The sequence below is a fragment of the Streptomyces sp. NPDC008313 genome (assembly GCF_042956125.1).
GTDB lineage: Bacteria > Actinomycetota > Actinomycetes > Streptomycetales > Streptomycetaceae > Streptomyces.
Map to the genome: position 1 here is coordinate 1 of NZ_JBIBFR010000037.1, position 45,675 is coordinate 45,675.

Annotated in this window: 43 protein-coding genes and 1 pseudogene; 20 read left to right on the plus strand and 24 right to left on the minus strand. The window is 73.6% G+C overall.

Features of this window, described 5'->3' with window-relative positions; translation table 11 throughout:
* Positions 1-278 precede the first annotated feature (278 nt).
* Both ACFY93_RS32580 and ACFY93_RS32585 read left to right on the plus strand, forming a co-directional pair.
* The gene (locus ACFY93_RS32580) at positions 279-749 is read left to right on the plus strand and encodes a TrkA C-terminal domain-containing protein (RefSeq protein WP_391365563.1); all 471 of its coding nucleotides are present in this window, start codon (positions 279-281) and stop codon (positions 747-749) included.
* A 4-nt stretch (positions 750-753) separates the two neighbouring features.
* Positions 754-2,001 (plus strand): cation:proton antiporter, encoded by a 1,248-nt coding sequence (locus ACFY93_RS32585; RefSeq protein ID WP_391365523.1) that lies wholly within the window; start codon positions 754-756, stop codon positions 1,999-2,001.
* A 259-nt stretch (positions 2,002-2,260) separates the two neighbouring features.
* Here the strand turns inward: ACFY93_RS32585 and ACFY93_RS32590 are convergent, their stop codons facing one another.
* From ACFY93_RS32590 to crtI, 4 genes are all read right to left on the minus strand, one after another.
* Positions 2,261-3,133: an oxygenase MpaB family protein gene (locus tag ACFY93_RS32590; RefSeq protein ID WP_391365524.1), complete on the minus strand. Its 873-nt coding sequence runs from the start codon at positions 3,131-3,133 to the stop codon at positions 2,261-2,263.
* A gap of 287 nt (positions 3,134-3,420) precedes the next feature.
* Positions 3,421-4,434 (minus strand): DUF5914 domain-containing protein, encoded by a 1,014-nt coding sequence (locus ACFY93_RS32595; protein ID WP_391365525.1) that lies wholly within the window; start codon positions 4,432-4,434, stop codon positions 3,421-3,423.
* Entirely contained in the window at positions 4,431-5,453 is a 1,023-nt protein-coding gene (locus ACFY93_RS32600; RefSeq protein WP_391365526.1) for a squalene/phytoene synthase family protein, read from the minus strand. Before ACFY93_RS32600 ends, ACFY93_RS32595 begins: the two co-directional genes overlap by 4 nt.
* A complete protein-coding gene (crtI, locus tag ACFY93_RS32605) occupies positions 5,450-7,000 on the minus strand; it encodes a phytoene desaturase family protein (protein WP_391365527.1) in 1,551 nt (516 codons plus the stop codon). Before crtI ends, ACFY93_RS32600 begins: the two co-directional genes overlap by 4 nt.
* Before the next feature lie 456 nt (positions 7,001-7,456).
* On the opposite strand from crtI, the gene ACFY93_RS32610 reads away from it, so the two are divergent.
* The 3 genes from ACFY93_RS32610 to ACFY93_RS32620 all read left to right on the plus strand — a co-directional run bounded on the left by ACFY93_RS32610 (position 7,457) and on the right by ACFY93_RS32620 (position 10,991).
* A complete protein-coding gene (locus ACFY93_RS32610; protein ID WP_391365528.1) occupies positions 7,457-8,650 on the plus strand; it encodes a lycopene cyclase family protein in 1,194 nt (397 codons plus the stop codon).
* Between the two features lie 65 nt (positions 8,651-8,715).
* Positions 8,716-9,447: a class I SAM-dependent methyltransferase gene (locus ACFY93_RS32615; protein WP_391365529.1), complete on the plus strand. Its 732-nt coding sequence runs from the start codon at positions 8,716-8,718 to the stop codon at positions 9,445-9,447.
* On the plus strand, positions 9,444-10,991 hold the full coding sequence (locus tag ACFY93_RS32620; protein ID WP_391365530.1) for an FAD-dependent oxidoreductase: 1,548 nt from the start codon (positions 9,444-9,446) through the stop codon (positions 10,989-10,991). Before ACFY93_RS32615 ends, ACFY93_RS32620 begins: the two co-directional genes overlap by 4 nt.
* Before the next feature lie 44 nt (positions 10,992-11,035).
* On the opposite strand, the gene ACFY93_RS32625 is transcribed toward ACFY93_RS32620, so the two are convergent.
* Positions 11,036-11,362 (minus strand): hypothetical protein, encoded by a 327-nt coding sequence (locus tag ACFY93_RS32625; RefSeq protein WP_391365531.1) that lies wholly within the window; start codon positions 11,360-11,362, stop codon positions 11,036-11,038.
* Between the two features lie 267 nt (positions 11,363-11,629).
* Between ACFY93_RS32625 and ACFY93_RS32630 the strand changes: the two genes are divergently transcribed.
* Positions 11,630-12,172: a hypothetical protein gene (locus ACFY93_RS32630; RefSeq protein ID WP_391365532.1), complete on the plus strand. Its 543-nt coding sequence runs from the start codon at positions 11,630-11,632 to the stop codon at positions 12,170-12,172.
* 48 nt (positions 12,173-12,220) lie between these two features.
* Here the strand turns inward: ACFY93_RS32630 and ACFY93_RS32635 are convergent, their stop codons facing one another.
* Together ACFY93_RS32635 and ligD are read right to left on the minus strand one after the other, a co-directional pair.
* Positions 12,221-12,757: a hypothetical protein gene (locus ACFY93_RS32635; RefSeq protein WP_391365533.1), complete on the minus strand. Its 537-nt coding sequence runs from the start codon at positions 12,755-12,757 to the stop codon at positions 12,221-12,223.
* A gap of 200 nt (positions 12,758-12,957) precedes the next feature.
* A complete protein-coding gene (gene ligD / locus ACFY93_RS32640; protein WP_391365534.1) occupies positions 12,958-13,962 on the minus strand; it encodes a non-homologous end-joining DNA ligase in 1,005 nt (334 codons plus the stop codon).
* A 194-nt stretch (positions 13,963-14,156) separates the two neighbouring features.
* Here ligD and ACFY93_RS32645 point away from each other — a divergent pair, with 194 nt between their 5' ends.
* Positions 14,157-15,317 carry an alpha-lytic protease prodomain-containing protein gene (locus ACFY93_RS32645; RefSeq protein WP_391365535.1) on the plus strand — a complete coding sequence of 387 codons (1,161 nt, stop codon included), beginning with the start codon at positions 14,157-14,159 and terminating at the stop codon, positions 15,315-15,317.
* 59 nt (positions 15,318-15,376) lie between these two features.
* On the opposite strand, the gene ACFY93_RS32650 is transcribed toward ACFY93_RS32645, so the two are convergent.
* The 5 genes from ACFY93_RS32650 to ACFY93_RS32670 form a co-directional block, all read right to left on the minus strand.
* The gene (locus ACFY93_RS32650; RefSeq protein WP_391365536.1) at positions 15,377-16,252 is read right to left on the minus strand and encodes a universal stress protein; all 876 of its coding nucleotides are present in this window, start codon (positions 16,250-16,252) and stop codon (positions 15,377-15,379) included.
* 220 nt (positions 16,253-16,472) lie between these two features.
* On the minus strand, positions 16,473-17,837 hold the full coding sequence (locus ACFY93_RS32655; RefSeq protein WP_391365537.1) for a GH1 family beta-glucosidase: 1,365 nt from the start codon (positions 17,835-17,837) through the stop codon (positions 16,473-16,475).
* A 29-nt stretch (positions 17,838-17,866) separates the two neighbouring features.
* Entirely contained in the window at positions 17,867-18,739 is an 873-nt protein-coding gene (locus ACFY93_RS32660; RefSeq protein WP_391365538.1) for an ABC transporter permease subunit, read from the minus strand.
* The gene (locus tag ACFY93_RS32665; protein WP_391365564.1) at positions 18,732-19,727 is read right to left on the minus strand and encodes an ABC transporter permease subunit; all 996 of its coding nucleotides are present in this window, start codon (positions 19,725-19,727) and stop codon (positions 18,732-18,734) included. The genes ACFY93_RS32660 and ACFY93_RS32665 overlap by 8 nt, the downstream gene beginning before the upstream one ends.
* Positions 19,728-19,741: 14 nt before the next feature.
* A complete protein-coding gene (locus ACFY93_RS32670; RefSeq protein ID WP_391365539.1) occupies positions 19,742-21,061 on the minus strand; it encodes an extracellular solute-binding protein in 1,320 nt (439 codons plus the stop codon).
* 183 nt (positions 21,062-21,244) lie between these two features.
* Between ACFY93_RS32670 and ACFY93_RS32675 the strand changes: the two genes are divergently transcribed.
* Entirely contained in the window at positions 21,245-22,552 is a 1,308-nt protein-coding gene (locus ACFY93_RS32675; RefSeq protein WP_391365540.1) for an ROK family protein, read from the plus strand.
* Between the two features lie 48 nt (positions 22,553-22,600).
* Here ACFY93_RS32675 and ACFY93_RS32680 read toward each other — a convergent pair whose 3' ends face one another.
* Together ACFY93_RS32680 and ACFY93_RS32685 are read right to left on the minus strand one after the other, a co-directional pair.
* Positions 22,601-23,641: a substrate-binding domain-containing protein gene (locus ACFY93_RS32680; RefSeq protein ID WP_391365541.1), complete on the minus strand. Its 1,041-nt coding sequence runs from the start codon at positions 23,639-23,641 to the stop codon at positions 22,601-22,603.
* Between the two features lie 197 nt (positions 23,642-23,838).
* A complete protein-coding gene (locus ACFY93_RS32685) occupies positions 23,839-24,933 on the minus strand; it encodes a DUF1996 domain-containing protein (protein ID WP_391365542.1) in 1,095 nt (364 codons plus the stop codon).
* Positions 24,934-25,361: 428 nt separating this feature from the next.
* On the opposite strand from ACFY93_RS32685, the pseudogene ACFY93_RS32690 reads away from it, so the two are divergent.
* Positions 25,362-26,399: pseudogene (locus ACFY93_RS32690) on the plus strand (coagulation factor 5/8 type domain-containing protein); the annotation flags it as partial.
* 108 nt (positions 26,400-26,507) lie between these two features.
* Here ACFY93_RS32690 and ACFY93_RS32695 read toward each other — a convergent pair.
* Positions 26,508-27,212 (minus strand): ANTAR domain-containing protein, encoded by a 705-nt coding sequence (locus ACFY93_RS32695; protein ID WP_391365543.1) that lies wholly within the window; start codon positions 27,210-27,212, stop codon positions 26,508-26,510.
* Between the two features lie 336 nt (positions 27,213-27,548).
* On the opposite strand from ACFY93_RS32695, the gene ACFY93_RS32700 reads away from it, so the two are divergent.
* On the plus strand, positions 27,549-27,983 hold the full coding sequence (locus tag ACFY93_RS32700) for an ATP-binding protein (RefSeq protein WP_391365544.1): 435 nt from the start codon (positions 27,549-27,551) through the stop codon (positions 27,981-27,983).
* 65 nt (positions 27,984-28,048) lie between these two features.
* Here the strand turns inward: ACFY93_RS32700 and ACFY93_RS32705 are convergent, their stop codons facing one another.
* A complete protein-coding gene (locus tag ACFY93_RS32705) occupies positions 28,049-28,414 on the minus strand; it encodes a PRC-barrel domain containing protein (RefSeq protein WP_391365545.1) in 366 nt (121 codons plus the stop codon).
* Between the two features lie 569 nt (positions 28,415-28,983).
* On the opposite strand from ACFY93_RS32705, the gene ACFY93_RS32710 reads away from it, so the two are divergent.
* Entirely contained in the window at positions 28,984-29,442 is a 459-nt protein-coding gene (locus ACFY93_RS32710; RefSeq protein ID WP_391365546.1) for a cyclic nucleotide-binding domain-containing protein, read from the plus strand.
* 89 nt (positions 29,443-29,531) lie between these two features.
* Here the strand turns inward: ACFY93_RS32710 and ACFY93_RS32715 are convergent, their stop codons facing one another.
* Positions 29,532-29,963 (minus strand): hypothetical protein, encoded by a 432-nt coding sequence (locus ACFY93_RS32715; RefSeq protein ID WP_391365547.1) that lies wholly within the window; start codon positions 29,961-29,963, stop codon positions 29,532-29,534.
* 238 nt (positions 29,964-30,201) lie between these two features.
* Between ACFY93_RS32715 and ACFY93_RS32720 the strand changes: the two genes are divergently transcribed.
* Positions 30,202-30,588, plus strand: a complete 387-nt coding sequence (locus tag ACFY93_RS32720) for a hypothetical protein (RefSeq protein WP_391365548.1) — start codon at positions 30,202-30,204, stop codon at positions 30,586-30,588.
* 275 nt (positions 30,589-30,863) lie between these two features.
* Positions 30,864-31,235: a hypothetical protein gene (locus ACFY93_RS32725; RefSeq protein WP_391365549.1), complete on the plus strand. Its 372-nt coding sequence runs from the start codon at positions 30,864-30,866 to the stop codon at positions 31,233-31,235.
* A 206-nt stretch (positions 31,236-31,441) separates the two neighbouring features.
* On the opposite strand, the gene ACFY93_RS32730 is transcribed toward ACFY93_RS32725, so the two are convergent.
* The 6 genes from ACFY93_RS32730 to ACFY93_RS32755 all read right to left on the minus strand — a co-directional run bounded on the left by ACFY93_RS32730 (position 31,442) and on the right by ACFY93_RS32755 (position 38,065).
* On the minus strand, positions 31,442-31,738 hold the full coding sequence (locus ACFY93_RS32730) for a DUF5133 domain-containing protein (protein WP_391365550.1): 297 nt from the start codon (positions 31,736-31,738) through the stop codon (positions 31,442-31,444).
* A 52-nt stretch (positions 31,739-31,790) separates the two neighbouring features.
* A complete protein-coding gene (locus ACFY93_RS32735) occupies positions 31,791-32,636 on the minus strand; it encodes a SigB/SigF/SigG family RNA polymerase sigma factor (protein WP_391365551.1) in 846 nt (281 codons plus the stop codon).
* A gap of 177 nt (positions 32,637-32,813) precedes the next feature.
* Positions 32,814-35,087 carry an MMPL family transporter gene (locus ACFY93_RS32740; RefSeq protein ID WP_391365552.1) on the minus strand — a complete coding sequence of 758 codons (2,274 nt, stop codon included), beginning with the start codon at positions 35,085-35,087 and terminating at the stop codon, positions 32,814-32,816.
* Positions 35,088-35,159: 72 nt separating this feature from the next.
* Positions 35,160-35,990 carry an alpha/beta fold hydrolase gene (locus tag ACFY93_RS32745; protein ID WP_391365553.1) on the minus strand — a complete coding sequence of 277 codons (831 nt, stop codon included), beginning with the start codon at positions 35,988-35,990 and terminating at the stop codon, positions 35,160-35,162.
* 289 nt (positions 35,991-36,279) lie between these two features.
* Entirely contained in the window at positions 36,280-37,128 is an 849-nt protein-coding gene (locus tag ACFY93_RS32750) for a L,D-transpeptidase family protein (protein WP_391365554.1), read from the minus strand.
* A gap of 136 nt (positions 37,129-37,264) precedes the next feature.
* The gene (locus ACFY93_RS32755; protein WP_391365555.1) at positions 37,265-38,065 is read right to left on the minus strand and encodes a VOC family protein; all 801 of its coding nucleotides are present in this window, start codon (positions 38,063-38,065) and stop codon (positions 37,265-37,267) included.
* Between the two features lie 342 nt (positions 38,066-38,407).
* Here ACFY93_RS32755 and ACFY93_RS32760 point away from each other — a divergent pair, with 342 nt between their 5' ends.
* From ACFY93_RS32760 to ACFY93_RS32780, 5 genes are all read left to right on the plus strand, one after another.
* Positions 38,408-39,088, plus strand: coding sequence for a HemK2/MTQ2 family protein methyltransferase (locus ACFY93_RS32760; RefSeq protein WP_391365556.1), 681 nt, complete (start codon positions 38,408-38,410; stop codon positions 39,086-39,088).
* Complete coding sequence (locus ACFY93_RS32765) at positions 39,072-39,359, plus strand: CDGSH iron-sulfur domain-containing protein (RefSeq protein WP_391365557.1); 288 nt, start codon at positions 39,072-39,074, stop codon at positions 39,357-39,359. The genes ACFY93_RS32760 and ACFY93_RS32765 overlap by 17 nt, the downstream gene beginning before the upstream one ends.
* Positions 39,359-40,369 carry an iron-containing redox enzyme family protein gene (locus tag ACFY93_RS32770; RefSeq protein ID WP_391365558.1) on the plus strand — a complete coding sequence of 337 codons (1,011 nt, stop codon included), beginning with the start codon at positions 39,359-39,361 and terminating at the stop codon, positions 40,367-40,369. Before ACFY93_RS32765 ends, ACFY93_RS32770 begins: the two co-directional genes overlap by 1 nt.
* Complete coding sequence (locus ACFY93_RS32775; protein WP_391365559.1) at positions 40,366-41,574, plus strand: aromatic acid exporter family protein; 1,209 nt, start codon at positions 40,366-40,368, stop codon at positions 41,572-41,574. Before ACFY93_RS32770 ends, ACFY93_RS32775 begins: the two co-directional genes overlap by 4 nt.
* A 276-nt stretch (positions 41,575-41,850) precedes the next feature.
* A complete protein-coding gene (locus ACFY93_RS32780) occupies positions 41,851-43,563 on the plus strand; it encodes a phospholipid carrier-dependent glycosyltransferase (RefSeq protein WP_391365560.1) in 1,713 nt (570 codons plus the stop codon).
* A 233-nt stretch (positions 43,564-43,796) separates the two neighbouring features.
* Here ACFY93_RS32780 and ACFY93_RS32785 read toward each other — a convergent pair whose 3' ends face one another.
* Positions 43,797-44,363 (minus strand): pep a2, encoded by a 567-nt coding sequence (locus ACFY93_RS32785; protein ID WP_391365561.1) that lies wholly within the window; start codon positions 44,361-44,363, stop codon positions 43,797-43,799.
* A gap of 306 nt (positions 44,364-44,669) precedes the next feature.
* On the opposite strand from ACFY93_RS32785, the gene ACFY93_RS32790 reads away from it, so the two are divergent.
* Together ACFY93_RS32790 and ACFY93_RS32795 are read left to right on the plus strand one after the other, a co-directional pair.
* On the plus strand, positions 44,670-44,939 hold the full coding sequence (locus ACFY93_RS32790; protein ID WP_391365565.1) for a DUF5133 domain-containing protein: 270 nt from the start codon (positions 44,670-44,672) through the stop codon (positions 44,937-44,939).
* Positions 44,940-45,001: 62 nt separating this feature from the next.
* On the plus strand, positions 45,002-45,675 hold a 674-nt coding region (locus tag ACFY93_RS32795), incomplete at its 3' end, for a maltotransferase domain-containing protein (RefSeq protein WP_391365562.1).

Consider the following 45,675-nt stretch of genomic DNA (forward strand, 5'->3'; position numbering starts at 1 on the left):
CCCCGACGCACCCCTCACCACCGCCGCCTCCTTCATCACCGAAATCGGCGACCAGGGACTCAAGGAAGCCTGACCCCCACCGGCCGACCCGGCCCCGTTCGACGACCGGGCCCGGTTCACCGGACGGGTCACCGGACGAGGCCGTCGATCAATGATCGCGATTAGGTAGGGTGATAGTAAATTTTCGATCAAGTCCGCCGCTCCCTATGGCAGATGACCTGACATACAAGGCGGGACGGATAAATGGGGCAAGGAGGATAGTTGTGGGCACTCCACGCCTGAGCAGCACACCGTTGCCGGGAATCGGCGTTCGCTACGACCTGACGACCCGTGAACAGCGCCGCCTCTCGGTGGTCGCGCACCGCGACGGCGCGCGGACCCTGAGCGCGTACCGGGTCGACGACCCGGACGCGTGCGCGCTGTCCGCGCGGCTGACGGCGAACGAGGCCGGGGCCCTCATCGACGCGCTGATGCCCTCGCACCACAGCCCGAACCTGCTGTACACCACCGACCTCGGACTGGTGGCGGAGCGCGTCGAGCTGTCCTCCGTCTCCCACTTCAACGGCAGGGTGCTGGGCGAGACCCGGCTGCGTACCGAGACGGGTGCCTCCATCGTGGCTGTGCTGCGCCGGGCCGAGGCGATCCCCTCCCCCACCCCGGACTTCCGGCTGGCGGGCGGGGACACCCTCATCGTCATCGGAACGCGCGAGGGCGTGGAGGCGGCCGCCGCGATACTCGGGCGGGAGTGATCGCGTGCATTCCTCCGCGGTCTTCCTGACCGAGTTCGGTGCGATCATCCTGGGGCTCGGACTCCTGGGCCGGTTCGCCGGGCGCTTCCAGTTCTCCCCCATCCCCCTCTATCTGCTGGCCGGGCTCGCGTTCGGTAAGGGGGGCCTGCTTCCCCTGGGCACGAGCGAGGAGTTCGTGGCCATCGGCGCCGAGATCGGCGTCATCCTGCTGCTGCTGATGCTCGGGCTCGAGTACACGGCCAGCGATCTGGTCTCCAATCTGAAGACGCAGTACCCGGCGGGTCTCGTGGACGCGGCCCTCAACGCCCTGCCGGGAGCCCTGATGGCCCTGCTGCTCGGCTGGGGTCCGGTCGCCGCGGTCGTCCTGGCGGGCGTCACCTGGATCTCGTCCTCCGGTGTCATCGCGAAGGTCCTGGGCGACCTCGGCCGCCTCGGCAACCGCGAGACGCCCGTCATCCTGAGCATCCTGGTCCTCGAAGACCTCTCCATGGCCGTGTACCTGCCGATCGTCACCGCCCTGCTGGCCGGGTCCGGTCTCGCGGCGGGCAGTGCGACGCTGGCCATCGCGCTCGGCGTGGCCGGGCTGGTGCTGCTGGTCGCGGTCCGCTTCGGCCGCCACATCTCCCGCTTCGTCTCCAACGACGACCCCGAGAAGCTGCTGCTGGTGGTGCTGGGCCTGACCCTGCTCGTCGCCGGGCTCGCGCAGCAGCTGCAGGTGTCCGCGGCCGTAGGCGCGTTCCTGGTCGGCATCGCGCTGTCCGGGGAGGTCGCCGAGGGAGCGCACAGTCTGCTCGCCCCGCTGCGGGACCTGTTCGCGGCGGTGTTCTTCGTCTTCTTCGGCCTGCACACCGACCCGGCGAGCATCCCGCCGGTCCTGCTGCCGGCCCTCGCGCTGGCCGTCGTCACCGCCGCCACGAAGATCGCGACCGGCTACTGGGCCGCCCGGCGCGCCCACATCTCCGGCCGGGGGCGCTGGCGGGCGGGCGGCACGCTGGTCGCCCGCGGCGAGTTCTCCATCGTCATCGCCGGGCTCGCGGTCACCTCGGGCATCGAGCCGTCGCTGGGCCCGCTGGCCACCGCGTACGTGCTGATCCTGGTGGTCGTCGGCCCGCTCGCCGCCCGCTTCACGGAGCCCGTCGCGAGCCGGCTCACCGGACGCCGCCGGACGCCCGCCGTCACGGCCGCGTCCGAGGGCGGCGTGCCCGGACCCCGCGGGACTGCGGACGACGCGGACAGCGTGAGCCGGAACTAGGGCCTGTCCGGCGGATCAAGTCGCAGTAGACCAGAGGTGCCCCGATCAGCGCCGGTGAGCGGGGACTGGTGCGTGCAGCTGCGAGGCGGAGGAGGGCGACATGGCGGAGCCATGGGGGTACCTCCCTGCCCGGGCGAAGCCGAGAGCTTGGGGGAAACCGACGACGACGCCGCGGATGTGCGTGCCAGTCCCCGCGCCTGCGGCATGATCCGCCGGACAGGCCCCAGGGCCTGCCGTTCGGATCATGCGGGGCTCGCGGTCAGCGGGGGCCGGGCGGCGGGACCATCACCCAGCGGATGAGCCGGGTCAGGGCGTGTCCGGACGCCCGGACGGCGGTCCTCTCGATCAGCGGGGCGTGCGGCAGGCCCAGCGGCGCGCGTGCCCAGCCCGGAAGGCCGGCCACCGCGTTGGCGGCGAGCACGGCGTAGGGCGGCCGGGCCGCGAGCGGCAGCGGCGGATGGAACAGGACGAATCGCGCCGCCGACCGTGCCTGCGGCGTGGGCCGCAGCTCGGGCCGGTAGGCGGCCAGCCGTGCGGCGAGTTCCGCACGGTCGCGCGGCGGGTCGTCGACGCCCAGGGCCTGAGCCACCCGGGCCGCGTCGGCGATGTACGCGTCGCAGCCGGCCGCGTCCAGCGGATGCGCCCCGTAGCGCTGGTGGGCGCGCAGGAAGCTGTCCACCTCGGCCACGTGCACCCAGCCGAGCAGATGCGGGTCGGCGGCGCGGTAGGGCTCGCCCGTGTCCGTCGTGCCCCGCACCCGCTCGTGGATGGCACGCACCCGGTCGACGGCCTCCTGGGCGTCGTCGGCGGTGCCGAAGGTGGTGACGGCGAGGAACGTACTGGTGCGCTGCAGCCGCCCCCAGGGGTCGCCCTGGTATCCGGAGTGGGCGGCGACGGCCGCCATGGCCAGCGGGTGCAGGGACTGCAGCAGCAGGGCGCGGAGCCCTCCGATGAACATCGACGCGTCACCGTGGAGGACCCGGATGGGCCGGTCGGGCCCGAACCACCGCGGTCCGGGCGTGCCGTGGATCCGCTCCCGGTTCGCCCGTCCCTCCGGCCCCGCGACACGGCTGAACAGCTCCGCCCCCAGCCGCTCCCGCAACCCGAGACCCGCCGGAACACCAGTACCCATGCGTCCAGTGTCCGCCCTTCCGGGCTGCGGTGGCCTGCCCGGCCGCCGAGATCCCGGGGTCCGCGCCGCCGTGCGGCCTTTTCCTGGAACCGGGGGGAGTACTCCCCGGGATCGGGGGCAACGGGTGGTGAGCCACCCGCGCCTTCCGGTTGCGCCGGTGGCGGCTCCCGCGCCGTTTCAGGGGACGGGCGACCTCTGAAACGGTGCGGTCGAGCCGGAGAAGAGGATCCGGGGGCGCGCCGTGGGCGGACGGGACGAGAGCCTCCCGGCCCCCGTTCCGCCGGGTGTCAGCCCGGGAAGCGGCCCTCGGCGCGCAGGGTCCAGCGGCGTTCGGCGTACGCCAGGTCGTCGCGCCACAGGCGGCCCGCGGCGACGCTCATCAGCCTCCGCAGGACGGGCGCCGCGCCCCGGGCGACGGCGAATCCCGGCCGGTCCGAGACGGCGAGCACGGCCTCGGTGACGGCGGTGCGCGGCCGGCCGCGCTCGTCCGGGGCCAGTGGGGTGGCGTGGGTCTCGACGACCGAGCCGGCGCCCTCGCCGTCCGTGATCCGCATGACCACGGTGCGCGGTCCGGGGGCCGTGAACACCGCGCGCACCGGCACCACGATCCGCCCGGCCAGCCGGAAGGAGACGTCCACGGCGAAACCGTCCTCGTCGTCCCCGGCGGCCGCCCGCTCGGGGGCCGCGACGACGGTCAGGTCGGTGAAGGAGTACGGGTGGAACCAGGCCCCGTGCCAGGGGTCGAGCCGGTTGGCGACGATGTCCTCGGGTTCGCACACGCCCAGCCCCTGGTAGACGGCCTCGACCGACCGGGCCGGGGGCGGCCGCCGCGGTACCCGGGGTGCCGCGAGGGGCTCCTCGCCGCCGGCGTCGTCGAGGCGCACCCAGACCAGCACTCCGTCGTCGTGGACCGGCAGGGGGCCCCAGCCCGCCCGGGGCGTGCCGTCCAGGGCGAGTCCGTGCCAGTGGCAGACGAGGGTGCCGCAGCGCACCCGGCCGCCGGCGAGCGGCGCGCCGAGGTGCGGACACGCACCGGGGCCCGCCACCGGCTGGCCGGCGGCGTCGCGCCAGACGACGACCTCACGGCCCGCGACGGTGCGGGCGAGCGGACGGTCGCCGCCGAGGTCCCGGGCGGCGCCGACGACGTACCAGTTGCCGCAGGGCCGGTCGAGCGCGCGTTTCAGGGCGGCGGCGATGAGCGGGGGCCGGGCGTCGCGCCAGGTGGGCCGCTGCCTCTCCCAGGCGACGGGGTGGCGGCGCAGCCGCAGCGGGAACCGGCCGCGCCGGGGCCGGGTGGTCATACGGCCTCCTCGGGGGCGGGCCCGCCGGACACGGCGAACCGGGCGGCGGCCGGGGCGCGGTGTGCGGGGGCGCGGTGCAGGCGGCGGGCGCCCGCGCGGGACGCCGCCAGGCGGGCCAGCCCGTCGAGCGCGACGACGGCGCGCCGGCGGCGGGGCACCACGGCACGCCGGTGCAGTACGCGGTAGCCGTCGGCGGCGATGGCGTCCAGGATCGCGCCGTACAGGACGAACGCGGTGCGGACGCAGGGGCGGGAGAGGGGGTCGAGCATCGCGAGGCCGGGGGCCGCCGTGCGGTAGACCCGGCGTGTCAGGTCCTCGGCGGCCCGCAGCGCGGCGGTGACCCGGCGGTCCGGGCGGCCGCTCGCCCGGGTTCTCAGCAGCAGCGCCCGGTCGACCCCGTGGGCCCGGAGCAGGTCGCCCGGCAGGTAGACGCGGTCCCGGTCGAGGTCCTCGCCGACGTCCCTGAGGAAGTTCGTGAGCTGGAAGGCGACGCCGAGGGCCGCCGCGTGCGGGGCCGCCTCCTCGCGGGGGACGACGGTGCCCAGTACGGGCAGCATCTGCAGTCCGATGACGGCCGCCGATCCGTGCATGTAGCCGAGCAGGTCGTCGTACGTCGGGTAGTGCGTGACGTGGAGGTCGCTGCGCATGGACGCCATGAAGTCGGTGAAGTGGCGGTGGTCGATGCCGTAGCGGGCGGCGGTGTCGGCGAGGGCGAGGACCACGGGCTCGTCGGCCGGCGCGCCGGCGCGCAGCCCCCGTTCCAGCCGGTTCTCCAGCCGGGCCAGGGCCGCCCGGCGTTCGGGGTGGGTGCGGGGGTCGTCGAGGCTGTCGACGATGTCGTCGGCCCAGCGGGCGAACCCGTACAGGGCGTGCACGGCGGGGCGCCGCTCGACGGGGAGCAGCCGGGTGGCGAGGAAGTAGGTCCGGCCGTGCCGGGCGTTGAGCCGGCGGCAGTGGGTGTAGGCGGCGCGCAGGGCCGGGTCGGTGATGCCGGCGGCGTCGAGTTCGCGGTCTGTCATGGGCGGGGGCCCTCCATGGCCGTCCGCGGGACGCGGGACCGTGTGCCGGTGCGGGCGGGGGATCCGGTCACGCGGGCCGCTGCCAGCTTGCCGGAGAGCAGGACGGTCGGCACACCGACGCCGGGGGTGGTGCCGCAGCCCGCGAGGACCGCGTTGTCGGTGCCGGCGACCAGGTTGCGCGGGCGGAAGGGCCCCGTCTGGGCGAGGGTGTGGGCCGCCGAGAAGGGGGTCCCCGCGGCGTGGCCCCGGTCGTGCCAGTCGGCGGGGGTGACGAGGCACTCCTCCTCGACGGCCGAGGCGATCCCGTGCAGTCCCCGGCGTTCGAGCACGCCGAGGAGGGTGTCGCGGTAGCGGGGCCCGAGGTCGCGCCACTCGGCCGGGCCGGGGCCGATGTCGGTGTTGGGACACGGCGCGAGGACGTAGTGGAGGTGGCGGCCGGCGGGCGCGAGCGTGGGGTCGGTGGCCGTGGGGCGGGTGATGAGCAGGGACGGGTCGCTCATCAGGCGGCCCGTGCGGGTCAGTTCGTCGAACGTGCTCCGCCAGGCGCGGCCGAAGGACAGCGTGTGGTGTCCCAGCTGCGGCCAGGTCCGGTCGGTGCCCGCGTGCAGGACGACCGCCGAGGGGGCGTGGCGCAGGCGCAGCGGACGGCGGGGGCTCCGGCCGAGGAGGCGGTAGGCGACGGGCAGGTCGGGGGTGAGGACGACGGCGTCGCAGGGGATGCGCGCCCTCGCGGTGACGACGGCGGTGATCCGGGAGCCGGAGCGTTCCAGCCGGGTGACGTCGTGCCCGTACCGCAGGTCGGCGCCCGCGTCCGCGGCGGCGTCGGCCATCGCGCGGGGCAGGGCGTGCATGCCGCCGCGCGGGAAGAAGACCCCGGCGACGGTGTCCATGTACGCGATGACGGCGTACGCGGCGAGGGCGCGGGCGGGGGGCACTCCCGCGTACAGGGCCTGGAAGGTGAAGACGCGGCGCAGCCGTTCGTCGCGCAGGAACCGTCCGACGCGGGCGTCGAGCCGGCCGAAGCCGCCGAGGGCCGCGAGCCGGGCCAGGTCGGGGGTGAGCAGGTGCAGAGGCGAGTCGAAGTTGGCGTCGATGAAGCGGCGCCTCTGCACGGTGTGCAGCTGTGTCAGCCAGGTGCGCAGCCTGCGGTATCCGGCGGCCTCCCGCGCTCCGGCGAACCGCTCGACCTCGGCCTCCATCGCCTCGGTCCCGGTGTGCACGGCGAGTTCGGAGCCGTCGGCGAAGCGCGCCCGGTAGGCGGGGTGCAGCGGGACGAGGCCGACCCGGGCGTGGAGGCTGTCGCCGACGGCGGCGAACGCCTCGTCGGCGATGTCCGGCATGGTCAGCACGGTGGGCCCGGTGTCGACGCGGTAGCCGCCGAGGTCGGCGCGTCCGGCGCGTCCGCCCGGCAGGCCGTCGCGTTCGACCACGGTCACCCGGCGTCCCGCGCCGAGCAGGTGCAGGGCCGCCGACAGCCCGGCCAGGCCGGCGCCCACGACGACGACGTGGTCGGTGCGCCCCGGAAGGCTTCTGGTCGTCCTGGTCATCGGGGGCGGCCCGCCCCGGTGCCGGGCGGGCACGTGTCCCGGGCCGTGGCGCCCGGCCGGTCGGTGTGAGGCATCCCGGTTCCTCTCGTGGTCGCGGGCGCGGGCCGGTCCGGCGCGGCCGCGGGTGGCGGCCCGCCCTCCCGGTGCTCCGCCTTCCCGGTGGCCGGGCCGTGAAGGTACTTCCGGTACCCCGCGCCGGTGCCGCGACACACGAAAGCCCGTGCCACGCCGCACCGGACGGGTGAGGCGGGGGTGCGTCCGGGCGGACCACCGCGAGACACACCGGGCGGCTCCCGCGGGTACGCGCACCCGACCCGGCCGCGCGTGCGTACGGGGGTCGTCCGGTGCGCCGCGCCCGCGTGGACGTGCCTCGAACGGGATGCTTCGGGCACCCGCGTCACCGGGTGGCGGCGCACCGGCCCGCCGCCGAAGCCGTACGTACGGAGGAGAGGGATCGTGCTCGACACGGACGTCGCCATCATCGGCGCGGGAGCCGCGGGCCTCAGTCTGGCCCACCGGCTCTCGTCCACCGCCGCGGGCAGCCGCCCTCCGTCCGTGGTGCTCCTCGCCGCGCCGCCCGGCCCGCTGCGACCGCCCGAGCGGACCTGGTGCTACTGGGAGGCGGGACCCGGCCCGTACGACGCCGCGCTGACCGCGTCCTGGCAGCGGCTGAGGGTCCGCTCCGGGCGGGGGGCCGTGACCGAGGGGCGGATCGCCCCGCTGCGCTACAAGATGATCCGCTCACCGGACTTCGAGCGGCTCGTCGGCCGGGAACTGACAGGCCGTCCGGCGGTGCGGGTGCTGGAAGCCGCCGTGGACACCGTGGAAGGCGTTCCCGGCGGGGCCACCGTGCGGGCGGTGACCGGCGAGGGCTCCGCCGTGACCGTCCGGGCCCGCTGGGTCTTCGACTCCCGGCCGCTCGGCAGCCTGCCCGCCGCCCGCACCACACTGCTCCAGCACTTCCGCGGCTGGTTCGTGCGGACCCCGAATCCGGCCTTCGATCCGGACGTCGTGGAGCTGATGGACTTCCGCACGCCGCAGCCCGCCTCGGGTCTCTCGTTCGGCTATGTGCTGCCCACCGGACGTCACACCGCCCTCGTCGAGTACACGGAGTTCTCGGCCGCTCCCCTGTCGCCGGCCGCGTACGACGAGGCCCTGCGCCATTACACGCGGGAGGTGCTGGGCCTCGGGGAGGTGCGGGTGAGCGCGGCGGAGACGGGGGTGATCCCGATGACGGACGCCCGGTTCGCCCGGCAGACCGGGGAGTCCGTGTTCCGGATCGGCGCGGCGGGCGGAGCCACCCGCCCGTCGACCGGCTACACCTTCGCCGCCGTGCAGCGGCAGACCCGGGCCGTCGCGGCCGCCTTCCGGGCCGGACGCCGGCCGGCCCCGCCGCCCGCGCACTCGGCGCGGTCCCTGGCCATGGACGCCGTGCTGCTGCGGGCCCTCGCCACCGGCCGCGTCGACGGCGCCGACCTCTTCTCCCGGCTGTTCACGCACGTCCCCACGGAACGGCTGCTGCGCTTCCTCGACGGGCGCACGCGGCTGTACGAGGACCTGTCCGTCGGTCTGCGCACACCGGTCCTGCCCATGCTGCGCACGGCGGCCGAACTGCCCCTGCTCCCCCGCCGGCCCGCGCCCGGTCCCTGACCGGCCGCCCGTCCCCTTCTCCCTCAAAGCCCGTCCCGTTCCCCTCTGGCACCCACGGAGAGTCCATGTCCCTGCTGCGCGACGCGGATCTGGCCACGGCGTTCGACCACGCCGCCCCGTCGTACGACCGGCTGGTGGCGCTCAACCCCGGCTACCACGCCCACCTGCGCCGCTCCGCGCGCAGACTCGCTCCCCCGGACGGCGGGGCCGGGTGGCGCGTGCTGGACCTCGGCTGCGGCACCGGTGCCTCGACCGCCGCTCTCGCCACCGCGCTGCCGGGCGCGGAGATCGTCGGGGTGGACGCGTCGGCGGGCATGCTGCAGCGGGCGGCCGCCAAGCGGCTGCCCGCGCGTGTGCGCTTCGTCCACGCACCGGCGGAACAGCTCGGACGGGCGGACGTGCGGGGCCCGTTCGACGCGGTCTTCGCCGCGTACCTCTTCCGCAATCTCGCCGACCCCGGCCGGGTCCTCCGCGCGGTCCACGACCTGCTGGTCCCCGGTGGCAGACTCGCGGTCCACGAGTACACGCTCAGCGGGCGCCGGACCGACCGGGCGGTGTGGACCGCCGTGTGCAAGGGGATCGTCCTGCCGGCCGGCACCGTCTGCGGCGACCGGCGGCTCTACCGTCACCTGTGGCGCAGCGTCCTCCGGTTCGACACGGCCGCCGCGTTCGGCGACCGGATGCGCGCGGCGGGGTTCCGGCAGGTCCGGGTGCTGCCGATGCCCGGCTGGCAGACGGGGATCGTGCACACGGTGCTCGGCCGCCGTCCCGGCGGGACCGGCGGGGGCGCGGCATGAGGGCGCGCGGAGGGGCGGGAGTCCCCCGGCGCGGGCGCGACCGCCGTGCGGTGATCCTGCCGGCCCGCCCCGGGTCCGAACGGGTGCGGGGTGAACCGCCGTCCACCGCGGTGATCGGCGGAGGCATCGCCGGGCTCGCCGCCGCGACCGCGCTCGCCGAACGGGGCGTACGGGTGACGCTGTACGAGCGTGAGCCGCACCTCGGGGGCCGGCTCGCGGGGTGGCCGGCCGGTCTGGCCGACGGCAGCCGGGCCACGATGAGCCGCGGCTTCCACGCGTTCTTCCGGCAGTACTACAACCTGCGGGGGCTGTTGCGCCGGGCCGATCCGGGCCTGCGGATGCTCACGCCGCTGCCCGACTACCCGCTGCGGCACCGCGACGGCACGCGGGACGGTTTCCGTCATGTGCCGCGCACCCCGCCGTGGAGCGCGCTGGGCTTCGCCGCCCTGAGCCCGACGTTCCGCGCCCGTGACCTGCTGCGGATGAACCCCGTGGCGGCGCTGCCCCTGCTCGACGTGCGGGTTCCGGAGGTGTACCGGCGGCTGGACACGGTCAGCGCGCACGACTTCCTCACCGGGATCCGCTTCCCCGAGGCAGCCCACCACCTGGCGTTCGAGGTGTTCTCCCGCAGCTTCTTCGCCGATCCCCGGGAGCTGTCGGCGGCGGAGATGGTCCTCATGTTCCACATCTACTTCCTGGGGTCCTCCGAGGGGCTGCTGTTCGACGTGCCCGGAGAGCCGTTCCCGGACGCGCTGTGGGAGCCCCTGGCCGGGTATCTGCGCGGGCACGGCACCGAGTTGCTCACCTCGACGCCCGTCGACCGGGTGCGGCCGGTGCCCGGCGGGGGTCACGCGATCGCGTTCCCGGGGGGCGAGCGGCGGCACGACGCGGTCGTCCTCGCCCTGGACACGGACGGGCTGCGTGCGGTCGTGGGGCGCTCGCCGGACCTCGCCGACGCCGGGTGGCGCGAGCGGGTTGCGGCGCTGCGCACCGCTCCCCCGTTCCTGGTGACCCGCCTGTGGCTGGACGGGCCGGTCGATCCGGGGCGGCCAGGCTTCCTCGGCACCAGCGGTTTCGGGTCGCTCGACAACGTCAGCGTGCTGTCCCGGTGGGAGGGCGAGGCGGCCCGCTGGTCCGCGCGGACCGGCGGATCGGTGGTGGAACTCCACGCGTACGCGGTGCCGGGGACCGCCGCACGCGACGTCGAGGAGAAGCGGCTGGTCCAGCAGCTGTACGAGGTCTACCCGGAGACGCGCCGGGCCGGGATCGTCGGCGTACGCCACGAGTGGCGCGCGGACTGCCCCCTGTTCTCGGTCGGCTCCTACGCCGGCCGGCCCGCGGTGTGGACCGCCGACCCGTGTCTCGTGGTGGCGGGCGACCTGGTCCGCACCGGTCTGCCCGTGGCGCTGATGGAGCGCGCCGCGACCTCCGGATTCCTGGCCGCCAACGCCCTGCTGGAGCGGTGGGGTGTGCGCGGGCAGACTCTGTGGACCGTGCCGCGGCGCGGGCGCTCGGCCCTGCTGCGGGCGCTGGCGGGTGTCTGACACATGCCCGCGGCGTCGCGGCGTCCGGCCCGCACGCTCAGGTGTCAGACACCCCGTGGCCCGCCGGCCGGCGTGACGTGCGCGGGCGCGTCCTGTGCGGGCGGCGGCGTCGGGGTCCACCGGGTCTCGTACAGGTCGCCTACGCGGGCGAGTTCGGCCTCGACGATGCGTCCCGCGTGGGCGGCGACGGCGTCCTCCCTGGCCGCACGGGCGGCGAGGCCGGCGCGGTGGCACCGGCTGCCCGGGTACACGTACGGGTCCGTCCGCCCCCGCCGCGCCCAGTGCCTGCGCCACAGGCAGTGGGCACCGCCGACGAGGCCGGACGCGGCCACGACGAGCGGGTAGGACAGGGCCAGCAGAACGTCACCCATGGCTGAGGTCTCCGATCGGGTACGGGGATCGAGTGGTCCTTCCCTGTCCATCGGCTGCCCCGGGACGCCGACTTGACCGGAACCCTCCCTCCGGGCGGCCTCCCGTACAGCGGTGCGGACCGCGGGTGCGGACGGTCGGCCCTGCCGTCCGCGTCCGAGCCGTGCACCGCGACGCCCCGCCGTCCGCGACACACCCCCGTGCCGCGACGCCCCGCCGATCGCGGGGTGCCTCACCGCGCTCCGGGCACCAGTGCGACACTGGGCGCGATGGAGCCCCGACACCTGAGAATCGGCAGGCGCCGCGTCTGGATGATCAGCGGGGCCTGCTTCCTCGTGCTCGCGCCGATCGGCTATGTCGAGGGCGGCCCGGTCCCGGTCGTCATGGTGGCCGCCGCGCTGGCCCTCGCGACGTCGTTCTCGCACTGGAAGGCCACGTCGTGGCTCGCGCCCGCGATCGCGAAGGGTCAGCAGGAGAGCCGCCGTGACGTGGCCACCTTCTGCGTGGTGATAGCCGTCAGCGGTTACGCCCAGCCCGCCGCCTCCGCGTCCCGCTCCCCCGCCGGTCTCGCGGCGCTCCGGCTGGAGGCCCATCGGGCCGCCGCGCACGACGATCTGCCCGAGGACCTGCGCACCCTGGCCGCCGACGCCCTCGCCGCCTCCGACCAGGCGCACACCGAGGACGCCCCGGCGGCCTGGAGAGCGGCCCGCGCGAGTTCCGAGCGGCTGGCGCACGCGGCGCAGGACGGCAATCCGTACGTACGGCAGCTGCTCATCGAGTGGGTCGAGGGGGACCAGGCCTCGGGCCGTTGAGGACGCGCGTACGGGTGGACGCGCGTACGGGTGTCCAGGGCGGCCCGGTCAGGCCGGGCCGGGGCCCGCCTCACCCCGCAGGAAGTTGCTCACCTGGCAGGCCAGGCTCTCCACCGCCGCGCCGGTGCGGGCCGCGACGTCGGCGCCCTCGGCCTCGCCCTCGTGGAGCCCGATACCCCCGGACCAGAGGTAGCGCTCCGCCCACTCCTCGTCGGCCTTCAGCTGGATCTGGATGTCCACCTGGTTCAGCGAGGCGTCCGCGCCGGCCGCGTACAGCACGGCGGTGGCGCGGCGCAGCGGATAGAGGTCGAATCCCTCGATGAACTGGGAGTTGCGCCAGTCGAAGAACGCGGATTCGCCGTCCGCGCCGATGCGGATGTCGATCTGGCCGTCCTCCAGGTGGATACCGAAGACGTCGCTCGCGCGGTTCTCCACGGTCACGCGGAAACGGAAGTACGCCAGTCCCTCGGCGGCGTCGTCGCGTCCACGCGGCGGTTCCGCCTTCTCCAGGCCGTGGACGCGGACACGCAGGCCGGCATGGTCGTCGTACTCCTGCCAGTCCCCGGTCACGTTCGGCTGGTGCACAGTCCACCTCTCCACTAGAGAGCTGCTTCATATCCGTGCGCCCGGAGACGTGTCAAATGAGTCGAACACGCCGTGGCCAGCGATTTCGCGTCCCTTGATCGGTGATCAAGCCGTGCCCAGCCGGAATCGTCCGCGAGCCCTCGCGGGGTGCTTCCGCGTGCGTGCCGCACATCACGTTCCCCACGCTTCGCGGCCGTCCCTCAGGGCAGCTCGCGGACGATCTCGGACGCCGCCTTGTCGTCGCGCAGGCCGAGGAAGCGGGGATGGCGCAGCATCCCGTCGCGGGTCCACTCGGTGAACGCGATCTGCGCGACCAGCTCGGGCCGCACCCAGTGGGGGCGCGCCTCCCGGACACGGACGTCGAAGGGGGAACCGGGGGTGGCGAGTGCGTCGAGGCGGTCGCGCAGGGCCAGGAGCGTGCGGTGGTCGAAGCCGGTGCCCACCTTGCCCGCGTACCGCAGCCGGCCCGCCTCGTGGTAGCCGAGCAGCAGCGCCCCGAACCCGGTGCGGCTGCCCGCCGGTTCGGTGAACCCGGCGACGACGAACTCCTGGCCCCGGGAGCACTTGAGCTTCAGCCAGTCCGGTGAACGGCGTGGCTGGTACCGGCTGTCGGCGCGTTTGGCGATCAGTCCCTCCCAGCCGCGGGCGCACGACTCGTCGAGGAGTCCGGGGCCGCCCTCGTTGCGGTGGGGGGTCAGCCGCAGCGGGGCGCGGAAGGTGAGGGCGCGGCGCAGCAGGGACTTCCGGGCGCGCAGCGGCAGCCGGGTGACGTCCGTGCCGTCGAGGCGGAGCAGGTCGAAGAGGCAGTACGTCACGGTGACGCCGCTCGCCTCGACGTCGCGTCCGCGGGTCAGCCCCATGCGCCGCTGGAGACGGGCGAAGTCGGTGCGGCCCGCGATGAAGGCGACGATCTCCCCGTCGACGGTGAAGTCGGCGCGGTCCTGGGCGGCGAGTGCCTCGACGATCTCCGGATAGGTCTCGTTGAGGCGCTTGCCGGTGCGGGAGAACAGCAGGACGCGGTCGCCCTCGCGCACGGCGAGGGCCCGTACCCCGTCCAGTTTCCGTTCGAAGATCCATCCGTCGGGGAACTCCCGGCGGTCGCTGAGGGTGGCGAGCATGGGCCGGGAGGCGAGCCGCGCTCCGGGGGGCGCCTCGCGCAGCAGCGCCGTCTGCTCGGCGGGCAGCGCTGCCAACAGGTCGATCATCGCACATCACTCCCCGGTGGTCCGCGGGCACCCCTGGGGCGATCGTCGGTCGCGGCGGGGCGGGGCGCGACCGGAAGAGGACCCTGCGATTGGCATGGACCTGTTCATGATCAGCCGCTAACCTCCCGTCTGAGAGCGCTCTCACCGCAGTCCTTCTGCTCCCCCAGAGACCGGAACGACGAAAGGCTCCCCCCATGAGACGTGCACCCGCATTCCGCGCCGGCCTGTCGGCGGCGCTGCTGCTGAGCGCCGTTACGGCCGGACTCACCCAGGCGTCCGCCGCCGACGCCCCGGCCGGCACCGGCGCCGCCGCGTCGCGGGCCGTGGCGTCGGACGGCGTCGTCGGCGCCATGCGGCACGACCTCGGCCTCACCGAGAAGCAGGCCACCCACCGCCTCGCCGCCGAGGCCACGGCCAGGAACGTGGAGACGAAGGCCCGCCGGGCGGCGGGAGCGTCGTACGGCGGCTCCTGGTACGACGCGAAGAGCGAGGACCTCACCGTCACCGTGACCGACGGGACCCGCCGCGACGCCGTCGAGGCCACCGGCGCCACGGTCCGCGTCGTCGAGCACAGCGCGCGCGAACTCGACGCGGCCATGAAGCGCGTCGACGCGCTCGACGCCCCGGACGGCGTCAGCAGCTGGCACGTCGACCCGCGGACCAACTCGATCGCCGTCACCGTGGTCGCCTCCAAGAAGGATGACAACGATGTCCGGCGGTTCGTGGCCCGCGCCCGCGAGACCGCCCCGGTGACCGTGCACCGGACGCGGACCGACCCCCGCACCTACGCCGCCGGGACCGTCGGCGGCGACCCGTACTACACGGGCAACGTCCGCTGCTCCATCGGCTTCTCCGTGTACGGCGGCTTCGTCACCGCCGGGCACTGCGCCCAGCCCGACAAGAGCGTCAGGGGCTGGGACGGCAGCTACATCGGCAACTTCCAGGGGTCGTCCTTCCCGGACAACGACTACGCCTGGGTCAACGTAGGCAGCGGCTGGTGGACCGTGCCCGTGGTCCTCGGCTGGGGCACGGTCTCCGACCAGCTCGTGCGCGGCTCGGGCGAGGCCCCGATCGGCGCGTCGATCTGCCGTTCCGGCTCCACCTCGCACTGGCACTGCGGGACGGTCCTCGCCAAGAACGAGACGGTCAACTACAGCCAGGGCGCGGTGCACCAGATGACCAAGACGAACGTCTGCGCCGAACCGGGCGACTCCGGCGGCTCGTTCATCAGCGGCGACCAGGCGCAGGGCGTCACGTCCGGCGGCTGGGGCAACTGCTCCAGCGGCGGTGAGACCTGGTTCCAGCCGATCAACGAGATCCTGAACCGCTACGGCCTGACCCTGCACACCGCCTGACCCCACCGCCGCCCGGCGCCCCGTGCGAGGACCGCCTCCCGGCCCTCGCGCGGCGGGCCTCAGACGCCGGGCGGCACCACCGCGACCGGGCAGCCGGCGTGGTGCATGACGGCGTGGGCGACCGAACCGATCCGCGAGCCGACCGCCGAGCGCCGGGCCCGGCGTCCGACCACCATCAGCTGGGCCCGCGCGGCCACCGAGAGCAGCACCTGGCCGGCGCTGCCCATCTCGACGTGCTCGGTCACGGGCACGTCCGGGAAGCGTTCCCGCCAGGGCCGCAGCGCCTCGCCGAGCGCCTTCCTCTCGTACGGCTCCATGCCGCCCGCCTCGTCGAGCAGTTTCAGCGACCCGGGGCTGTAGGCGTACACGGGCGGCAGGCTCCAGGCGCGGACGGCGCGCAGCGAGGCGCCCCGGGCCGCGGCGGTCTCGAACGCGAAGCGCAGTCCGGCGGCGCTGTCGTCGCTCCCCCCTTGCTGACCCACGACGATCTCGTGCCCGGCCACCTCGGCCTCGGGGTGGTCGTCGGCACGGACGAGGACGACGGGACCGCTGGACTCGGCGATCACCTGCTGCCCCACCGAGCCGAGCAGGAAGCCGAGGACGGCCCCGTGCCCGCGCGAGCCGAGGACGAGCCGGTCGGCTTCCGCCGCCGCGGCGAGAAGGGCCGGGACGGCCTCGCCGTCCAGGACCTCCGCGGAGACCTCCAGGTGCGGATGGCGTCCGGTGAGCGCCCTGGCCGCGTTGCGCGCCGTGTCCCCGGCCCAGCGGGCCTGTTCCTCGCGGTCGCCGGGTCCGGCCACCTCGTGCGGCTGCCACTGCCAGGCGTGCACCACGCGCAGCGGCAGCGCGCGCCGGACGGCCTCTCTTCCCGCCCAGGCCGCGGCGGCCAGGCTCTCGGGCGTTCCGTCCACTCCCACGGTGATCGGGCGGGTCATTCACGTGCCTCTCTGTCGCCGGATCCGGTGTCCGGTCACGCTACAGACCGCGGTGGCCACGGGCCGCCCGCGGGGGGCGTCAGCCCGGTTCGCGCGGGGCGCCCTGGGACGCGGCGATCCCACGGCCGGTACGAGGCGGAACCGTCCCGGAGGCGGGAACGGGCGCGCCGCGCGGCGGACGGGGCCGTGGCCTGCGTCCGCCGCGCGGCGCGGGCGCGGATCAGGCGGCCCGGCGTGCGCGGCCGCGGTGGTCGCCGATGATGCCGGCGTACCGGTGGCCGCTGCCCTTGATGGTGCGCGTCTGGGTGCGGTAGTCGACGTGGACGAGACCGAAGCGCTTGTCGTAGCCGTAGGCCCACTCGAAGTTGTCGAGGAGGGACCAGGCGAAGTAGCCCGCGACCGGGGCGCCCTTGCGGACCGCGTTCGCGACGGCGGCGAGGTGCTGCTCCAGATAGGCGGTGCGCTCGGGGTCGTCGACGGTGCCGTCGGGGCGTACGACGTCGGGGTAGGCGGAGCCGTTCTCGGTGACGTAGATCTTGCGGGCGCCGTACTCGTTCGTCAGGCGCAGCAGCAGCGCCTCCATGCCGGCCGCGTCGACCTCCCAGTCCATCCCGGTGCGGTGCACTCCGGGCCGCGGGACCATGCGGGCGCGCGGGGCCGGTCCGGTGGCGTCGTCGGCGATGGTGGACGGGAAGTAGTAGTTGAGGCCCAGCCAGTCCAGGGGCTGCGCCATGGTCTCCAGGTCGCCCGCGCGCTCGGGGAGTTCGACGCCGTAGACCTCCAGCATGTCGGCGGGGAAGCCGCGGCCGTGCACCGGGTCGAGCCACCAGCGGTTGCTGTGCCCGTCCATGCGGCGGGCGGCCGCGATGTCCTCGGGGCGGTCGGAGGCGGCCTCGACGTGGGCGAGGTTGTTGACGATGCCGACCTGGGCCCCGGGGACGGCCGCGCGGATCGCCTGGGTCGCGAGGCCGTGGCCGAGCAGCAGGTGGTAGGAGGCGCGGACGGCGGCCGTGAGGTCGGTGAGCCCGGGGGCCATCCGGCCCTCCAGGTGGCCGATCCAGGCCGAGCAGAGGGGTTCGTTGAGCGTCGTCCAGTGCTGGACGCGGTCACCGAGCCGCTCGGCGACGACGGCGGAGTACGCGGCGAAGTGCTCCGCGGTGGCCCGCTCGGGCCAGCCGCCGCGGTCCTGGAGGACCTGCGGAAGGTCCCAGTGGTAGAGCGTGACGGAGGGGGTGATGCCCTCGTCCAGCAGCGCGTCGATCAGCTTGTCGTAGAAGTCGAGTCCGCGTGCGTTGACCGGTCCGTCGCCGCCGGGCACGATCCGGGGCCAGGCGACCGACAGCCGGTAGGCGTCGGTGCCGAGCCGCTTCATCAGGGCGATGTCCTCGCGCCAGCGGTGGTAGTGGTCGCAGGCCTCGTCGCCGTGGTCGTCGTTGTCGACCTTGCCGGGGGTGTGCGAGAAGGTGTCCCAGATCGACGGCGAGCGGCCGTCCTCGGCGACGGCTCCTTCGATCTGGTACGCCGAGGTGGCCGTTCCCCACAGGAAGTCGTTCGGGAGTGCGTCGAGGTCGATGGGCTCGGACACGGAAGTCCTCTCAGGTGTAGGGGGGTGGGTCACTTCACCGCTCCGGCGGTGAGTCCGGTGACCAGGTAGCGCTGCAGGAGAAGGAACCCGGCGACGACGGGGACGCTGACCACGAGCGAGGCGGCCATGACCTGGTTCCAGTAGACGTCGTTGAGGGTGGCGTAGCCCTGGAGGCCGACCGCGAGGGTGCGTGTCTCGTCGTTGGTCATGACGGAGGCGAACAGGACTTCGCCCCAGGCGGTCATGAACGCGTACACGGCGACCGCGACGATGCCGGGGATCGCCGCCGGCACGATGATGCGGAACAGCGCGCCCAGCGGCCCGCAGCCGTCCACCAGCGCCGCCTCGTCCAGGTCGCGCGGCACCGAGTCGAAGTACCCGATCAGCATCCAGATCGAGAACGGCAGCGAGAAGGTGAGGTACGTGAGGATCAGTCCGCCGCGGGAGCCGAACAGGGCGATCCCGGTGGCGTTGCCGATGTTCACGTAGATCAGGAAGAGCGGCAGCAGGAAGAGGATGCCGGGGAACATCTGGGTCGACAGCACGGTCACCGTGAAGACCCGCTTGCCGCGGAAGCTGTAGCGGCTGACCGCGTACGCGGCGAACACGGCGATGACGACGGAGCAGACGGTCGCCGCGCCCGCCACGATCAGCGAGTTCATGAAGTACCTGGCGAGCGGGACGGTCGACCAGATGTCGATGTACGGGCGGACCGTGAGGCCGCTGGGCAGCCAGCGGAACTTCCCGGACACGTCCTGCAGCGGCTTCAGCGAGCTGGAGACCATGACGTACACGGGCAGCAGCACGAAGACGGTGAGCAGGGTGAGGAAGATCCGCCGGGACCACAGGAAGGACCGCGGTGTCGCCATCGGGGAGCGGGGGGCCCGCTGAGTGCTAGACATCGGCCGTCTTCCTTCCTCGGGAGGTCAGCAGGAGGTAGACGCCCGTCACGACGAGGAGGAACAGGAGCAGGAGGACGGACATGGCGGAGCCGGCGCCGAAGTTCCAGGTGACGAACGACGACTGGTAGATGTGGATGGAGATGAGGTCCGCCGCCTCCGGGGCGGACTTGCCGAACAGCACGTACGGCGTGTTGAAGTCGTTGAACGTCCACAGGAACAGCACCAGGACCAGCACCTGGTTGACCGGGCGCAGCGACGGCAGGGTGATCCGGCGGATCTGCTGCCAGACGCCGGCGCCGTCCAGGGCGGCGGCCTCGTACAGCTCCTTCGGGATGTTCTGCAGCCCGGCCATGACGATCAGGAAGGCGAACGGCCAGCCCTTCCACACCGAGACGGTGAGCAGGGCGATGAAGCTGTTGTCGCCGATCAGCCAGAAGGTGGCCTTGTCGCTCAGGCCGAGCTGGTCGTGCAGGACGTGGTTCACCAGGCCGTTGTCGTGCTGGAACATGAACGCCCAGGTGATGACGGCCGCGTACACGGGCAGCGCGTACGGCACCAGGAAGACCGCGCGCAGCAGTCCCCGGCCGCGGAACACGTCCTGCATGAAGATGGCGGCGGCGGTGCCGAGCAGCCAGCACAGACAGACCGACAGCAGGGTGAAGCCGCAGGTGACGTAGAACGAGTGGAGCAGCGCCTCACCGACGGGCGCGTCGAAGTCCACCGAGAGGCTGTAGTTGTCCAGTCCGGACCAGGGCGCGGCGCCCCAGTCGCGGATGTAGAACTGGGTCAGCTCCTTGAAGCTCATCACGATGCCGATGACCATCGGCACGAGGTGGACGAGGAGTTCGAGGACCAGGGCGGGCAGGAGCAGCAGATACGGGAGTCCGATGCGGCGGATCCGCCCGGTGCGGCGCGGGCCTCGCGCCGCACCGGGGGAGATCTTGCGCACGGCCCGCTCGCCGGTCTCCGCAGCGGCGGTCGTGGTCATGACGGTCTTCGCGCTCACTTCTTGGGCATCTGCTGCTGGGCCTTCTCGAGCTTCGCCTTCACCGAGGCGGTGGTCACCGGCCGCCCGTTGGCGGCGTCGGCGAACAGCTCCTTGACGGCCGTGCCGACCGCCGTCTCGAACTGCGACTCCTCGGCGACCTGCGGCAGCGCCTCGGCGCTCTTGGCGAGGGTGTCGCGCAGCGGGCCGGTGGCCTGGCCGTTGAAGGCCGGGTCGGACTGGGCGCTCTTGACCGGCGGGATGGACCCGTAGGCCTTGTTGAGGATCTTCTGCTCGGCGTCGCTGGTCATGAACTTCACGAAGTCGGTGGCGCCGTCGATGTTGTCGGTGTTCTTGAAGACGGCCATGTTGATGCCGGCGACCATGGAGTTGACGGAGGTGCCGGTGCCCGGGGTGCCGGACTGGACGGGGGCGGGGACGACGCCCCACTCGTCGTCGCTCATGCCCTTGGACTTGAAGGTGGCGGACGCGGTCTGCCACAGGACCATCGCGGTCTTGTCCTTGGCGAAGTCGCTCAGGGACTGGTTCTGGGCGTACTCGGCGTTGCCGGGGGCGATGATCTTGTCCTTGGCCATCAGGTCGACGTACTGCTTGACCGCCGCGACCGCGCCTTCGGAGGTGAAGTCGGGCTTGCCGTCGGGGGTGAAGAAGTCGGCGCCGTGCTGCTTGCCGAGGACGAAGATCTGGTGGATGTTGTTGGACAGGTTCGAGCCCTCGGCGCCCAGGCCCCACTTGCCGTCCTTGGAGAGTTTCTTGCCGTCGGCGACCAGCTCGTCCCACGTCGTCGGCGGCTTCTCGATGCCGGCGTCCGCGAACATCTTCTTGTTGTAGTAGAGCGCGTACGCCATCGAGTACAGCGGCACGGCGGCCGGGTCCTTGCCCTGGACCCCGGTGGAGCCGAGCGCGGAGTCGACGAAGCGGTCCCTGCCGCCGATCTTGCCGAAGTTCTCGGCGTCCCACGGCAGCAGCGCGCCGGAGGCCTGCAGGGAGGCGCTCCAGGTGTTGCCGATGTTGAGGACGTCGGGGCCCTGGCCGGAGGTCGTCGCGGTGAGGATCCTGTTGAGCAGGTCCGACCAGGGCACGACCTCCAGCTTCACCTTGACGCCGGTCTTCTTCTCGAACTTGTCCAGCTCGGGCTGGAGGACCTTCTTGTCCACGGCGATGCTCGCGCCCTGGTTGGAGGCCCAGTAGGTGAGCGTCTTCGGGGAGTCGTTGGACCCGCCGCCCTCCGACGACGAACCGCCGCCGCAGGCCGAGGCGGCGAGTGCGAGTGACAGGGTGACGGCGCCGACGGCCGCGGCTCGGATTCTGCGCATGGCTCCAGGGGTCCCTTTCAGGGAGTCGCGAAGTCGGGCCTCGGACGGCTCCGGATCACCCGGTGTCGACCCGTAGGCCCTCATGTCTTAATTTAGGACGTGAGTTAAACCTCAAGAGAATGTCGCGTCAAGGGATCCAGCAGGGGTATCTTGCCGAGCAGAGCCACGAAACGAGGGGGCCGGGTGAGACCGCGCAACGGACGAACGGTGCGTGACCTGCGGCGGGAGAACCGCACCGCCGTACTACGACGTTTGTATTTCGACGGGCCGATGAGCCGCTTCGCGCTCGGCCCTGCGACGGGACTGAGCTCCGGCTCCGTGAGCAACGTCGTCGCGGAACTGCTCGCCGACGGTCTCGTGGAGGACGCCGGAAGCATCGACTCCGACGGCGGGCGCCCGAGGACGCTGCTGCGCATCGCCCCGGACAGCGGCCACATGATCGGCGTCGACGTCGGCGAGACCCGGGTGCGCATCGAGCTCTTCGACCTCTCGCTGGCCGAACTGGCGCGGGCCGAACGGCCGCTCGCCACCGACGGCGGCAGTCCCCGGGACCGCTACGACGTCGACCTGATCGCCGGCCACATCGGCGACGGCATCGCCGAGGTGCTCGACGCGGCCCGGCTCACCTCCGAGGGCCTGCTCGGGGTCGGCATCGGCGTGCCGGGCATCGTCGAGCGGACCGACGAGGACGGCGCGGTGGTGCACGGCCAGACGATCGGCTGGGACGCCGTGCCGCTGGAGCGGATGCTGCGGCGCTCCGGCCGGCTCCCCGAGGACATCCCGTACTTCATCGACAACGGCGCCAAGACGCTCGGCCAGGCCGAGATGTGGTTCGGGGGCGGACGGGGCGCCCACAACGCGGTCGTCGTGCTCTTCGGCTCGGGTGTCGGCGCCTGCGTGGTCACCGACGACGTGGAGCGCGGCCGGGCCGTCGAGTGGGGCCACCTCACCGTCCGGGTGCAGGGCCGCAGGTGCCGCTGCGGGTCGCTGGGCTGCCTGGAGGCGTACGCGGGCGCGGAGGCGCTGCTGGAGCGGTGGCGGGAGGCGGGAGGGCGGCCGCCGTGTGACGCGGACGAGGAGACGGCGCTGACCGCGATGCTCGCCGCCGCCTACCCCGCCGACGACCGGGCACCCGACCCGGTCGCCGCCTCGGTGCTGGCGGAGACCGCCGAGTACCTGGGCGCGGGCCTGTCCGACCTCATCAACCTCTTCCAGCCCGAGCGCATCCTGGTGGGCGGCTGGGCGGGCCTCCAGCTCGGCCCCCGCTTCCTGGACACGGTGCGCGCCCATGCCCTCTCGTACGCGCTGACGTACCCGGCGGGCCGCGTGGGCATCCACCTCGGACGCCTCGGCCCCGACGCGGTGACCGTCGGCGCGGCGATCCTGCCGCTCGCGGACTTCTTCGCGCACGGCGGGCGGCGCGCCGAGGCGGCTCCCGAGGGCCGGTCGTCCCCGGCGTGGCGCAAGACGCTGGGGGAACGGCTGGCGTGAGCGGGCGGCGCCCGGGCGCCGGGAGGCGTCGGGAGGTGCCAGGAGGCGTCAGCCCGAGGCGCGGACCACCAGCTCCGGGTCGAAGATCAGCGAGGTGGGCTCCTCACGGGTGCCCCGGATGTGCTCGTCGAGCAGCCGGGCCATCGCCGCCGCCATCTCCTCGACCGGCTGACGCACCGTGGTCAGCGGCGGCCGGCAGGTCACGGCGACGCTGGAGTCGTCGAAGCCGACGACCGCGACGTCCTCGGGGACGCGCCGCCCGTGCTCCCGCAGCACCTGGCAGACCCCCTGGGCCATCAGGTCGTTGGCCGCGAACACCCCGTCCACGTCCGGGTGTTCGCCGAGCAGCCCGGTCATGGCCGCCATGCCGCTGTCCAGGGTGAACCCGCCCTCGGCGACCGGCACGTACGGGTGCCCCCGGCGCGCCATCGTCTCGCGGAACCCGGCGAGCCGGTCCTGGCTCGCGGACACCCCGAGCGGGCCGGTGACCGTGACGATCCGGCGGCAGCCCCGCTCCAGCAGACGCTCCGCCGCCAGCCGCGCGCCGTCCCGGTGGGCCAGGTCGACGAAGCTGAGCGGCACCGGCCGGGACGGCCGGGCGAACAGCACCGCGGGCAGGCCGGCGTCCGCGAGCAGCGCCGGCAGCGGGTCGTCCGCGTGGGTGGAGACCACGAGGGCGCCGTCCGCGCTCCCCTGGCGCAGATAGCCGAGCACCTGCTCGCGGGCCGCGGCCGACTCGGCGAACATCAGCACCGGATGCATCGAGCGGGGGCGCAGATAACCGACGACCCCGCTGACGACGCGGCCGAAGAAGGGGTCCGCGAACACCCGTGTGGCGAAGGCGTTCTGCTCGTCGTCGGACGCCTCGCCGGCCCCGGAGACGACCAGGGCGACGGTCTCCGCCCGGCGGGTCACCAGGGACCTGGCGGCCCGGTTGGGCGCGTATCCGGTGCGCTCGATGGCCCGGCGGACCAGGTCCTGGATGGCCGGGTCGACATTGCGGACGCCGTTGATGACCCGGGACACGGTCGCACGGGACACCCCCGCCTCCCGTGCGACATCCTCCAGCGTGGGCGCCTGTCTGCTCATGCCAGAACCCTAACCGCCGCGCGGGCCGACGGTATAGAGCGCTCTCCCGTCGGCGGGAGAGCGCGGGACCCGCTGCGAGACTCCCGCCGTCCCCCCGCGGGGCCGGCGGGAGTCTCGCAGCAGGCCCTTGGGGCCATGGGGCCCCGTGGCCGGACCGCAGCGGGGCAGCGGGCGGCCCGGCCACAGACTCCGCCGGCTCAGGGGAGTTCGTAGTCGGCGTTCAGCGCCGCCCCTGCCTCCGGGTGACTCTGGTCGTAGCCGCGGGCGTCGCACTGCAGTCCTCCGACGACGCAGTGGTCCACCATGGCCCTCAGCGTCGGGTCGTCCCACGCGTTGAAGAAGTCGTAGTGGAACGTGTGGCCGGGGCCGCTCGCCAGCCGCACCCGGGAGAGGTCGCCGTTGACGGGGAAGGCCATCTTGAACTCGATCATCGGCAGCGCGACCGGGTGGTCGGCGGGACAGATGTTGTTGTTCGTGCCGGGGTTGACCACCGGATACGCCATGTGGCTCTTGTGGTCGGGAGTGTCGAGGTACTTACCGTCCCAGCAACTGGGCGCCTGGAAGCGGATGTTGAGCTGCACGTCCGCCCTGCTGGGGCAGTTCTGCGGGAACTCGGTGTTGAAGTAGCTGTCCCCGCACTCCCAGCCCTCGACGAAGCCGGGGTGGTGGCGGAACTCGTCGGCGCTCTGCATCGGGCTGCCGACGACGAAGCGCAGTCCTTTCGGGAACGGCCGCACGCTGGTGTAGTCGGTGACACCCGCCTTGTAGTAGATGGTCTGCGGGCCGACCGGCAGGACCGCGCGGTCGCCGTCGAAGAGCGTGGGCATCCAGTACCCGGACTTGTCGCCCGGCGCCTTGCACGTGGTGGAGCCGCCGGCGAGCGAGGCCGTGGTGCTGGCGGCGTCGGTCGTGGTGTTGCCCATGAACGTGTGGTCGTGGGATCTGCCCGGCTGCCCGGGGTAGACGATGGGATCGTCCGGCCTGGTGTGCGTCACTGAGCAGTTGGCCTGGAACTCCTGGAAGTACCGGTGCGCCGGCTCCTTGGTGGACGGCACGACTCCGGTGACCGGCGGGTTCGCGGGGATGTAACCGTCGCCGTCCGGGTCCTCGGCCGAGAACGCGGTCGACGCGGCCATCGCGTGGGAGGTGTGCGCCGCGGCGACGGGGGCGAGCGGGACGCCCGCGTCCGTCGCCGTCGCGGCGTTCACGACCCCGGGGCCGACGCCGAGCGAGGTCAGCAGTAACGCGCCTGCGATCAGACTGCCTGAGAGGATCTTCGATCTCCGTGCCATGGAGACCTCCTGCCACGTCGATGGGACGGTGGGGTGGGGAGGCGGCCGCGGAAGGCGGGGAACAGCCCGTCGCCCGGGGCCACGGACGGGACACGCACGAGGAGCCGCGTCCTGTGCCGCGCTGCGGTGGGAGAGCGCTCTCCCACCGTCGAGTGTTGTGGCGTCGGCAAGAACGTGTCAAGGGATCGCGCCGCATCCGTTTCCCGCGCTGTCCGCACCTCTTGAAGCCGGGCCGCCTCCGCCCGGCCCCCCGGAGCCCGGTCACATCCAGGCCCGAACGACCGCGAATCCGGGCGTACTTGCCCTTCAATCGGCAACAACCTCCCTGGACTTGGGTCGCAACTCTTGACGCATCGTTCACTCGGATGAAGCATTCGTCGGCGTGAGAGCGCTCCCCCCACCGAAGTCGTTCACTTCCTGAACCAGGACCGGTCTCCCGCGAGAAGCCGTTCCTCCATCTGAACGGAGCCGACTACGCGGTGTTCCTGCCCGAGAAGCGCGTCAACGCGCGGGGGACGACCTGGGGCAACGGCACGCCCCGCGGCACCTCGCTCCCGCTGTCCCGCTTCTACGTCGCCAAGCCCGGTGTGAGCGCGGCAACCCTGAACGCCGCCCTCGACCAGGGCCTCCACCTGCTGCTGACACCGGGGATCTACCATCTCGACCGGCCGATCCGGGTCAAGAGGGCCAACACCGTGGTGCTCGGGCTCGGTTACGCCACGCTGATCCCCGACAACGGGGTGACGGCGCTGACCGTCGCCGACGTCGACGGGGTGCGGCTCGCCGGATTCCTCGTCGACGCGGGCCCGGTCAACTCCGCCACCCTGCTGGAGGTCGGTCCCCAGGGCGCGTCGGCGGACCACTCGGCCAACCCGACCACCGTGCAGGACGTCTTCGTCCGCATCGGCGGCGCGGGAGCGGGACGGGCCACCACCAGCATGGTGATCAACAGCCGGCACACCATCGTCGACCACACCTGGGTCTGGCGCGCCGACCACGGCACCGGCATGGGCTGGGAGACCAACCGCGCCGACTACGGCATCCGCGTCAACGGCGACGACGTCCTCGCCACGGGCCTGTTCGTCGAGCACTTCAACAAGTACGACGTGCAGTGGTACGGCCAGCGCGGCCGCACCGTCTTCTTCCAGAACGAGAAGGCCTACGACGCCCCGAACCAGGCCGCCGTCCAGAACGGCTCCACCAAGGGGTACGCGGCGTACAAGGTCGGCGACTCGGTGACCAGCCACGAGGGGTGGGGTCTCGGCAGCTACTGCTACTACAACGTCGACCCGGCGATCGTGCAGCACCACGGCTTCTCCGCGCCGGACAGGCCGGGCGTCAGGTTCCACAACCCGCTCGTCGTCTCGCTCGGCGGCCAGGGCCAGTACGAGCGCGTCATCAACGACACGGGATCACCGACCTCCGGCACGTCGACCGTGCCGTCCACGGTCGTCTCCTACCCGTGACCGGTCGTCGGACCCGGGCCGCCTGACCCCGGCCCGGAGTCCGACGGCCGCGGCGGTCCCGGCGGCCTAGGCGGCCCGCCCCATCCGTTCCGGGCCGGGGCGGGCCGGTCAGTCGGGCTTCTCGCCGGTCCGGCAGATCTCACGGGCGACGTCGCGGAGCTTGACGTTGCGGTCCTGCGATGCCTTCCTCAGCACCTTGAACGCCGTGTCCTCGGTGAGGCCGTGACGCCCCATCAGGATGCCCATGGCCTCACCGATCTCGTGGCGGGTCTCCAGGGCGTGACTGAGCTGCTGGTGCGTGCGCGACGCGGAGAACGCCACCGCCGCGTGCGAGGCGAGGACCCAGCCGGCGCGCCGGGCCGTCTCGTCGAACATGCACGGCCGGGTCGAGTACACGTTGAGCGCGCCCAGCTCGTCCTCCTCGGTGAACAGCAGGAAGCCCATCATGCTGCCCATGCCGAGCTTCCTGAGCTCGGGCACGAAGCGGGGCCACCTGCCGTTCGGCCGGCTGATGTCCTCGATGGCGTACACCTGCTGCCGGTCGGTGACGGCGTCGAAGCACGGCCCCTCCGCGAAGTCCTGCTGCAGCCGGTCCGCCGTACGGACCACGTCGCTCGTCGCGGCCAGCGCGTACACCTCGCGACGGCTCACGGTGAGGATGCCCGCCTCGTCGCATCCCTTGATCAGCAGCTTCGCGTGCTCCACGATCCGGTCCAGCGTGGCCTGGACGGACTCCTGGGCCAGCAGGTCCCGGGCCATCTCCGCGAGGGCGACGGAGAACCGCTCCCAGTCGTCACCGGACTCCTTGGTCATGCCGCCCGCTCCTCCGCCTTGAGGCACGGCCTCACGGTCACCTGACGTCTCCATACTGCCACCCCTGTCTCCGCGGCCGTCCTCGCCGGGACCCGCCGGTTTCGTCCATGCCATACCGGGAGACCCGGAGGGCGAACAAGGTCGCATCGGGACGGCACGACGCGGGGCCGCCGGACAAGCCCGGCGCCCTGCTCCAGGCCCGAACGGCGGGAGGCTCCTGGACGTGCGATCGGCATCCACGGTCCTCACTGTCCCGATGCATAGCATCCGACTGTCTGGGAATGGGCGACGGAGAGCAGAGCACAGCCAGACATCCCGCCGTGGGAAGCAGGCGAGATGACCACCGAGCCGCGTTGGGACAAGAACCTGTCACGGGAGCAGATCGACAGCCTGAGCAGCACCTTCGACGGCGAGCTGCGCAACGTGACCGATGCGCGCGTCGCCGCGGAGGGCTACCTCCACGCGCTCTCCCGGATCTCGCCGCCGCGGGCGGCCGAGCACTGGGACGACATCCTGCTGGTCGTCACGGAACTCGCGGCCAACACCGTCCAGTACGCCCCCGGCCCCTTCGAGCTGCGGATGCGGCGGACCTTCGACGGTGTGCACGTGACGATGCGCGACAGCAGCACCACCCGGCCCGCGCCCCGCCCCTTCCACCCCTCCCAGGGCGGCGGCGGCATCGGCTGGCACCTCATCCACGCGCTCAGCGACCAGGTCAGTGTCGTGGTCCGCCCGGACGGCAAGGACGTGCACGCCTTCCTCCCCTGGTGATCGCGCGGGCTTCTCGGATCCTGCGGGCCGCGCGGATCCTGCGGGCCGCGCGCGGATCCGGCGTATCAGGCGACCTCGGCGGGCGGAAGACCCCGGTAGTACTCGCCGACGGCGGCCAGATAGGCCGGGTCCTGGGTCTCCCGGTCCGTCCTGAACTCGGGAGCGGCCTTGACCTGGTCCCTCGTGCAGGCCAGGACCAGGGTGCGGGACTCGGGGTCGACACCGCTCACGGCGCCCACGGGGACGAGCAGGCTCCTGCCGAACACCCACACTCCGGTGTCGACGACCAGATGGCGCCTCCCGGACGCGTCCGCCTGCCGGTCCACGTGCCCGACGGTCCCGTCGGACGCCTCCACGGTGAACTCCGTGAGGTCCAGCCCCTCCGTGTGACCGCATCCCGGCGGGTACGACCATATGGCGTCGTTGATCACGCTGCTGCCTCTCTGTGCACGCCTCGTCCGTGTCCGGACGGGCCTCGGTCGGGTGACGCACGGTCACGGCGAGAACCCGTGCGGCGAGCGGCTACCCCCGGCCGGGGCCCCGCATACATGGCCGGGCGCGGAATGTACGGCGCGCCGGCGGCGCGCGGGCCGGCGCGACGACTTCGGCGCCAATTCCTCGCGCTCACGCATCAGTTCGCCGTGCCGGGGCAATCGGGGGTTCGTGCGGGTGGCGTCGCGCTCTTCCTCGGGCGCCACCGGCTCGGCTCCCCGGAGGTGGACGCCCTGACTGGGATCGGTCCGCTCCGGGTCGAGGCGGGAGCGGCCGCGCGGCGGAGCGGGAGGGCGCGGCCGCTCCCCTGTGCCCGGCCATCGGCGGACACGGACAGTGACGTCGTGGTGGCCCGGCGAGACGGCCGGCGGTCCGGTCCGCGCTCGGCGCGACGAACACCCCCGTTTGCGGCTCCAATGGAGGGACACGCGCAAGCTTCACCATCAGTACGCCATCGGCGGCGGCGCCGTGCGCTCACGGCCCCGCATTCGCGCCCGGGAGGACTGCCATGACCCCTACTCTCCGGCTACTGCCCACCCTGCCCGCCCCGCACCGTGAACGCCTGATGGCCATCGCCCGCGAGGTCTCCTTCCCCGAGGACACGAGGATCTTCGAGGCGGGCGGTCACGCGGACCGCTTCTGGGTGGTGCGCTCCGGGTCGGTCTCCCTCGATCAGCAGGTGACCGCCACCAAGCGCATCGCCGTGGCGACCCTCGGCCCCGGGGACCTGCTGGGCTGGTCGTGGCTGTTCCCCCCGCACGAGTGGGACTTCGGGGCGGAGGCCTTCAGCCCGGTGCGCGCGTACGAGTTCGGCGCGACGGACGTCGGCGCGCTGTGCGCGGAGGATCCCACGCTGGAACTGTCACTGACCCGCACCATCGCCGCCATCCTGGCCAACCGGCTGGAGGCGACCAGGAACACGCTGCTGGAGCACTACGTACGGCATGGCGGCGCCGTGGTGCGGTGACCACCCCGGCACCGGCCCGCGCGTGACAGGAGGACGGGCGGGACGGCCATGCGTGCCCGAGTGCGGCCGGGGGGCGGGTCGGACGGCGGTCATACGTCGGTGGGCAGTCCGCTCGCCTCCGCGATGCCGCGCAGTTCCTCGTCCTGGTGGTGCCGTTCACGGATGTACTCGGCGATCTCCCTCCGCTTGTCGGGGTCGGCCGCGGTGCCCGAATCGGTGACGACCCTGACGGGCCCGGTCTCCTCGGTCTCGATCTCGACGATCTGGTTGTCCAGACGCCCGGTGACCGCGATCGCGACGACCAGCGAGGCCTCGTCACGGACCTCCTGTGACAGGCCGTCGCTCTGCGCGTCGTCCAGGCCCAGTTCGACCGGCCCGGCGCGCTGTTCCTCGATGGCCTCCAGGACCGGACCGACCATGCGCAGCAGCAGCTCGTAGTCCGAGGGGGCCATGCGCATGCGGAGCAGATCGAGATACACGTCGACGGGACGCTCTTCCGGTGAGAACTCGAAATCAGTCATGTCTCCTCGCCTTCCCCGATGTGGCCGACGTGATCGGATCTGCGCCCAGAATGGTGAAGCGGTCCACATCCGTGCGGAAGTGTCCGCGGCGTCACCCGGGGCACAGGGAACCTCTGGGGGAGATGAAACCCGATGAAACCTCCGGACGCGAGGCGACGTCTTCCCAGGAGAAGCCCGGCGACGGCGGCCCCGCACCCAGGAGGCCACTCCTTCACCGAACCGACGAACGAGGTGCGCAGTGAGCCCGAAGCGGCACGACGACCGGTCGCCCCGTCCCGAGGACGGCACGGCCGACGGGGCGACCGGTGACCTGGCGGACGGCGCTCGGGAGCCGACCGACACGGAGCGCGCGGCCTGGGCCCGGGTACGGCACGCCGCCACCGGTATGACGCACCACGAGGCGAAGTCCGCCCTGGAGGCCGCCCGCGCGGATACCGGGAAGACGGACCTCTCCGGTACGGACGCCGAGCGGGTACGGGCGGAGCTGGCGGAGTGGAAGCGGGTGACCGGGACGCTGGCCGACCACGCGGGGGCCTACGACCCCGATCTGGACCCGTTTGTCCAGGGAGAGCTGGCCGCCCGTGCCCACCACGGCCGCACGACTCCCCGCGGCCGGCGGCCTTAGCCCCGCCCCCGGGCCGTGCAGGTATGGAAATCGGAAAAATGAGCAGCCGTCGGAAGGGCGGTTGTGATCCCGCCCCACCGTGCCTCGTGCCCGAACCTGAGTTCCCGAGCCCCCGAGCCCCGGGTCAACGTCGATTGTCAGTGCCCTCCGGAACAATGCCGAGCAGCGAGATCGTCACCGCCCGGCGGTACGCGTCCGCACCTCGTCCGTCGAAAGGCTGCCCGCACATGACGCCCACCGTCCGTCGCCGCGCCGTACCGCAGACCGTGGCAGGGGTGACCACGCTCCGAGCCCTCCCCCGCCCGAACGCTCCGGCAGGCCCGGACAGCGCCGAGGTGCTGCGGCTCATCACGGAGCAGCGCTTCCCGGTCTTCCTCACCGTGCACGCCAACGGCCGGCGCCGGTACAGCTACTGGCAGGCCGGTGCCTCCCAGGCCCGGCCGGGAGGGTGTTTCGTCGCGCTGCCCACGGACGAGTGCGACGCGCTGCACGCGGCGGGCCGGATCGCGCTGGGCGACCCGGTGGAGGACCGGGCGAAGACCACGTACCCGATACGGGCGACGGTGCGCAGCACCACCCCTCTGACGGGCTCACCGCGGCAGGTCCCGACGCGCCCGGTCCCGGCGCGGCACGCGCTGACCGCCTGACGGCAGCGGTCCTCGCGCGCTCGTACGGGCACGCGGCGGGCCCTCGACGGCGCGTACGGGCAGCACACCGGCCGGGCGCCCCCCCCCCGGGGGGGGGGGGCGGGGGGGGGGGGGGGCCGGCGGGGGGGGGGGGGGGGCCCCCCCCCCGGCCCCCCCCCCCCCCGGGGGGCCCCCCGGCCGGTGTCGTTCGCGTCCCGGCGTCGCGGTCAGCCGGTCAACGCCACGCTCGCCGCCGGTATCACGCCCGCGCGGGGCCCCGAGACGGTGACGGCCCGGGGGCCGTGGGCCTCCTCGTCGGCGGTGGCGGCGAGCAGCCGGCGCGCGGTGGCGAGGGCCGCCTCCACGTCACGGGTGCCGGTCGAGACGCAGAGGGTGTAGGCGAGGTCCTGGGCCTGTCTGCCCGCCTCTCCCGTACCGTCCGTCGCGTCGGTGGCCTGCCGGGCCGCGAGCGCCTCGTACTCCTCGACGAGCGCCCGCAGCGTCACGGGATGGGGCAACAGCATGTCCGTACTCCCTGATTCGAATGGTGGTGGGGACGGGTACGCGCGGCGCGGTTCAGCGGGCCGCCTCGGCCCGTACGCGCGCGCAACTGCGGCTGATGAGCCGGGAGACGTGCATCTGGGAGATGCCGAGCTGGTCCGCGATCCGGTTCTGTGTCATGTCCTCGAAGAAGCGCATGTAGAGGATGGCGCGTTCGCGCTCGGGCAGCCGGCTCAGGCCCCGCTTCGCCGCCTCGCGGTCCACGACCGTGTCGAAGGAGGGGTCGCAGGCGCCGATCCGGTCGGCGAAGCTGTACCCCTCGTCGCCGGCGCTCGCCTCCGCGTCGAGGGAGAGCGTGCTGTAGCTCTCCATCGCGGCCATGCCCTCGCCGACCTCCTCCTCGCCGAGGCCGGTGTGGGCGGCGATCTCCGCCACCGACGGCTCGGCGGCGCCCGGCTTCTGGGTGAGTTCGCGGCGGGCGATCCTCACCTTGTTGCGCAGTTCCTGCACCCGGCGCGGCACGCGCAGCGCCCAGGTGCGGTCGCGGAAGTGCCGCTTCACCTCACCGGTGATGGTGGGTACGGCGTAGCTCTCGAAGGCCCCCCGCTCGGGGTCGAATCCGTCGACGGCCTTCACCAGGCCGAGCGCCGCGACCTGGCGGAGGTCCTCGATCGACTCGCCGCGGTCGCGGAACCGGCCGGCGATGCGATGCGCCATCGGCAGCCACAGCTCGACCAGTTCGTCGCGGACGGCGTCGCGCTCGGGTCCCTCGTCCAGCGAGGCCAGGCGGGCGAAGGCCGCCGCGGTGTCGGGGGCGTCGTCGTGCGACCGCCTGGCCGTGGATCCGGGACGCGCCGGGACGTCGCTGGTTCCTGGGCGTGCGGCGAGGTCCGTGCGGCTCGCGGACACATCAGTGAGCATGCGGAATCGCTCCTCCACGGTGGTGACTGGGTAGACCGCGGGGAACGGGCGCCGCCGGCCGCCGAAGGGCCGCCGAGGCGGCAGACCACTCCCCTTGGCGCGCCTCCGGTCCGAAGCACGAATTCCGGTTGCCCGGGCTTCGGTCGGGCAAACAGCCCGCTCCGCCCGACTTTCCCGCTACCGCTTCCCCGGCGCACGGCCCGCCTCCGGATCCGCCCCGTGACCGCCCTCGGCGTCGATGCGCGGGAGCATCCGGTCGAGCGTCCTCGGCGTCCACCAGGCGTGCCGGCCCAGCAGGGTCATCACCGCCGGAACCAGCAGCAGCCGTACGACGGTCGCGTCGATGAGCACGCTCACGGCGAGCCCCAGCCCGAGCATCTTGACCACGATGTTGTCGCTGAGGACGAAGGCCGCGAAGACGCTCACCATGATGAGCGCGGCGCAGGTGATGACGCGGGCGGTGATCTCCAGGGCGTGGGCCACGCTCTCCTTCGCGTCCACGCCGCGCAGCCATGCCTCGTGCACGCGGGACAGCAGGAAGATCTCGTAGTCCATGCTGAGGCCGAAGATGATGGCGAACATCATCATCGGCACGTAGCTCTCGATGGGCACCTTCCCGGCGACGCCGAGCGCCGGGCCGCCCCAGCCCCACTGGAAGACCGCGACGACCACCCCGTAGGACGCGGCGATCGACAGGACGTTGAGGACCGCCGCCTTCAGTGCGACGAGGAGACCGCGGAAGACGATGAGGATGATCAGGAAGGCCAGGGCGACGACCACGGCGATGATCAGCGGCAGCCGTTCGGCGACGATGTCGCGGAAGTCGACCTGGGCCGCCGTGGTGCCCGTGACGTACCCCTTGGCGTCGGTGCCCGAGACGCCCTGGGGAAGGGTGTCGTCGACCAGGCGGTTGGCCAGACCGGTGGTGGCCGCGCTCTGCGGGGACTCCTTCGAGAAGACGGTGGAGACGAGTACGTCCCCGTCCGCGGTCGGGGTCAGCGGGGTGCTGCTCGCCGCCCCCTGCACCCCGGTGAGCGCCTTCTGCGCCTGGGAGGCCAGGGCCGACCGCTGGTCGGAGGGCACCCCGGTCTGGTCGATGACGACGGTCAGCGGGCCGTTCGAACCGGGGCCGAAGGCCTGCGCCATGATGTCGTAGGCCCGCCGGTCGGTGAACGACTCCGGGTCCGCGCCGTCCCCGATGTGGCCGAGCTGGATGGAGAACACCGGGACGGCCAGCACGGCCACCACGGCCACTCCCCCGGCGAGGAACCACCAGGGCCGCCGCTCCACCCGCCGGGCGTAGCCGTGCCACATCCCGTGGGCGGGCCTCCCCGGCTCGGCGTCCGTCTCGGCGACGGGCCCGCGCACCCGGTAGCGGTCGATCCGGCGGCCGATGAGCCCGAGCAGGGCGGGTACGAGGGTCAGGGCGCCGACGACCGCCGAGACGACCGTCACCGCGGCGGCGACGCCCAGCTTGGCGATGAAGGAGACCCCGGAGACGGAGAGCCCGGCGAGCGCGATGATCACCGTGCAGCCGGAGACGAGGACGGCGCGGCCGCTCGTGGAGGCGGCCCGGCCCGCGGCCCGTACCGGGTCGTCGCCGTCCATGAGGTTCTGCCGGTGACGGGTGATCAGGAACAGCGCGTAGTCGATGCCGACACCGAGACCGATCATGGTGGCGAGCGTCGGGGAGACGGTGGCGAACGTGAAGGCCGCCGCGAGCAGTCCGAGGCACGCCAGGCCGCCCACGACGCTGATCAGGGCGGTGACCAGCGGGATGCCGGCGGCGAGAACGCTGCCGAAGCCGACGAGGAGGACGACGATCGCGACCGCGAATCCGATCAGTTCGCTGACCCGGTCGTCGGCCGCGGGCCTGGCCAGTTCGCCCAGCGGCCCGCCGTACTCGGCCTCGGCGCCCGCGGCCCGCAGCGGCTGCACCGAGCGGTCCACTCCGTCGAGGTAGGAGTCCCCGAGGGTCGAGGGCTGGACGTCGAAGCGGACGGTGATGTAGCCGGTCTTCCCGTCGGAGGAGAGCGGGCCCGCGTTCTGGGACTGGCCCTGGGGCGGCTTGGAGCCGGGCGGCGGAAGAGGGTTCTGCGCCGCGAGGACGTGCGGAAGTTTCTGCAGGTCGCCGACGGCCTCGTTCATCTGCGAACCCAGCGAGGTCAGCGGTTCGGTGTCGTCCCGCAGCACGATCTGGCTGCTGTAGCCGCCGGCCGCCGGATCGTGCTTCTCCAGCACGTCGAGGCCCTGCTGCGACTGTGAGCCGGGCAGCGAGAAGTTGTCCGAGTAGTCGCCGCCGAACGAGTGGTTCAGCCCTTCGAGGGCGCCGAGCGCCACCAGCCAGGCCACGATGACGATCACGAAGTGCCGGGCGCACCATTCACCCAGCCGGCGTAGTCCGCCGGGAGCGGCTGCCCCGTCCCCGGCGGTGGAACGGGTGGACGGCATGGGGCGGTTCCCGTGGAGGAGAGGTCGGCGAAGGCTCTGGCTCCTTCATTCAAGCCCGGCGCGTGCACCGCGTCATGTGGAGGACCGCTCGCCACCGGCGGCGCTCTCGGCCGCGAAGGCGGCGATGTCCTGGGCGACCCGCTCGGGCTGTTCCCAGTGGAGGGCGTGGCCGCCGCCGTCGTAGCCGATCAGGGTGGATCCCCAGACCAGGTCGAGGATCCGCTGCTGGTCGGCGGCCGGCAGGAAGGGGTCCTCGTCACCCCACAGCACCAGGGTCGGGACGAGGATTCCCCGCAGGGTCGCCACCAGGTCGGTCTCCATGAGGCCGCCGACGGTCTCCCGCCAGACACGGGCCGGGATCTTGAGGCCCTCGTCGGTCATCGTCTCCAGGAACCCGCGTCCCACCGCCCGGGCGGCCGCACCGCCGAGCTGTTCCTCGACGAAGGGGCGCGGAACGGGGTCCTCCAGCGTCCGGACTCCGTCCCGCAGGGCCTGGAAGCGGGGGTGGTCGTCGACGGTCGCGGGGGTGCCCATGAGGACGAGTCCGGCGACGCGGTCGGGGTGGCTTCCGGCGACGATCCGGGCGGTGACGCCGCCGGTGGACGATCCGGCCAGGACCGCGCGGCCGATCCCGAGGGTGTCCAGGAAGGCCACCAGGTCATCGGCGAGGTCGTGCGGGGCGTAGCCTCCGTCGGGCCGCGCGGCGTCGCCGTGGCCGCGCTGGGTGGGGGCGTAGCCGTGCAGTGAGGCCGGCAGCCGTCTGAGCAGCGGCTCGAACGTCCACCAGGACTCGCCCAGTCCGTGCACGAGGACGAGGGGGATGCCGTCGGGGCTGCCCGCCTCCGCGTACGGCACGGACGGCCCTCCGGCCGGGCGGGCGGACTTCACCTCGATCGCGCTCACGGCGGCTCTCCTGACTCGGTCGGCCCCCGTCACATTCCCGTTGCCCGCGACGCTGCCCCGCCGGCCCGGTGGGGCGCGGAGATCGTTTCTCATCGTAACGAGCGACGACCGGGCCCGCCCGTCGTCGTTTCCGCCGTCCGCCGTGTCCGGGCGCCGGGCCCCTGGGACGTGTCCTCACCGGGCCCCGCCTGCCGGCCTCTTCGGCCGGCCCGTCGGGGTCTCCCCGGCACGCCGGCCGGTGGCTCGCCCGGTCGGGCCGGCCGGACCGGGCGAGCCGCGTACGGTCCTCTCACCGCCGCAGGCCCTCGGCGTCGCCCATGACGACGACCGGGTGACGGCGGGGGTCGAGGGAGCGCAGCAGGTACTTCATGTCCTTCTCGGCGAGGCTGACGCAGCCGTGGGTGGGGCCGCCGTGGTCGACGTGCAGCCAGATGCCGCCGCCCCGGTCCTCGCCGAGGGGGCGGGCCCAGTCCAGTGGGGTCGTCCCGGGTTCGCGGTTGTAGTCGATCGCGATCACGTAGTCGAAGGCGCCGTCCAGGGACTCGCCCTCGAAGCCCGTGCCGTACGGGGTGAAGGCGTCGGAGTGGTGGTAGGGCAGCAGGCTGCCCGGATCGGGGCGCAGACCGCCCGCGTCGGTGAGCGTGTAGACGCCGACGGGTGACCGGAGATCGCCGGCGAGATGGTGGTCGGTCCAGCCGTTGAGGGCGTTGCGCGCCGGACGGCTCGGGCCCGGGAGCCAGCCGGACCCGGAGCGTTCGTAGAGCACCAGGGTCGACTCGTTCGAGTCCTTGTGCCGTCCGGTCACCACCACGGCCTGGCCGGCCCAGGACGGGACGGCGGCGGAGGTCTCGGGGCCGAGACCGGGCAGCGGGGACGGCACCTCCTCCGGTGTCCGCGACGGGACGGTGGACCGGGCGGCGGACGGGACGGCGCCAGAGACGGCCGGGGGTCCGCCTCTGCCGCCCAGCGTCGTCCCCTGGGCCCGGTCCTCCGCCGGACGGGCCGCGTCCCCCGCCGGTTCCCCGGCACCGGCCGCGCAGCCGGCGAGCAGGAGCGACGCCGCGGCCAGCAGGAGCGCCGGGAGCCTGCCGGACGGCCCGGAGCGGGAAGCGGAACGAAGAAGTGAAAATCGGATCATGTGCTGACCTTGACCGACATCCAGGAGGAAACCGGCGGACCCGGCGCCTTCGGTCCGGGACGTGTCGCGCTCCCGGCCGGCGAGGGCCGTCGCACCGGGGCGGCACACGCCCCGCTCCCGCCCGTCGTGAGGGGCCTCAGTGCCTCGACCGGGAGTTCACCGTGAAGCGTGCTCCGTCCGGGTCGGCCAGGACGGCCTCCGCCGACCCCGGCTCGTACCGCAGGACCGCGCCGCCGTTGGCGCGCGCCGACTTCACGCACGCCGCCACGTCCGAGACCGCGAAGTGCACCTGCCAGTGCGGCCGCAGGGTCGGGTCGGGCGCCGCGCCGAGGGCGCCGGAGTTGATCCGGGCCACCGCGTCGCCGTCGCTGCGCAGGACGACCTCCGACCCGTCGTACTGCACCTCGCACGCTCCGGGCTGCCCGGTGGCCCACTCCAGCACCTCGCCGTAGAACATGGCGGCGTCGAAGGCGTCGCGCGTGTGCAGCCGTACGAAGGCGGGTGCCGCCCGGCGCCAGTGCTCCCACCCCGCGACGAGCGCGCCCTCCCAGATACCGAAGACCGCTCCGTCGCGGTCCGCCAGCAGGGCGGCCCTCCCGGGCGGGAAGGCGATCGGCCCCACCGCCGTCGTGCCCCCGCGCTCCTGGCTCCGGGCCACCGCCCGGTCCGCGCTGGACACCGCGAAGTACGGGGTCCAGGCGACGGCGACCTGCCACATCGAGGCCACGCCCGCGATCCCGGCGACCGGCACGCCGCCCGCCTCGGCGATGCGGAACTGGTCACCCAGCCGGACCGGGTTCCACTCCCAGCCCAGGACCGCCTGGTAGAAGTCCTCGGTGGCCCGCAGGTCCCGGGCCGTCAGGCTCACCCAGCACGGAGCGCCGAACACCGAGTGACTGGAGACGACCCCGCTGGGGAGGGTTCTGCCGCTCTTCATCGCGTTACCGTCCTGTGTCCTTCCGGCCCCTGTGTCCGCACACACCCGGCCCGTTGCCGCGCCGTCCCGTGCGGCGGGGCGTCCGACAGCAACAGCAGTACCCGGGGATCGGCGGTCGTATCAGCTCCAGCATCCTCTGCCCGCAGGCCCCCCGCACGCCCGGCGCGGCCACGGTCCCCACGTGTGGACCACCTGCTCAGGGGCACTTGGAGCGATGACGATGATGAGACAGGCGTGCCGCAAGGGACCCGGCTCGCTCATCGGAAGCCCTGTGACGCGGACGGCCGCGAGGACGCGGTGCCCGTCCACTCCTGACGAGTGACCGCACACCGGAGGTGCACGATGACCACCGACACGCTTCCCCCGCCCGCACCACCCTTCCTGCTGGCGCCGCCGGGCGTGTACCGGCCCCAGCACGACACCAGACTGCTGGCCCGCGCGCTGCGCCGCGAGGACCTGCGGCCCGGCGCCCGGGTCCTGGACCTCGGCACGGGCACCGGCGCTCTCGCGCTGGAGGCCGCGCGGCTGGGCGCCCGGGTGACGGCCGTGGACATCTCCCGCCGGGCGGTGCTCACCACCCGGCTCAACGCGCTGCTCGCCCGGCAGCGGGTCGACGTCCGGCGCGCGGACCTCACGGCCGCCGTGCGGGACTCCTCGTACGACTTCGTGATCAGCAATCCCCCGTACGTGCCCTCCCCCGGCTCCGCGCTGCCCCGGCGGGGCGCCGCCCGGGCCTGGGACGCGGGCGACGACGGCCGGGTCTTCGTCGACCGGATCTGCGCGGCGGCACCCTCGGCGCTGCGCCCGTCGGGCGTCCTGCTGCTGGTTCACTCGGGGCTCTGCGGCGTCGAGGCGACCCTGGACGCGCTCGGACGGGCGGGGATGTCCGCGTCGGTCGTCGAGCGGGCGTCGATCCCCTTCGGTCCGGTACTGCGGTCCCGGCTGCCGCTGCTGCGCCGGGCGGGCCTGCTGTCGGACGAGGGGCGGGAGGAGCTGGTGGTCGTCCGTGCCGAACACGCCTGAGCGGCCCCGCCGCGTCCGCGTCGACCCCGACGGGCCCCTGCTCGTCGAAGGCCCGGTGGAGGTCGTCGGTGACGACGGCAGCGTCACCGTCTCCCACCGGTTCACCGTCGCGATCTGCACCTGCCGGCGCAGCCGCACCTACCCCTGGTGCGACACCAGCCACCGCCGCCGGGCGAAACCGCGCGCGGGGACCGATGACGGGCCCCCCGGGACGGCGCGCGGCGCGCGGGAGAACGAGGAAGACACCCCGAAGGCGAAAGGAGCCGAGTGATGTCCGCCCGCCGAGAGGCCCGGCTTGTGAGTCCGCCGCCACCCGCACCGCGCGGCCCCCTCTCCCGCGGAGTCGTCTCCGCCCTGCGCGACGGGACGGCACCCCCTCCGCCCGCGTCGGCCGCGGACGCCGAGCCGTACGGCGACGACCTCCAGCTCGCCCTGTACGTGCTGTACGAACTGCACTACCAGGGGTTCGAAGGAGTCGACGACAGTCTCGAATGGGACCCGGACCTGCTCGCCCTGCGCCGTGCGCTCGAACAGCGCTTCCTCGGCGCCCTGCGCGCCGACGTCCCCCCACCCGTCTCCGCCGGGCGGGCCCTGGACGACCTCCAGGTGGAGCCCGTCGGCGACGACGGCACGAGCGTCAGCCACTTCCTGCAGCGGGAGGGCGAGACCCGGCATCTGCGGGAGTACGCGGCGCTGCGCTCGCTGTACCACCTGAAGGAGGCCGACCCGCACGCCTGGGTCATCCCGCGGCTGCACGGCCGTGCCAAGGCGGCGATGGTGGCGGTGGAGTTCGACGAGTTCGGCGCCGGGCGCCCCGACGAGATCCACGCCCGGCTGTTCGCCGACCTCATGGAGGACCTCGGACTGGAGACGGCGTACGGCCACTACCTGGACGCGGCGCCCGCCGAGGCGCTCGCCACGGTGAACCTGATGTCGCTGTTCGGGCTGCACCGGGCGCTGCGCGGCGCGCTCGTCGGTCACTTCGCCGCGGTCGAGGTGACGTCGTCGCCGGGGTCGCGGCGGCTGGCCAAGGCCCTGCGCCGCGCCGGGGCGGGACCGGCCGCCACCCGGTTCTACGACGAGCACGTCGAGGCGGACGCCGTCCACGAGCAGGTCGTACGGCACGACGTCGTGGGCGGACTGCTGGAGAGCGAACCGGGTCTCGAGGCCGACGTGGTCTTCGGCGTCCAGGCGACCGGACTGCTCGAGGACCGGCTCGCCGCCCGGATCCTGGCCGCCTGGCGGGAGGGACGCGACGCGCTGCGCCTGGTCCCCGCGTGAACGCGCTGACCTGGGAGGCAGACGCGGTCTGGCGCTCGGTGCGCCGTGCCGTCACCGAGGCGGGCCCCGAGCGGACCACGGCGGTGCAGTCCCTCAAGGCGGCGGGGGCGGCCGTGCTGGCGTGGGCGCTGGCCGGCTGGTGGTGGGGCGCGCCGATGGCGTTCCTCGCCCCCTGGACGGCGCTGTTCCTGATGCAGAGCACCGTCTACCGCTCCCTGCTGTCGGCACTGCAGCAGCTGGTCGTGGTCGTCCTGGGCACGCTGCTCGCCGCCGCGGCGGGCGCCCTGACCGGCAACCAGATGGCGGCGATGGCGCTGGCCCTGCCGCTCACCGTCCTGCTCGGCAACTACGCCCGCTTCGGTACCCAGGGCATGTACGCGCCCACCGCCGCGCTGTTCGTCCTCGCCTACGGCTCCTACAGCGGCCACGACATCGCCCACCGCCTCCTGGAGACGCTGCTCGGCGCGGTCATCGGCATCGGCGTCAACGCGCTGGTCCTGCCTCCGGTCCACTCCCGTCGCGTCGGCCAGTTGCGGGCTCTGGTGCCCCGGTCGTCGGGCGAACTGCTGCACACCGCCGCCGACGGACTCGCGGAGGACCGGGCCGGCGAGGAGGCGCGCGGCTGGTACGACCGGGCCGAGCGGCTCACCGACCTGGTGACCGATCTGCGCGAGGCGCGCCGCTGGTCGGAGGAGAGCCGGCGCACCAATCCGGCCCTGAGGCTGCGCCGCGTCTCCCCGCCTCCCCCGGCGCACGCCTGGGAGTTCGTCTGGGACCGGGCCACCGACCACATCGCGACGACGATGCGGACGCTGACCGAGGTCGCCGCCCGGCCCACGCTCGCACCGGAGGTCCGGGACTCCCTGGCCGCGGTGCTGCGGGCGGCCGGCGACGTGTGTCTGCTCGACGAGCACACCCCGCAGGCCCCGCCCGCCGCGGAGTCCGACGGCGCGCCGGCCGGGGACCACCGGCAGGCCCTGGCCCGCGCGGCGGCGGCGCACCGGCACCTGACGTCCGTGTGCGCGGGCCGGCCCCTGGAGCTCACGACCGGGGGCCTCCTGGCCGACACCCGGCGGCTCCTGGCGGTCCTGGTGTGGACGGCGGACCCCGAGGGCGCCTACGACCCGGAGGTCCCGACGCGGCGGCACGGAGCCGCCGCCGGCGGACGCCTCGGCGGGGCTGGCCGGGGAATCCGGGGCGCATGAGCACCGGGCCACCCTCGCCGAGCACTTCGTCGGCGGGTGCACGGTCGCCTTCAACCGGGCGGAACGCGCCTGGGAATGCCTGCCCCGGCTCCCGCTTCGGTCCGGACGGCGCGGTCGTGCAGGGCCCGGCGGCCCGCTCGCTGGAGCGCCGGGACATCTGAGACCGGCCCGGGCCCCTCGCTCGGCGGACGCCCGCCACCGCGTCCCGGTGAGCGGCCGGCACGGCGCGGGGTGAGCGGCCGGCACGGCGCGGACGTATCAGAGACCATGCCGACCATGCCGACGGTGACGCACGCACGGGCCCCTTTCCGTTTCGGCTCCCGGGCCGGGGCGACGCCCGCCGGGGAGCCGCTCGCCCGGCCGCTCCGCCACCGGCGGTGGCCGCTCGCGCTCGCCGTCGCCGCGCTGCTGGCCCAGATGGCGGTGGCGATGGTCACGACGGCCGTGCGGCAGACGCCGACCATCGACGAACCCGTGTACGCGGGCACCGCCGTGGTGTACGCCCGGCAGCACAGCCTGCGCTACAACCCCGAACACCCGCCGCTGGGCAAGCTGGTCGTCGCCGCCGGACTCATGGTCACGCACCCGCGTCTGGACGCGGACTTCACCGGCGACCAGACCGAACTCGGGCGCGCGCTGCTCTACGAGTCGGGCAACGACCCGGGGCGGCTGATGCTGTGGGCGCGGCTCCCGGTGATCGTGCTGACGCTGCTGTTCGGCACGGTCGTGTTCGCCTTCGCCCGTGACCTCGTCGGCGATGCCGCCGGTCTGGTGGGGCTCGCGCTGTACGCCTTCTCGCCCGACGTGATCGCGCACGGTTCGCTGGCCACGCTCGACGTGCCGGCGGCCGGTTTCCTGCTGACCTCGGCGTGGCTGCTGTGGCGGGGCGGGCGCCGGCCGGTGCTGTACCTGCCGCTCGGCGGGGCGGCGCTGGGGGCGGCCCTGGCCACGAAGATGAGCACGCTGGCGGCCGTACCGGTCGTGCTGGGGCTGGCCGCCTGGTCGGTATGGACCGCGACGCGCGGCCAGCGGTCCGCACCCGGCGAGGGAGGCGGGGCGCGGCGGCTCGGCCGGGCACTGGCGGCGGCCGCCGGAGTGGCGCTCGTCGCGGTCGCCGTCGTGTGGGCCGCCTATCTGGCCGTCGACCCGCAGCTGCGCTGGACGCCGCCGTCCGGTCTGCCGCGGGTGCGCGGGCTGCGCGGTCTCGTCGTCGACCGGCTCCCGCTGCCCCGGCCCTACCGGGACGGGATGCGGATCCAGTTCCGCTTCGAGAACAAGCGGTGGGACGGGTTCCTGTTCGGCCGTCACTACCGCGGCTCGCTCTGGTACTACCTTCCGGCCGCGCTGCTGGTGAAGACCCCGCTGGGCGCGCTCGCGCTGTGGGGAGCCGGCGCCGTGGCGACGGTCACGGTCCGCCGGGTGCGGCCGGCCGCCCCGTACGTGCTCGTCCTCCCCGCCGTGCTGCTGGCCTCCGCGATGCACGGCTCACGCGACCTCGGCGTGCGCTACGCCGTGTTCCTGCCGATGTTCCTGGCCGTCGCGGCGGCCTGCGTGCTCACCGTGCGGCGCCGGTGGGCGCACGCCGTCACGGGGGCCCTGGTCCTGTTCGCCGCGGTCAGTTCGCTGCGGACGTTCCCGTACTACCTGCCGTACTCCAACGAGGCGTTCGGTGGTCCGTCCAGGACCCATCTGCGACTGCACGACTCGAACGTCGACTGGGGCCAGGATCTCGGGCGGCTCGCCGACCGGCTCCGGGAGCGGTACCGGGGCGAGCGGATCTGGCTCGTCTACAAGGGCAGCGGGGTCCCCTCCCACTACGGGATCCACGCCGCCGATCCGCGCGAGGTGCCCCCGGGCCGCGTGCACGGACTGCTCGTCGTGTCGGACTCCTCGGTCGCGAAGGCCCGGGGCCGGCTGGCGGCACTGATCGAGGCCGGCGAGCCGGTCGACGAGGTCGGCCATTCGATCACGGTCTACCGGCTCCCGTAGACGCGTCCGGGGGCGGGGGCGCGCTCACCCGTCCGGCGGAGTACCGCCCGGACTTTCCCGCCGTCACCCGCCCGGCTCCGCGCGGGCCGGTCCGCGCGGAGGGGACGGTGCCGGTGGCCCGGAACGCCGCCGGGCCGCGGCTGCCTGGGCAGACCGCGGCCGGTCGGTGCGCTCCAGCGGCGAGCGCGGTGGGAACCGCGGCCCGTGACGGGCCCCGGGTCCGGGAGCCGTGGTCATCCGGCCCCGGTGGTGGCGCGGGCCGCCCGTTCCAGCCCCCGGGGCTCCGCGCTCGCGCCCACGGCCACGAGCGGACCGGGGCCGGCGGGGACGAGGACCGGTCCGGGCAGCGGCGCCTCGCGGGGTGTCTTGCACGCCGCGCGCAGGCTGGGGTCGGGTCCCACGGGGACCAGCGGGGCACGCTCGGCGGCACGGGCACGGCGCGAGAACCAGATGATCTTGCCGCCCGCTCCTGTGGCACAGCACCCCCAGCCGTCGCTCATCGCGGCGATCTGCGCGAGACAGCCGCGGTCGGCGGAGTGCGGGCGGATGTCCTGGTTGTTGTCGGACACCGCGGTGATGAGGTGCTGTCCGTTCCACCACATCTCGATGGTCGTGTTCTTGTCGGCCGCGTGTTCGTCGATGGTGTGAAGCAGCACCTCGGCGCAGTGGCAGACGGACTCGACGAGTGTCTCCAGGTTCCAGTACCGGAGATGGGCGGCCAGGATGCGCCGGACGTGCCGGACGCGTTCCGGGCTGACCTCCACGTCGAGGTGGTAGTAGCAGGGGACTACAGCTTTCATCGTCGTTGGCTCCTCACCGGCGAAGCTCCCGCTTCTCCTCGCCCTCGCGGGCCGAGCCCCGAACACGAAGCGTGAGCAATGATCGCTCCTGAGTCACTCCCAGCGTGGGAGTGCTACTCCGTTCGTGCAACTCGGGAGCCCCGCCACATCTTGTTGAAGAACCAACAAGACGCTGAGTGGCGCCCCGTGCACCATGGGTGAGAACTCCCGTCGCCGTAACGGACTGGAGACCCCCCGTGCACGGTCCCCGACACACCAACCTGGGTGAACCGTGCCAGTCGAGAGAGTGGGAAGGTGACCAGCGCCATGTTGCTGCCCGCCAAATCCGAGGTCGCCAGGCATCTTGAGCGGTACCGCGCGTGGGAGCGCCTCATGCTCGCGGCGCCCACCGACCACGCCGTACGGGGGAAGTTCGAGAACACGGCCTACACCCTGTGCGTGCTGATGGGAAAGCGCTGCGCGCGCGAGGCCGCGGACGCGGCGGAGCGCTACCTGCGCGCCGCCTCGGCCGCGTGTGTGCGGGAGCCGGCCGCAGGCCGGCTCACCGGCACGCCCGCGGCTCCGGTGAAGCTCTGAAACGTCCGGCGAGCCGGACCCGACCCACAGCGCAACGGCCACGACGGCGGAGGTGAAATCGCATGGACCGCACGGACCTCACGGACCCGACAGCGGCCATCGGCCGCATCCCGATCCTGGATGTCGGACCGGTCGTCGCATGCGGCAGACGCCCGGCGAAGGCGGTCCCCGGCGAGACCTTCCAGGTCACCGCGACCGTCTTCGGCGAGGGTCATGAGGCGGTGGCCGCCAACGTGGTGCTGCGCGATCCGGCCGGGCGTCCCGGTCCGTGGACGCCGATGCGTGAGCTCGCGCCGGGCACGGACCGCTGGGGCGCCCACGTCACACCGGACGCCGTGGGCCGCTGGACCTACACGGTGGAGGCGTGGGGCGACCCGGTCACCACCTGGCGCCATCACGCCCGGATCAAGATCCCGGCCGGGATCGACACCGAGCTGGTCCTGGAGGAGGGCGCGGCGCTGTACGAGCGGGCCGTCGCCGGGGTCCCGGACGCGCCGGCGCGAGCGCTCGTACTGGCCGCCGTGGACGCGCTGCGGGACGTCTCCCGCTCACCCTCCGCCCGCCTCGCCGCCGCCCTCACGCGCGACGTGAGCACCGTCCTCGCACAGCACCCGCTGCGGGAACGGCTGACCCGTTCCGCCCCGTTGCCGTTGCTGGTGGAGCGGGAGCGGGCGTTGTACGGGGCGTGGTACGAGTTGTTCCCGCGGTCGGAGGGCGCGGTGGTGCGTGCGGACGG

Excerpts from the sequence above, each read along its gene's own strand:
- ACFY93_RS32710 (WP_391365546.1), top strand. The coding sequence starts at position 28,984 with ATGACCCCTACTCTCCGGCTACTGCCCACCCTGCCCGCCCCGCACCGT.
- ACFY93_RS32755 (WP_391365555.1), bottom strand. The coding sequence starts at position 38,065 with ATGAAGAGCGGCAGAACCCTCCCCAGCGGGGTCGTCTCCAGTCACTCG.
- ACFY93_RS32695 (WP_391365543.1), bottom strand. The coding sequence starts at position 27,212 with ATGACCAAGGAGTCCGGTGACGACTGGGAGCGGTTCTCCGTCGCCCTC.
- ACFY93_RS32685 (WP_391365542.1), bottom strand. The coding sequence starts at position 24,933 with ATGGCACGGAGATCGAAGATCCTCTCAGGCAGTCTGATCGCAGGCGCG.
- ACFY93_RS32750 (WP_391365554.1), bottom strand. The coding sequence starts at position 37,128 with ATGATCCGATTTTCACTTCTTCGTTCCGCTTCCCGCTCCGGGCCGTCC.
- ACFY93_RS32670 (WP_391365539.1), bottom strand. The coding sequence starts at position 21,061 with ATGCGCAGAATCCGAGCCGCGGCCGTCGGCGCCGTCACCCTGTCACTC.
- ACFY93_RS32625 (WP_391365531.1), bottom strand. The coding sequence starts at position 11,362 with ATGGGTGACGTTCTGCTGGCCCTGTCCTACCCGCTCGTCGTGGCCGCG.
- ACFY93_RS32665 (WP_391365564.1), bottom strand. The coding sequence starts at position 19,727 with ATGACCACGACCGCCGCTGCGGAGACCGGCGAGCGGGCCGTGCGCAAG.
- ACFY93_RS32680 (WP_391365541.1), bottom strand. The coding sequence starts at position 23,641 with ATGAGCAGACAGGCGCCCACGCTGGAGGATGTCGCACGGGAGGCGGGG.
- ACFY93_RS32785 (WP_391365561.1), bottom strand. The coding sequence starts at position 44,363 with ATGAAAGCTGTAGTCCCCTGCTACTACCACCTCGACGTGGAGGTCAGC.
- ACFY93_RS32600 (WP_391365526.1), bottom strand. The coding sequence starts at position 5,453 with ATGACAGACCGCGAACTCGACGCCGCCGGCATCACCGACCCGGCCCTG.
- ACFY93_RS32590 (WP_391365524.1), bottom strand. The coding sequence starts at position 3,133 with ATGGGTACTGGTGTTCCGGCGGGTCTCGGGTTGCGGGAGCGGCTGGGG.
- ACFY93_RS32615 (WP_391365529.1), top strand. The coding sequence starts at position 8,716 with ATGTCCCTGCTGCGCGACGCGGATCTGGCCACGGCGTTCGACCACGCC.
- ACFY93_RS32730 (WP_391365550.1), bottom strand. The coding sequence starts at position 31,738 with ATGCTGTTGCCCCATCCCGTGACGCTGCGGGCGCTCGTCGAGGAGTAC.
- ACFY93_RS32780 (WP_391365560.1), top strand. The coding sequence starts at position 41,851 with ATGCCGACGGTGACGCACGCACGGGCCCCTTTCCGTTTCGGCTCCCGG.
- crtI (WP_391365527.1), bottom strand. The coding sequence starts at position 7,000 with ATGACCAGGACGACCAGAAGCCTTCCGGGGCGCACCGACCACGTCGTC.
- ACFY93_RS32715 (WP_391365547.1), bottom strand. The coding sequence starts at position 29,963 with ATGACTGATTTCGAGTTCTCACCGGAAGAGCGTCCCGTCGACGTGTAT.
- ACFY93_RS32740 (WP_391365552.1), bottom strand. The coding sequence starts at position 35,087 with ATGCCGTCCACCCGTTCCACCGCCGGGGACGGGGCAGCCGCTCCCGGC.
- ACFY93_RS32620 (WP_391365530.1), top strand. The coding sequence starts at position 9,444 with ATGAGGGCGCGCGGAGGGGCGGGAGTCCCCCGGCGCGGGCGCGACCGC.
- ACFY93_RS32660 (WP_391365538.1), bottom strand. The coding sequence starts at position 18,739 with ATGTCTAGCACTCAGCGGGCCCCCCGCTCCCCGATGGCGACACCGCGG.
- ACFY93_RS32770 (WP_391365558.1), top strand. The coding sequence starts at position 39,359 with ATGTCCGCCCGCCGAGAGGCCCGGCTTGTGAGTCCGCCGCCACCCGCA.
- ACFY93_RS32650 (WP_391365536.1), bottom strand. The coding sequence starts at position 16,252 with ATGACCCGCCCGATCACCGTGGGAGTGGACGGAACGCCCGAGAGCCTG.
- ACFY93_RS32760 (WP_391365556.1), top strand. The coding sequence starts at position 38,408 with ATGACCACCGACACGCTTCCCCCGCCCGCACCACCCTTCCTGCTGGCG.
- ACFY93_RS32645 (WP_391365535.1), top strand. The coding sequence starts at position 14,157 with ATGAGACGTGCACCCGCATTCCGCGCCGGCCTGTCGGCGGCGCTGCTG.
- ligD (WP_391365534.1), bottom strand. The coding sequence starts at position 13,962 with ATGATCGACCTGTTGGCAGCGCTGCCCGCCGAGCAGACGGCGCTGCTG.
- ACFY93_RS32630 (WP_391365532.1), top strand. The coding sequence starts at position 11,630 with ATGGAGCCCCGACACCTGAGAATCGGCAGGCGCCGCGTCTGGATGATC.
- ACFY93_RS32700 (WP_391365544.1), top strand. The coding sequence starts at position 27,549 with ATGACCACCGAGCCGCGTTGGGACAAGAACCTGTCACGGGAGCAGATC.
- ACFY93_RS32735 (WP_391365551.1), bottom strand. The coding sequence starts at position 32,636 with ATGCTCACTGATGTGTCCGCGAGCCGCACGGACCTCGCCGCACGCCCA.
- ACFY93_RS32595 (WP_391365525.1), bottom strand. The coding sequence starts at position 4,434 with ATGACCACCCGGCCCCGGCGCGGCCGGTTCCCGCTGCGGCTGCGCCGC.
- ACFY93_RS32790 (WP_391365565.1), top strand. The coding sequence starts at position 44,670 with ATGTTGCTGCCCGCCAAATCCGAGGTCGCCAGGCATCTTGAGCGGTAC.